Source organism: Nocardia higoensis NBRC 100133, from assembly GCF_000308595.1.
GTDB lineage: Bacteria > Actinomycetota > Actinomycetes > Mycobacteriales > Mycobacteriaceae > Nocardia > Nocardia higoensis.
Window position 1 is genome coordinate 115343 of the sequence record NZ_BAGA01000132.1, and the last position, 55612, is coordinate 170954.

Below are 55612 nucleotides of genomic sequence, written 5' to 3' on the forward strand. Positions count from 1 at the left end.
ATCGCCCTGCAGTTCGTCAACTACCGCTGATCGCCCGGCCGTCGGCGACCGGCGGCCGCTCAGCGGTAGGGATCATGGCGGTGCGGGTCGTATCCGCCGCCCGCCAGCGCCTCCAGCCGGGCGATCCGCTCGGCCATCGGGGGGTGGGTGGCGAACAGCCGCGCGGCGCGTTCGCCCGCGCGGAAGGGGTTGACGATCATCAGGTGCGACTGGGCCGTCAGCTGCGGTTCCGGCGGCAGCGGGGCGGCCTGCGCGCCGCGTTCGAGCTTGCGCAGCGCCGAGGCAAGCGCGAGCGGGTCGCCGGTGACCTCCGCGCCGGACCGATCGGCCTCGAATTCGCGCGAGCGCGACACCGCGAGCCTGACCAGTGTGGCGGCGATCGGGCCGAGCAATGAGACGAGCAACACACCGAGCACGTTGCCGCCCTGGCCGTCGCTGTTGTTGTTGCCGCCGAACACGCTCGCGAAGAAGGCCATGTTCGCCAGACCGGAGATGACCGCGGCCATCGCGCCCGCGACCGAGGAGATCAGGATGTCGCGGTTGTAGACGTGCGAGAGTTCGTGGCCGAGCACCGCGCGCAACTCACGTTCGTCCAGGATGCGCAGGATGCCGCTGGTGCAGCAGACCGCCGCGTGGCGGGGGCTGCGGCCGGTGGCGAACGCGTTGGGGGCATTGGTGGGGCTGATGTAGAGCCGGGGCATGGGACGGCGCGCGGTGGTCGCCAGCTCCCGCACGATCCGGTACATCACCGGCGCCTCCAGCTCGCTGACCGGGATCGCCCGCATGGCTCTCAGAGCCAGCTTGTCGCTGTTGAAGTACGCCCAGCCGTTCACCGCCACGGCCAGCACGACGGCGAAGATCAGGATCGTGGTGTTGCCGAACAGGGCTCCGGCGAACACGATCAACGCCGAGAGCCCCGCCATCAGGCCGAACGTCTTGAGATCGTTCGCGAATCCGCGCCCGTGCATGTGCCTCCTGCCGATCCCCCGTCTCTGCGATTCGCCGGCGTCAAGCACCGGCATCGCCGGTGCTTCGACCGACAATAGGGAAACGATCGCAGACGCGCCGGAGTTCCGCGCACCGGCGCCTCGGGGGCCTCGATGTCGCTGGTCACGCCGAGATCGGGGACAGGACGAGGCGAGACCGCGCGAACGCTCCCGCGGTGCCACCTTGCCGCGGGGAGACGGTCCCGCGGCCGTGGAGAACGGTTCAGCCGACCCGTTCGATGGTGTAGCGCACCAGCTGCTCGAGCGCGTCGTTGGCCGGGCCCGCGGGCAGGGCGGCCAGTTCGGCGTAGGCCTGGTCGGCGTAGCCGTGCAGCTTCTCCTTGGCCAGCGCCATGCCACCGGAGCGGGCGAGCAGGTCGATGGCCTCGGCCACGGCCTCGTCGGTCTGCGGCGGGACGGCCAGCAGCTCGCGCAGCCGGTCGGCCTCGGCGCCCTCCTCGCGCAGCGCGTAGAGCACCGGCAGGGTGTGCACGCCTTCGCGCAGATCGGTGCCCGGCGTCTTGCCGGACTGCTCGGAGGCCGAGGAGATGTCGATGATGTCGTCGGCGATCTGGAAAGCGGTGCCGACCACGTCGCCGAGCCGGGCCAGGCGTTCGACGTGCCCGGCGTCCGCGCCGGAGAAGGTTCCGCCGAATCGGCCCGCGGCGGCGATCAGCGACCCGGTCTTCTCCCACACCACGCGCAGGTAGTGCTCGATGGGGTCCTGGGTCTCGCGCGCGCCCATGGTCTCGCGCATCTGGCCGGTGACCAGTTCGGCGAAGGTCTCGGCGATGATGCGCACCGCGTCCGGGCCCAGTGTCGAGGTGAGCCGGGAGGCATGCGCGAACAGGTAGTCGCCCGCCAGGATGGCGATGTTGTTGCCCCAGCGGGAATTCACGCTCGGGGCGCCACGGCGCATGGTGGCCTCGTCCATGACGTCGTCGTGGTAGAGCGTGGCCAGGTGCACCAGTTCGACGACCGTGCCCGCGGTGACCAGCGCCGGATCGGTCGGCCGTGGGCCGAGCTGGCCGGTGAGGATGGTGAACAGCGGGCGGAACCGCTTGCCGCCGGCCTTGGCCAGGTGCAGTGCCGCGTCCTGGAGGAAGTCCGCGCCGTCGGAGAGTTCGGCGATCAGCAGCTTCTCGACCTCTTCGAGGCCGTTGCGCACGGTCGCGGCGAGCTCCGCGTCACCGAGTTCCACCCCGGCGACCACCGTGCTCGAGGCACTCTCCGAGCCGCTCACTGCCGATGTGCTCATCTCGTCTCCCAGCGCCGCGTCCGACCCCACGGGTAGAGAACCTAGCGTGTCCCCGCCGCGCGGCCCATGAACACCGCCATTCGGCGGCCTATCGCACACTTTTCCACACGCCGCGCCTGCCTGGTCGTGCGGCGTGCCAGTATGGATCGCATGGGTTCAGCCGATGTCATGACCGGTCGTGTCCTGCCCGAGCATGTGGAGGTGCTCGTGGTCGGTGCGGGTCCGGCCGGATCGGCCGCCGCGACGTGGGCGGCGCGCGCGGGCCGCGATGTTCTGCTGACCGACGCGGCCGTCTTTCCCCGGGACAAGACGTGCGGCGACGGTCTGACACCGCGCGCCACCAAGGAATTGGAGCTGCTGGGGCTCGGCGGCTGGTTGCGCGCGCACACCGTCAACCACGGCCTGCGGATGACCGGTTTCGGCCGCGAGGCGCTGTTGCCCTGGCCAGGCGGATCGTTCCCCTCCTACGGAAGCGCCGTCCCGCGAACCGAACTCGACGACAAGCTGCGCGAGACCGCGGTGAAGTCCGGCGCCCGGATGGCCGACGGCGCGAAGGCGGTCGAGGTGGTCCGCGACGGCGAGCGGGTGAGCGGTATCACCTTCGCTGTCGGCGAGCAGACGGTCACCGTCTCCTGCGACGTCCTGGTGGTCGCCGACGGCGTGCGCTCCCCCATCGGTAAACAACTCGGCCGCACCTGGCATCGCCGGTTCGCGTACGGCACCGCGGCGCGGGCCTACATCCGCTCCGCCCGCACCGACGACCAGTGGATCACTTCGCATCTGGAACTGCGCGACGCGGACGGGGAACTGGTGCCCGGTTACGGCTGGGTGTTCCCGCTGGGCAACGGCGAGGTCAATATCGGTGTCGGCTCGCTGGCGACCGAGCAGCGTCCCTCGCACGTGGCGCTCAAATCGCTGCTGCGCCACTACACCTCGCAGCGTTTCCAGGAGTGGGGCTTCGAGGGCGAGTTGCGCGCGGTGGCCTCGGCGCTGCTGCCGATGGGCGGCGCGGTGTCGAATGTGGCCGGGCGCAACTGGGTTCTGATCGGCGACGCGGCGGGTTGTGTGAATCCGCTCAACGGCGAGGGCATCGACTACGGGCTCGAGGGCGGGCACATGCTCGGCCGCATCCTGGACTCCGACGATTTCGCCTCGCTCGATTACACGAGGCTGTGGCCGGATCTGTTGCGCGAGCGCTACGGGCGCACCTTCTCGGTGGCGCGGCGGATCGCCGGGCTGGCGACCCATCCGCGTATGGTGCCCACCGGCGGGCCGCCGGTCATGCGCTCGAAGTACCTGCAGCACACCGCTGTCCGGGTGATGGGCAATCTCGTCACCGACGAGGACGTGGACCTGACCGCACGCGCCTGGCGGGCCGCCGGTCGGCTGTCGATGCGCGCGGACGACCTGGCGCCGTTCAGTTGAGCGATCGGGCAGGCCGCGTCGGGCCCGGCCTGCCCGCTTCCACCACTTCAGGACGTGGCGCGCTCGGTGCACCACTGTTCGAAGAAGTGTCGTTCGCTGCCGAGCACCCGGTGCAGCATTTGTTCGGCGATCGGTTCGATGGCACGCCCGACCAGCGGCACCTTCACCTCCAGCGAACCGGTGATCTCGATCTCGCTGCCCTCGGCGGTCGGGCGCAGGCGCTGGTTGCCGGTCATGGCGGCGGTGATGCCGGTGGTGGCGACCCGGAAGTCGGCCTCGGCGGTCTCGCCGGACAGCGCCCCCCAGTCGTCGATGCGGTCGAAGACGAGTTCGCCGGAGAGCACCTTGCCGACGAGGGCGGGGATCCGCTCCCTGTGGGCGCGTTCGGTCATGTGGATGCGGGCGGTGCCGGGACCGCCGGGGTGGGAGACGGTCAGCGTCGCGGTGTCGGCTTCGGCGAATCGGGCATGCCAGGCGTCGGCGCTGGTGAGAGCCCGGTGCAGATCGTCGACCGGAACGCTGTACGGCACGGTGAAGCGAAATTTACGGGACATGACGTCACGCTATCCCAGCGCGTCGGTAGCCTGTGGCCGTGTCGGAAACCAGCCAGTCCGAAAGGCGGACGACCCGGCTGCGGCGATGGCGCACCGGGGTGCTCGTCGCGGCGACGGCGGTCAGTGTGCTCATGGTGCTGCTGGTGTTCGCGGCTTGGCGCAACGATCACCTGATCTCCTCGGACAAGGTGGTGGCGACCGGCGAGGTGCTCTCGGCGGGACGGTTGCGTTCGGCGGTCGTCTACGTCACCCCGGACGGCGTGACCCACAATCCGAAGGTCGGCATCCTCTATCCGACGAATCTCACCGCGGGCGAGCGCATCAAGGTCGAATACAGCCGCAGTGATCCCGATCTGGTCCGGGTCGCGGGCCGGGACGTGCGGGTCGCCATCATTCCCGCGCTGTCGGTCATCGTGGTCACGTGGCTGATCGCGCTGCCGATCTGGTGGCTGCTGGTGCGTGCGGGGCGGCGCGATCCGGCGGTCGCCGGGCGCCGGGAACCGAACCGGACGAGCGGTGCGTGATTCGGGGCAGGTGTTCGCCGGAACTTCGCGCGCCGGTCATGTCGGTGTGACGCGGCGGCGGCACGGGCACGACAGCCTGGCAGGGTGCGCGTAGCCATTGTTTCGGAGTCGTTCCTGCCGAACATGAACGGCGTCGTCAATTCGGTGCTCCGAGTACTCGACCACCTGGCCGGGCACGGTCACGAGGCCCTGGTGATCGCGCCGGACACCGTGCGCGGACAGCCCGCCGCTCCACGGGAGCACGAGCGGGTACCGGTGTACCGGGTGCCTGCGGTGATGGCGCCGAAGATCAGCTCGCTGCCGGTCGGGCTGCCGCAGCCGGGGATCACCCGCGTATTGGCCGATTTCGATGCCGATGTGGTGCATCTGGCCTCACCGTTCCTGCTGGGCGCGGGCGGTCTGGCCGCGGCGCTGCGGCTGGATCTGCCGACGGTGGCGGTCTACCAGACCGATGTCGCCGGATTCGCCCGCAGTTACGGTCTCGCGCCGGCGAGCCGGGCGGCCTGGGCGTGGACCCGGCGCATCCATCTGCGCGCCACCCGCACGCTCGCGCCCTCCACCTCGGCGGTCGCCGATCTGGCCGCACACGGCATCCCCCGGGTGCATCGCTGGGGCCGAGGCGTCGATATCGCCCGCTTCACGCCCTCGGCGCGCAGCGCGATGCTGCGCGAGCGGTGGCTCGACGGCCGGGACCGGCTGGTGGTGGGATTCGTCGGGCGGCTGGCCCCGGAGAAGCACGTGCGGCGACTGGCGGTGCTGGCCGGGGACCCACGGATCCGGCTGGTCGTGGTCGGTGGCGGTCCCGAGCGCGAGCGGCTCGGCCGGGCGTTGCCGGGGGCGGTCTTCACCGGCGAACTGGGTGGACGCGAGCTGGCCGAGGCGTACGCGAGCCTGGACGTGATGGTGCATCCGGGCGAGCACGAGACCTTCTGCCAGGCCGTCCAGGAGGCACTGGCCAGCGGCGTCCCGGTGATCGGGCCGGACGCGGGCGGGCCGCGCGATCTGATCGCGCACTGCCGCAACGGATACCTGCTGCCGGTGGAGCGGTTCGAGGAACTGTTGCCGAGCGCGGTCGCGGCTCTGCACGATCCGGCCCTGCGGCGCCGCTTCGGCACCGCGGCCCGCACATCGGTGCTGCGGCGGACCTGGCCCGCGATCTGCGCCGAGCTGATGGGGCACTACGCCGAGGTCACCGGCATCGACGATCGGCTGTGGCGCACCGCGTGAACGCCCCCGTCCGGCACGGCCGACGCTGCCGGGACGAGGCGAGCGCGGACGGTTCACCCGCCGGCCCGTCGACGGGCCGATCGTTCGGCGTGTCGGTGATGATGTCGATCCGCACACCCGGCGGGACGAATCCGGCTGTGCCGAACTAGGGTCGAGGCGTGGCGAAGACAGAGCAGCAACGCGAGTCGTTCCGGGCCTCGCTGGACAAGCAACCGCACGAAGTCGCGACGATGTTCGACGGTGTCGCCAAGCGCTACGACCTCACCAATACGGTGATCTCGGCGGGCCAGGACCGCTACTGGCGGTGGGCGACGCGCAAGGCGCTGGATCTGCGGCCCGGCGAGCGGGTGCTCGATCTCGCGGCGGGCACCGGGGTCTCGACCGTCGAGTTCGCCAAGTCGGGCGCCTGGTGCGTGGCCGCGGACTTCTCCAAGGGCATGCTCGCGGCGGGCAGCTTCCGGCCGGTGCCGATGGTGGCCGGCGACGCGATGTCGCTGCCCTTCGCCGACGAATCCTTCGACGCGGTCGCCATCTCCTACGGGCTGCGCAATGTCGCGGACCCGGATCTGGCGATGCGGGAGATGCTGCGGGTGACCAAGCCCGGCGGGCGGCTGGTGATCGCCGAGTTCTCCACGCCGGTGATCCCGGTGTTCCGCACCGTGTACATGGAGTATCTGATGAAGGCGCTGCCCGCGGTGGCGCGCGCGGTCAGCAGCAATCCGGACGCCTACGTCTACCTCGCGGAGTCCATCCGCGCCTGGCCGAACCAGCGTCAGCTCGCGATGCGGATGGCCGCCGCGGGCTGGTCCTCGGTGAAGTGGCGCAATCTCAGCGGTGGCGTGGTGGCCCTGCATCGCGGCTACAAGCTCGGCTGACCTGTCCGCCCCGCTCTTCCAGCTGTCCGGCACGACCTCTACCAGCTCGAACGGGGGCGCGCACATGATGCCGGACACACCTCACAGTCACGATCCGGCGTGGTGAGGTGGATTGTCACCTGTCGCTAACGCGGGGTAAATCCGGCGCAATCGAGGATCCGCATGATCGAGTACATGTCGGACGCATCCATCGACCCCACACCGGGTACCGCCGCAACGGCGTGCTCGTACTGTGGCGTGGGGTGCGGAATCACCGTGCAGACCGTGGCCGGCGCGAGCGGGGCGCCGGTGATCGCCAAGGTCGCCGGGGACAAGCTGCATCCCGCCAACGCTGGGCGGCTGTGCACCAAGGGCGCCACGCACCTGGAACTGACCAGGGCGCCGGGCCGGATGGAGTCGGCCTACCGCCGTCCGGAGCGCGACCAGGTGCCCGTCCCGCTCCCGGTGGACGAGGCGGTGCGCGAGGCCGCCGATCGGCTGCGGGCGATCCTCGACGAGCACGGGCCTGATGCGATCGCGTTCTACGTCTCCGGGCAGATGTCGCTGGAGGCGCAGTACCTGGCGACCAAACTGGCCAAGGGTTTCGTGCGCACCAAGCACATCGAGGCGAACTCGCGGCTGTGCATGGCGAGCGCGGGCACCGGTTACAAGCAGTCCCTCGGCGCCGACGGTCCGCCCGGCTCCTACGACGATATCGACCACGCCGATCTGTTCTTCGTCATCGGCGCGAACATGGCCGACTGCCATCCGATCCTGTTCCTGCGCATGGCCGACCGGTTGAAGGCGGGCGCGAAGCTGATCGTGGCCGACCCGCGCCGCACCGACACCGCCGCCAGAGCCGACCTGTTCCTGCAACTGCGGCCGGGCACCGACCTCGCGCTGCTCAACGGCCTGCTGCACCTGCTGGTGACCGAGGGCGCCATCGACGAGCGATTCATCGCCGAGCACACCGAGGGCTGGGACGGTATGCCCGAGTTCCTGGCCGGCTACCCACCCGAGGTGGTCGCCGGGATCACCGGGCTGGCCGAGGCCGACATCCGCACCGCGGCCCGCTGGATCGGCGAGGCCGGCGAGTGGATGACGCTGTGGACGATGGGGCTCAACCAGTCCACCCACGGCACCTGGAGCACCAACGCGATCTGCAATCTCCATCTGGCGACCGGCGCGATCTGCCGGACCGGATCGGGCCCGTTCTCGCTGACCGGCCAGCCCAATGCGATGGGCGGGCGCGAAATGGGTTACATGGGACCGGGATTGCCCGGCCAGCGCTCGTTGCTCTCGGCCGCCGACCGCGCCTTCGTCGAGACCGCGTGGGGCCTGGAGCCCGGCACGCTGCGTACCGAGGCCGGGCCGGGCACCATCGAGATGTTCCGCGGCATGGCCGAGGGCGAGATCAAGGCCGCCTGGATCATCTGCACGAATCCGGTGGCCTCGGTGTCCAATCGCAAGACGGTGATCGCCGGGCTGGAGGCCGCCGAACTGGTGATCGCCCAGGACGTCTACACCGACACCGCCACCAACTCCTATGCCGACCTGCTGCTGCCTGCCACGCTGTGGGCCGAATCGGACGCGGTGATGGTCAATTCCGAGCGCAATGTCACGCTGATGCGGCGTTGCCTCGATCCGGTGGGCGACGCCCGGCCGGACTGGCAGCTCATCGCCCAGATCGCCACCGCCATGGGCTTCCCCGGTTTCGGCTACGCCTCCAGCGCCGAGATCTTCGACGAGATCGTCACCTTCGCCAATCCCGCCACCGGCTACGACCTGCGCGGCATGAGCTACGCGGCGCTGGCCGAGGGCCCGATGCAGTGGCCCTGCCCCGATCCGGCGCGGCGGCGCAACCCCATCCGCTACCGCAACGACGGCATCAGCCAGGAATTGTTCACCGAAGCCGACGGACGGCGGCCTGCGCTGGCCTTCGCCACCCCGAGCAGGCGCGCGAAGTTCTTCGCCCGCCCGCACATGGAACCGGCCGAACTGCCCGACGACGACTACCCCTTCGTGCTGAACACCGGTCGCCTGCAGCACCAGTGGCACACCATGACCAAGACCGGCCGGATCGCCAAGCTCACCAGACTCGATGGCATGCCGTTCGTGGAGGTGCATCCCGAGGACGCCGCACGGCTGGACGTGCGGGCCGGGGATCACCTCGAGATCGCCTCCCGCCGCGGCCGGGCGGTGCTGCCGGTGCGGATCAGCGACCGGGTGCGGCCGGGCGACTGCTTCGCGCCCTTCCACTGGAACGACGAGCAGGGCGAGTACCTGACCATCAATGCGGTGACCAACGACGCGGTCGATCCGGAGTCGCTGCAGCCGGAGTTCAAGCAGTGCGCGGTCTCGCTGCGCCGGGTCGCGCCGGTGCCGCGCGCCGACGGGAACGGGCAGACGGGCACGGCGTTCTCCGGCACAGCGTTCTCCGACACAGCATTCGCGAGGGCGGGCGCGGCGGACGACTCCGGCTCGTCGCCGAGCACGGAGCAACCGGGAACCGGCGAGCGCGTCGACGCGACCGGAGCGCGATCGCATCCGCTGGCGGCGCTGCTGGGCGTGGACAGCACGTCCGCGCCGAGGCTGTCCGAGCTCGAGCGCGTCTATCTGAGTGGCTATCTGACGGCGTTGCAGACGATTCCGGTCACCGGGCAGCCTGTCTTGCCGGAATCCGCGCCGATCTCGGGATCGCGGCGGGCGTGGGTCGACGGGCTGCTGGCGGGCATGTACTCGCGCGGCCTCGCCGCCCCCGGCCCCCAGGCCGGGACAGGCGCGATGAACGGCACGGACACCGAAGACCCTGCGGCCCGGCCCGCGCAGGTGACCGTGCTGTGGGCCTCGCAGACCGGGACGGCCGAGGAGATCGCCGCCGAGGTCGCCGAGCGGCTGGCCGCCGAGGGCTTCCTGCCGCTCCTGCTGGACATGGATTCCTGCGCGCTCGACGCCCTCACCGGCGACGTACTGATCATCAGCAGCACCTTCGGTGACGGCGGACCGCCGGACAACGGCTCGGACTTCTGGGATCGCCTCTCGGACTCCGCCCTCGGCTTCCCCGGCCTTCGCTATGCGGTCTTCGCCCTGGGCGACTCGTCCTACGACGACTTCTGCGGACACGGGCGCAAACTCGACGCGGTGCTCGCCGAGCGCGGCGCGCGCAGACTGCTCGCCCGGGTCGACTCCGAGCCCGACCAGGATCTCGCGCGGGCCTGGCTCGACGAGGTAGTCGCCGCCCTGCGCGATCCCGGAGTCGCGGGCAAGACGGAAAGTTCCGGCAGCGCAACGCCTCCCGGCACGGACCGCCCGGGCGGCACCGGAGTGGACACCGCACCCGGCGGCGCCGCGATCGGCGAACCGGCGGCCGGTGGCAGGGCTGCCGGATCCGCCGCACCCGGCGGCACGGCTTTCCGCGGGAATGCTCCGGGTGCGCATGCCCACGGGGCTGTTCCCGGCGCCGGGCGCGACGTCGCGGCGCCGACGGCCGCGGGTACGACCATGCTGCTGAACAAGCCCGCCGGACGGGCCGCGCCGTTCACCCGGAACGCGCCGGTCATCGCCCCGCTGGTGCGCAACGAGATGCTCACGCATCCGGATTCGGACAAGGAGGTCCGCCGGTTCGGGTTCGATCTGCGTGGCCTCGGCGTCGAGTACGAGGTGGGTGATTCGCTGGGCGTCCGGCCGTCGAACTGCCCCGATCTGGTCGCCGAATGGTTGTCGGTCACCGGTTTGGACGGGCGGCGCACCGTGGCGATCGACGACCGCGAGATCCCGCTGGCCGAGGCGTTGCGCACGCACTACGACATCACCGGGACAGGCCCGGACCTGCTGGATTTCGTGGCCGCGCACAATCCGAGCCCGCAGTTGGCCAAACTGTTGCGGCGGGACAATCGCAACGAGCTGGAGAGCTTCCTGTGGGACCGGCAGGCGGTGGACGTGCTGCGCGAGTTCCCGGTGCGCGCCGATCTGATCGAATGGCAGGGGGCGTTGAAGAAGCTGCGACCGCGCCAGTATTCGATCTCGTCGAGCCCGCTGGTCGATCCGCACGAGGTGCAGCTGACCGTCGGCGTGGTCCGCTACGGCGAGAACGATCGCCGCGGCGGGGTGTCCTCGACCTTCCTCGCCGACCGCGCGGGCGCCGAGGTGCCGATCTACTTGCAGCGCGCCCCGCACTTCCGGCCGCCGCCGGACCCGGCCGCAGCGATGATCATGGTCGGTCCCGGCACCGGCATCGCGCCGTTCCGCGGCTTCCTGCACGAACGCCGCGCGCTCGGCGCCACCGGCCGCAACTGGCTGTTCTTCGGCGAGCAGCACGCCGCGCAGAACTTCTACTATCGCGGCGAACTCGAGGACATGTTCCGCACCGGCTTCCTCACCCGCCTCGATCTCGCCTTCTCCCGCGACCAGCGGGAACGGGTCTACGTGCAGCACCGGATGATCGAGCACGGCGCGGAGCTGTGGTCCTGGCTGCGCGACGGCGCCTACTTCTACGTCTGCGGTGATGCCGCGCGCATGGCCAAGGACGTGGACGAGACCCTGCTCGCGCTGGCCAGGATCCACGGCAAGCTCGACGAGCAGGGTGCGATCGCCTTCCGCAAGCAACTCGTCGCCGAGAAGCGCTACGTCCGCGATGTGTACTGACTCCGGCTACGCGGCAGGCGGATTCAGCCGCGCGAAATCCGGGAGCCGGTAGTAGGGGTAGTACGGATACGGCGGCGTGGTGGCGCTCGCCGCGTCCAGGCGGGCGATCTGCGCATCGGTCAGGCGCCAGCCGACCGCGCCCAGGTTCTGGCGCAACTGTTCCTCGTTGCGGGCGCCGATGAGGACCGAGGCGACCGTCGGGCGGGTCAGCAGCCAGTTGAGCGCGATCTGCGCGACGGTGTGGCCGGTCTCGTCGGCGAGTTCGTCGAGCACGTCGACCACCCGGTAGAGCAGTTCGTCGGGCACCGGCGGCCCGGCCTCGGCGGTGCTGTGCAGCCTGCTGCCCGCCGGCAGCGGTTCGCCCCGGCGGATCCTGCCGGTGAGCCTGCCCCAGCCCAGCGGGCTCCACACCACCGCGCCGACGCCCTGATCCCGCCCGAGCGGCATGAGTTCCCATTCGTAGTCCCGGCCGACCAGCGAGTAGTACACCTGGTGCGCGACATAGCGCGGCAGCCCGTATTCGCCCGCGACGGCGAGCGATTTCATCAGCTGCCAGCCGGCGAAGTTGGACGCGCCGACGTAGCGGATCTTGCCCGAACGCACGAGATCGTCGAGGGCGGCGAGCACTTCGTGGACGGGCGTGCGGGCGTCGAAGGCGTGCAACTGGAACAGGTCGATGTGGTCGACGCCGAGACGGCGCAGCGAGCCCTCGACCGCCGCGATCAGGCGAGCCCGTCCCGAACCGGCCTCGCCCGGGCCGGGACCGGTGGGCAGGCTCGCTTTGGTGGAGATGAGCAGCCGGTCCCTGCGGCCCTCGATCGCCGCGCCCAGCACCTCCTCGGACGCGCCGTCGGAGTAGACGTCGGCGGTGTCGAACATGGTCAGACCGGCCTCCAGGCAGATGTCGACCATGCGCTCGGCCTGGGCCACGTCCACGTCACCCCATGCTCCGAACAGCTCGCCCCGGCCGCCGAAGGTGCCCGCACCGAAGCTCAGTGCGGGCACCTCCAGCCCGGAAGCGCCCAATCGCCGATACTCCATGACCCCTCCTAAAGGGACTATAGTTTCATTAACTACCGCAACCGTACGCGCTCGAGGCGATAAATGGAACTGGAGTCCCGATATGACCGATCCTGATACGACCGGCGACGAACGCTCCCCGGGCTCGGTCCGGCCGGGCGGCCGCACCGCCCGCGTGCGGGCCGACGTGCTGCGCGCCGCCGGGGACCTGCTGGCCGAGCGTGGCTTCGAGGGCCTGGATCTGATCGAGGTCGCCGCACGCGCGGGGGTGGGCAAGACGACGGTCTACCGGCGCTGGGGAACCCCGACCGCCGTGGTCGCCGACCTGCTCGAGGACATGGCCGAGCAGTCGGTGCCGCGCGCCGACACCGGCTCGCTGCGTGGCGATCTCACCGCGAACGCGCGCCTGATCGCCCGCACCCTCACCGATCCGCGCCAGGGCAGGCTGTTCCGCGCCGTGATCGCCGCCGCCACCTGCGACCCCGGCGCCGAGGCCGCGCTGCACCGCTTCTACGACGTCCGGTTGTCCGAGTGGGCGGCGTGCGTGACCGAGGCGATCGACCGCGGCGAGGCGCCGGCGGGCACGGACCCGCGCGCGGTGTTCTCCGCGGTCGCCGCGCCGCTGTACTACCGGCTGCTCGCCAGCGGCGATCCCATCGACGAGTCCACGGCCGTCGCGGCGGCGGAGGCCGCCCTCGCCGCGGTCGGCGCGAGAGTTTTCGTCATCGCCTGATCGACCGGCTTCACGCGACCCAGTCCGGGTCCCGGCCGGTGAGGCCGAGTACCCGATCCAGAGGCGGGGCATCGTGCGACACCGCGACGGAGGGACCGAACAGGCCGGGTACGCCTTCGGGCGGGGTGCCGCGCAACATCTCCAGCAGCACCTCGGCGTGGGAATCCGCGCAGCGGAACGGCAGCCCGGTCGCGCGGGCGAGATCCCAGCCGTGCACGACGAGTTCGTCGAGCGCGATGGCGGCCATGACGGAGGCGACTTCGCGTACGCCGCCCGCTTCGGTCTCGCCGTCCCAGGCCTCCGGCGCGCGCCAGGCCGCCGCCAGCGCGCGTAACTGCTCGGTGATGCGGGGACGCCAGTCCGGCGGGAGATCCGGCAACGCCGCGAGATCGGGGGCCTGCGAGCGGCCGAGGGATTCCTTGGTCGCCGCCTGGCGGAACGCCTCGGCGAGCCCGAGGACGTGCATGAGCAGGGTGCGCACCGATGTCTCCGCGCACGGGGTGCTGGCGTCGAGCTGATCGTCGCGGATTCCGGCCACCACCGACTCCAGGGTGCTCGTGGCGGGTTCCATGTCGAAGCGAGGTTGCATGTCGGCCTCCCAGATGGATCGAGATTCACCGATACAGACGGCGCAGGCGGCCACAACTCATCGCCGAATGGCGACATCCGAGCCCACCCGACAGCGTCGAAGACGCGCCAGCGGGTAGACCCGGATTGAGGCATCATCGAGACAGGCAATTCTCGAAGTGCACGAGCGGAGAGGAGCGCACGATGGTCGATCGCAGCACGTTCGGAGCGGCGGATGAGGTGTCCGAGACCGATCTCGTCGATCAGACGACGCCGGCGGACTACGAGGACCCCGACGATCCCGAGGTGAGCGTGCAGGATCCGCCACCGGAGGCCGACCCGCGCGCCGGGTGGGAGGCGAATCCGGCCGATGTCGTCGACCAGTCCATCCCCGTCCCGATCGACGACGAGGACCGCGAGGAGAGCTGACCGGCCGCGCTAGGGAGCGATCTTGCTGCGCACGGTGGAGTGCAGTTCGCGCAGGCTGGAGCGCTCGGTGGCGACCTCGAGCACCCGCAGGCCGTGCGCGTGGCCGGTGAGTTCGGCGGCCAGCCCGGCGGGGTCGACCTGGCGGTGCGGGATGCGGTAGGCCGCGCACAGGGCCGCCAGATCCATGCCGTGCGGGGTGCCGAAGACTCGTTCGAACACACCCGCGTACTGCGGGTCGCCTTGTTCGAGCAGTTCGAAGATGCCGCCGCCGTCGTCGTTGGCGACCACGATGGTCAGATCGGCCGGGCGCGGCTCACCCCGGCCGATCAGGAGGCCGGAGGCGTCGTGCAGGAAGGTCAGGTCACCGATCAGGGCGATGGTGCGGCCATCGTGCGCGAGCGCGGCGCCGACCGCGGTGGAAACGGTGCCGTCGATGCCGGCCACGCCGCGATTGGACAGCACCCGCACGCCGGGGCGCGGCGTCGAGACCAGAGCGGCGTCGCGCACCGGATTGGAGGCGCCGAGCAGCAGCTGATCGCCCTCGCGCAGCGCGTCCATCACCACGGCGGCCACGTGCAGGCCGGTCGGCTTCGGATGCCCGGCCAATTCGGAGCGCACCGCCTGCTCTGCGGTGGCGCTCAGGTCGGCACAGTGCCGCAGCCATTCCGGGCGCGGCGCGCCGGTGGTCACCGCGCGGGTGCCGGTGCCGACCACATTGCCGGAGACATCGGGCCAGCGCGGGCCGGTGGTGAGCGCGTAGACGGTGACCTCGGGGTCGGCGAGCAGTCGCGAGACCTGCCGGTGCAGGGTCGGGCGGCCGGTGATGATCGCCTGGCGCGGCTTCAGCAGCGACAGCGCCAGCGGGTGCAGGGCGGGGCCGTGCATGGGGGCGGTCGGCTCGGCGACAGTGGGCAGTTGCGCCAGTTCGGGGCGCGGGCCTGCCCCGTGACCGGAGACCACCACGGTGTCGATGCTCAGGTCGATGTCGAGCGGCACGTCCAGGGTCGCGTACTGGGTGGCCGTCCACGGCTTGCCGCCCTCGCGTCCCGCCGGCTCGGATTCGCCGGCCGCGAGGTCGGGCACCAGCGGTTCGCGCAGCGGGATGTCGAAGTGCACCGGCCCGGCGTTGCCCGAGCGCGTCCCGCGCGCGGCGGCCAGCACCCGGCAGACCGAGGAGCGCCACACGCTGTTCTGCTGTTCGTAGCTGCCCGCGCCCGCGCCGTCGGCTTCGGCGATGCCGAGGCTGACCGTCGCGCGCACCTGGCTGCCGAACAGGCCGAGCTGTTCGACGGTCTGGTTGGCGCCGGTGCCGAGCAGCTCGTAGGGCCGGTTGGCGCTCAACACGATCAGTGGCACCCGCGCGTAATTCGCCTCCAGCACAGCCGGTCCGAGATTGGCCACCGCGGTGCCCGAGGTCATCACCACCGGGACCGGCGCGCCCGCCGAGATCGCCAGGCCGATCGCCAGGAATCCCGCGGTGCGCTCATCGATGCGCATGTGCAGGCGCAGCCGCCCGGCCGCGTCGGCGGCCTGCAGCGCGAAGGCCAGCGGGGCATTACGCGAGCCGGGGCACAGCACGACGTCACGGACGCCGCCGCGCACCAACTCGTCGACGACAACCCTGGCCTGCGCAGTTGACGGATTCACCTCACCAGCCTGTCAGATGCACAAGCTCCCGGCTCGGTCGGCCTGATCACAATGGGCCTGATCACGACGCAATCGCGCGATCACAAGCCCGTGTGGCGGCCCCGTGAAACGCGTCGAGGTGGCGACGCCGCGCGTCGCCACCTCGCTCGGGAGCGTCGGCTCAGTTGGCGTGCTTCTGCACCAGGTCGCCGACCCGGGGCAGCGCCTCGATGACGTGCTTCTTCGCCGAAGAACGCAGCGAGTTGTACACCTTCTGCAGGGCCGGGCGGCTGGACGACTCGGCGCGCGCGTCGGTCACGGCCAGCAGCGACTCGGCGACGGCGTCGGACTTGGACACGAGCAGGTCGGCGAAGGTGCCGGTGCCCGCGGCCTGGTACTCCGCCCAGTAGGACTGCAGCTGCTCGAGCAGCTTGGGCGCCAACGATTCCAGGGCGTCCGGCACGATGGACGGGCCGATCTTGTTCACGGCCGCGTAGCCGCCCTTGACGGCCAGGCCCGACGCGCCGCCCTTGTCCGACACCTCAGCGTCCAGAACCTCCTTGGCTTCGGCAAGGAAGGCCGAGCGCTTCGTGTCGTCGAGCAGGGATTCAGACAGTGCTGCAACCACTTTGAGGGTCCTCCGAATAGATGTCGATGAACGAGCGCACGCCACTATACGCACAGGCGCGCACGCGCACGCGACGGAAGTCCGGCAATCGGTTCGCAGCCGGGTCGATCAGGGCTGCCAGGGCAGCAGCTGGATCATCAATCCTTCGGCGTCGGCGAGCAGTTCACCCTGCTCGTTTCGCAATTCCGCGGTGACGAAAGTCTTTCGGCCCTCGATGCGATCCGCGCGGCCGGTGACGGTCAGCTGTGTCTCCAGCGGAGTCACCTTGCGGTAGTTGACGTGCAGGTAAGCGGTGCGGCTGATCGGCCTGCCCGCGTAGTGCACGACCATGCCGAACAGATCGTCGAACAGCAGCGGCAGCACGCCGCCGTGCGCGGCGCCGTTGCCGCCCAGGTGGTATCGGCGGAACACGCCGGTGGTGGTGATGCCGTCCGGACCGGCTTCGACGACCGTCCACGGCAGCATCAGCAAACTTCCGCGGCCGGGCAGCTCGACCGAGCGGCCCGCCGGCGAATGCCCTTCGGGCGCACGGTAGGGCTCGAGCAGTTCGATCAGTTCGCGAGCCTTGCCGAGGGCGGCGCCGTAGACCTCGTCGGGCGCGTCGGCGGAGACGGCCAGATCCTGCAGCGTCCGCATGGCTTCCACGAACGGCCCGAATTCGGGGCCGGGGGTCGCGGGGGCGATCTTGGGGAATCCGCCGTGGGATTCGTAGCGGTCCGGATCGATCGCACTGGTGTCGATGCGGCGCGTGCTCGTGGCTACGCCGCTTCCTGCCGACGTGTCGCCGGGAACAGGTGTGACTTCCTCGCTCATACCTGCACGGTATCGCGTGGCTTTACACCGTCGAATCGACGGGTCGGCAGCGTCGGGAACCGTGGCGCGAGCCGCGTCACATCGGGGCGGGGCGATAATCACCGGCGTGACTTTCGATCCCACGCAGTGGCGCCCCGTCCCCGGATTCGAGAACCTGACCGACATCACCTACCACCGGCACATCGAGCAGGGCACCGTGCGGGTGGCGTTCGACCGGCCGGAGGTGCGCAACGCCTTCCGCCCGCACACCGTCGACGAGCTCTACCGCGCGCTCGACCACGCGCGGATGACCTCCGATGTCGGCGCGGTGCTGCTCACCGGCAACGGCCCCAGCCCCAAGGACGGCGGCTGGGCCTTCTGCTCCGGCGGCGACCAGCGCATCCGAGGCCGTAGCGGCTACCAGTACGCCAGCGGCGAGACCGCCGAGACGGTGGACCCGGCGCGCGCGGGCCGGCTGCACATCCTCGAGGTGCAGCGGCTCATCCGGTTCATGCCCAAGGTGGTGATCGCCCTGGTCAACGGCTGGGCGGCCGGTGGCGGGCACAGCCTGCACGTGGTGTGCGACCTGACCCTGGCCAGCCGCGAGCACGCCCGCTTCAAACAGACCGACGCCGATGTGGGCAGCTTCGACGGCGGCTACGGCAGCGCCTACCTGGCCAAGATGGTGGGCCAGAAGTTCGCCCGCGAGATCTTCTTCCTCGGCCGCCCGTACACCGCCGAGGAGATGCACCAGATGGGCGCGGTCAACAAGGTGGTCGACCACGACCGGCTGGAGGCCGAGGCGCTGGAGTGGACCGCCGACATCAACGGCAAGTCGCCGCAGGCCCAGCGCATGCTGAAGTACGCGTTCAACCTGCTCGACGACGGCCTGGTGGGTCAGCAACTGTTCGCCGGCGAGGCCACCCGGATGGCGTACATGACCGACGAGGCCGTCGAGGGCCGCGACTCCTTCCTGGAGAAGCGCGCACCCGACTGGACCCCGTACCCGTGGTACTTCTGAGCCCGGCGGCCGAGACCATTTCCGACCGAGCCCGCATCCGACGAAGGGACGACCCGCGATGGACATCCTCGGCAGCCGAGTGATCCTGCGACCGCGCGACTACGAGGCCACGCTCGCCTTCTACCGCGACGGGCTGGAGCTGGCGATCGCCAGGGAGTATCCGGGCGGCACGGTGTTCTTCGCCGGGCAGTCGCTCATCGAGATCGCCGCCCACGGCGGCACCGGGGAGCCGGGCGGCTTCACCGGCGCGCTCTGGTTGCAGGTGCGTGACGCCCAGGTCGCGGCGGTCGAATTGACCACCAAGGGCATCGTCATCGATCGCGCGCCGAAACAGGAGCCGTGGGGCCTGATCGAGATGTGGACCAAAGACCCCGACGGAGTGCCGATAGTCCTCGTCGAGATCCCGGCCGGGCATCCGCTCCGACGCGATTCCCGCTGGTCAACGGATTGAGCCGGACCCGGCGGGCGGGCCGGGAGGTGATCACCGAGTTGCCATTCGCCCACCCGCCGGGGACGATTACACCCGTAGCGGCTCCCGGCCGCCGATGCCCGGGGCCCGTCAGTCCCCGCCCTGTCGAGTGAATCCCCTGTCGAGCGAATCGCAGTTCCGATGACCGGCCCAGCGCACCCCCCGTCTCCGAGCCCCACCCGTTCCACATGCGGGCCCGCCGACATGACACCATCCCTATCGTGAGGCCCTGCTGCGAGCGAACCATGAGCTGGAACGAGGTCGCGTCGTGAGCAACACCCTGCGAACACTGCCCATGCCCACGGGGTCGGGCGTCGTCGATGTGCTCCCGCACCTGCGTGAGGCGCTGGAAGGCGGCCACGGTCCCGCCTGGCTGCCGATCCCCACCTCCGACCGCCGGGAGGCGCGCAGGCTCGCCGACGCGCTCGCCCCGGGCGAGCCGATCGACGACGATGTCGCGCTGGTGGTCACCACCTCCGGCACCACCGGCGTGCCCAAGGGCGCGATGCTCAGCGCCTCGGCGCTACGGGCCAGCGGCACCGCCACCCACGAGCGGCTCGGCGGGCCGGGCACCTGGCTGCTCGCGCTGCCCAGCCATCACATCGCCGGTCTGCAGGTGCTGTTGCGCAGCATCCTGGCGGGAACCGAGCCCGCCGTGCTCGATGTCTCCGGCGGCTTCCTGCCCGAGGCGCTCGTCGGCGCGATCTCCGGGATGCGCGGCGAGCGCCGCTACACCGCGCTGGTGCCCACCCAGCTGATCAAAGCGCTCGACGAACCCGACGCCACCGCCGCGCTCGCCGACCTCGACGCGGTGCTCGTCGGCGGCGCCGCCACCCCCGTTCCGGTCTACGAGCGGGCCAGGACGCTCGGCGTCAACGTCGTGCGCACCTACGGCATGAGCGAGACCTGCGGCGGGTGCGTCTACGACGGAATCCCGCTGCCCGGCACCCGGATCCGCATCGACGACGGCCGGGTGGTGCTCGGCGGTCCGATGATCGCCCGCGGCTACCGCGGTCAGCCCGACCATCCCGCGTTCGCCGAGCCCGGCTGGTTCCGCACCGACGACGCGGGCAGTTTCGACAATGGCGTGCTCCGGGTGACCGGCCGCCTCGACGAGGCCATCCTGACCGGCGGACTGCTGGTCATTCCCCAGGTAGTGGAAGCGGTACTGATCACCCATCCGTCGATCAGCGAATGCGCGGTGCTCGGCCTGCCCGACGAGCGGCTGGGCCAGCGGGTCGCGGTGGCGGTCGTGCCCGCCGCGGGCACGACGCCGACGCTGGACGAATTGCGCGCGCATGTGGAACGTGAACTCGACCCCACCTCCGCTCCGCGCGAACTCGCCGTCGTCGACGAGCTGCCGCTGCACGGCCCCGGCAAGCCGAACCGGCACAAACTGCGCGAACTGCTGATGGCCAGGACCACCACCTGATCCCGGCCCCGCCGACCCGGACGTGACGCAAGCACCACGACAGCGCGCGCAAGCGGCGGGCAGCGCACCGCAAGGGCGGTGCAAGCGACGGTCGGCAGAGTCGTTCGCATGACATCACCCACCGCAGTACCCGCCGTCGAGGCGGACCGTCTGGTCAAGGTGTTCGGACAGCAGCGGGCCGTGGACGGCGTGAGCCTGACGGTCCCGCAGGGCGCCGTCTACGGCGTGCTCGGACCGAACGGCGCGGGCAAGACCACCACCATCAGGATGCTGTCCACGCTGCTCCGACCGGACGGTGGCAGCGCCAGGATCTTCGGCCACGACGTGGTCGCCGAACCGACCGCGGTGCGCTCGCTGCTCGGGCTCACCGGTCAATACGCCTCGGTCGACGAAGATCTCACCGCCACCGAGAATCTGGTGCTCTTCGCCCGGCTGCTCGGTCTCGGCCGTAAGCAGGCCGGGCAGCGCGCGAACGACCTGCTCGACGAGTTCGCGCTCACCGAAGCCGCCGCCAAACCGCTGAAGAACTTCTCCGGCGGCATGCGGCGCCGCCTCGACCTGGCCGCCAGTCTCATCGCGACCCCGCCACTGTTGTTCCTCGACGAACCGACCACCGGTCTCGATCCGCGCACCCGCGCGCAGATGTGGGACACCATCCGCCGGCTCGTCCGCGAGGGCGCCACGGTGCTGCTGACCACCCAATACCTCGACGAAGCCGATCAACTCGCCGACCGGATCGCGGTGATCGACCACGGCCGGGTGATCGCCGACGGCACCGCCGACGAACTCAAGGCCTCCATCGGCGGCTCCTCGCTGCACCTGACCCTGGTCGACCGCGGCCGGATCGACGAGGCGCGCCGCGTGATCGGCGATCTGCTCGGCATCGAGGCGCAGATCAGCCCGGAGGCGGGCAGGCTCACCGCGCCGCTGCGCGAGGCGGGCGTGACCACCGATCTGCTGATCCGCCTGCGCGAATCCGGGATCGCCGTCGACGAGATCACCGTCACCAAGCCCAGTCTCGACGAGGTCTTCCTCACCATCACCGGCCATCCGGCCCAGGCCGACAACCCCGATACCGACACCGAACGGAACGCCGCATGACCGTCACCACCGCTGCGCCCGCCGACATGCCGGTGGCTGTCGCGCGAATTCCGCACGCCGGCAACCACATCGGGTTGCGCAAGACCGTATCGGCCTCCTTCACGATGGCCTACCGGGGTCTGCTCAAGATCAAGCACAACCCCGAGCAACTCTTCGACGTCACCGTCCAGCCGATCCTGTTCACCGCGCTGTTCACCTACATCTTCGGCGGCGCGATCTCCGGCAATGTGCACGACTACCTGCCCGTCCTGATCCCGGGCATCCTGGTCCAGACGGTGGTGCTGACCTCGGTGGTCACCGGCACCCAGCTGCGCGAGGACATGGACAAGGGCGTGTTCGACCGCTTCAAATCCCTGCCCATCGCCCGGATCTCGCCGCTGTCGGGCGCGCTGATCGCCGACATGGTGCGCTACGGCATCGCGACCACTCTCACCATCGTGGTCGGCCTGTGCCTGGGCTATCGTCCCGGCGGCGGCGTGGCGGGTGTGCTGGCCGCCGCTGTGGTGATCGTGCTGTGCTCGTTCGCCGTCAGCTGGATCTGGGCGCTGGTCGGCGTCACCGGCAAGAGCGCCGCGGCGGTACAGGGCGTCTCGATGATGGTCATGTTCCCGCTGACCTTCATGTCCGGCGCGTTCGCCCCGGCGCAGACCATGCCGGGCTGGATGCAGGCCATCAACCACGCCAACCCGGTCTACTACATGGTCAACACCTGCCGGGACCTGATGAACAACAATCTCTACGACAGCGATCTGGCCTGGTCGCTGATCGGATCGGCCGTGGTGATCGCCGTTTTCGCTCCGCTCACCGTGCGGGCCTATATGCGCCGCGCGTGAATCGGCGCGGGCGCGGAGGCCGGGATCTGCGCAGGCGGGTCCCGGCCTTGCGCCGTGTCAACGATCGGGCTCGGCGAAATGCCGCTCCAGCACCTCGATGATGCGCAGGGCGGCGGAGCGCCTGCCCGACTCGGCGCTGCGCCGCAGCGCCGCTCCCATGCGCTCACGGCCCACCACCGGGGCATGCAGGTCGAGGTGCCGGTGCAACGCGATGGACGCGTAGTCCTGGCGCGCGACCGCCCTGCCCGCCAGCGCGAGCAGTTCGAGGCCGTGGTCCGAGCGGGGATCGACGGCCAGCGCCCACGAGCCGACCGCGCAGGCCGCGGTGCCGATCTGTGGCAGGTCGAAGAGCTGGGCGAGCTTCGTGACCGCCGCCCCGATCAGCTCGGCGGCCAGTCCCCCGATCTGTTCGGCCCGGCCGTGCAGCACATGCGCGGCGACTACCGCGGCGGCCAGCATGATGCCGCCCGGTCCCGGCGCCGGGCTGTCCTCGGGCCAGCTCAGCAACATCAGCGCCCGGCGGTAGTAGCGCAGGCCCGTATCGATATCGCCCTCGGCCAGACGGAGTTCGGCGACCGCGGCCGCGACCGCGGCCACCCGATGGTTGCGGTGGATGCCCGGGTCGTCGATCGGGGCGGGGCGACCGCCCTCCGCCACGCTCGCGGGCACGCGCGACAGTTCCCGCGCGGCCTCCCCCGGCCTGCCGTCGGCGATCAGCGAGATCGCGAGGAAACTGCGGATCTCGGCGACTTCCTCGTGCGCTTCCAGCGCTTCCAGCAGCTCCGCGGCCTCCCGGTAGTAGCGCACCGAGTCCGGGTACGCGCCGGTCTGGCCGGCGAGCTGGCCCAGATGCTGACAGGTCATCGCCGTGCCCCAGGCGTCCCGTTCGCGCATCAGATCGAGGGCGCGTTCGGCGTCGCGGGCCGAACCGTGCACCACGCCCGCGTTCTCCCGGACATTCGCTCGCGCGACCAATGCGGCGATCCGGACGTCCGGGTCCGCCGAGCGGGCGCCTTCGGCCAGCAGCCGGGGCACCCGGTGAGCCCGCCTTCCGGAGAAGGCGAGCATGAGCCTGCCGAGCAGGCGCAGACCCGGATTCAGCGCGGCGACGTCGACCAGACGCCGGATCCGCGTGCACAGCACGGCGAACGCGCGCATGTCGTTTCCGATGTAGACCGCGTGCAGCGCGAACATCAGCAAGGCGATCATCTGCAGATCGACGGCCACACCGGCGGCCTCGTCCTCGGTGCCGGTCCGCTCGCCGCGATCGTGGTCCGGCGGCGGGCAAGCCAGCATGCGCGGCGCCCAGCCGGTGAGTTCCAGGTGCGCGCCACGAATCATCCAGAGGACGCCGACCACCGGGAAGACCAGATACGCCGTCACGCTGTCGCGGCGGTCGAGCGCACCGCGCAGCACCGCGACCAGATTGTCGGACTCCTCGGTGACCGAACGGACCGTGGCCGCCTGCTCCGGCCCCCGGTAGCGACGCGTCGCCGCCAGCGCGTAGGAACGCCCCCATCGCCTCATCGCGAACTCGACTTCTTCGGCCTCCTCCGGCAGCAGTTGCTCCTCACCGAATTCGCGCACCGTCTCCAGCATCCGGTATCGCACGCCGGTGCCCTCGGCGTCGTCGAGCACGGTGAGCAGTGACTGCCCCACCAATCCGTCGACCGACTCCGCAACATCGGCGAAATCTGCACCACCCGCCACGATCTCGGCGGCCGACAGCGTGAAACCGGCGGGGAAACGGCACATCCGGCGCAGCGTGCGCTGCTGGGCCGCGTCGAGCAGGTTCCAGCTCCACGCGATCACCGCGTGCAGCGTGCGATGACGTTCCGGTGAGGAGCGGTCGCCGCCGCGCAACAGCGTGAAGCGATGTTCCAGCCGGGTCTCGATCTCCTCCACGCTCATGGTGCGGGCGCGCGCCGCCGCCAGTTCGATCGCCAGCGGCAGGCCGTCGAGCATCGCGCACAGCCGGGCCACGACCTCCGGATCCAGCCGCACCGCCGGGCGGACCGCCCTGGCGCGCGCGGCGAACAAGTCGGTGGCGGGTGAGCCGGCCGGGTCGATGGCCAGCGGCGCCAGCGGGTACACCGCCTCGGCGGTGATGGCGAGCGGGGCGCGGCTTGTGGTCACCACGGTCAGCTGTGCGCAGGCGCCGATGAGATCCGCGACGACGGTGGCGACCGCGTCGACGAGATGTTCGCAGTTGTCCAGGATCACCAGGATCGGCCGGGCCGCCAGCGCCTCCCGCAACCGCAGCCGCGCGTCGACCCGTCCCTGCCACCTCGAGGAGGCCGGCTCGCGCACCACCTCGCCGAGGCCGAGCGTCGCGCTGATCGCCGCTTCCACCTCGATCCGCGCGTCCACGTCCGGCCCCGACCGCACGGAGGCGAGTTCCACCAGGACCACCGGTGTCGTGCGGGCCAGCCGCGTGCCGAGTTCGTTGGCGATCCTGGTCTTTCCCGTCCCGCCCGGTCCCAGCACGGTCACCACCCGCGACTCGGCGACGAGCTCGACCAGTGCATCGATATCGGATGCGCGGCCCAGCAGGGGATTCGGCGCGGCCCGCAGACCGATCGCCGGGTGCGCGCGTTCCGCGCCGGGGTGCCCGAACTCGTGCCCCGGGGAGCGACCACCGACGGCGGTCGAGCCGGGCCGGATGCCTTCCCCGCCCTGGGCGGTGAATCCGTGGGCGCCGGGATCCGCCGGGCCCCCGTGCGGCGCGTGGCCGCCGACCTCACCCCGCAGGATCGCGGTGTTCATCGCGATCAGCGCCGGTCCCGGATCGGCCCCGAGGTGGTCGGCGAGGCGGGCACGGAACCCGGCGAACGACTCCAGCGCTTCGGTGGGGCGGCCGGTCGCGGCGAGCAGGCGCATGAGGGTGAGTTGAGCGGGTTCGTCGAGCGGGTCGGCGGCCGCCGAGCGACGGGCGACACGCACGGCGGAGTCGAGATCGCCGGCTGCCTCGTGCAGCGCGAGTTCCACGCTGCCGAGTTCGGCGGCCCGGGCGGCGGCACTCGCCCGCAGGTCGTCGGCGATGCCGCCGGGCGGCAGGTCGTCGGCGGGCTCACCGCGCCACAGCGACCGTGCCCGGGCGACGGCGGCGAGACCGGCGGCGATCTCGCCGCGTTCGCGGGCCGCGCGCGCCACGGTGACGAGGTCCTCCGCATGGGCCAGGTCGACCTGGTCCGGTCGCAGGCGCAGCCGGTAGCCCGCGGGGCCGATCTCCAGCGCGCCCTCCGGCAGCAGTGCGCGCAACCGTGAGACCTGGGTGTGCAGCGCGTTCATCGGGGCGCGCGGCGGACTGTGCGCCCACACGTCCTCGATGAGCGCGGCAGCGCTGCGGTGCCTGCCGGGACGCACGGCCAGTGCGGTGAGCAGCAACCGGGCCCGCACACCGGGTAAGGACGTCAGCGCGCCGTCACGGCGCAGCGCGATTTCCCCGAGCAATCCGACGACGATCGCCCCGTCGCCCGACGCGGGGGGAAGCGGAGCCGGGCCGGCAGGGCCGCGCTGATGTGCACTCATGCCGTGCGCCATCGTAGGTGAGCGCGGATTAGGCTGCCCGCATGGCAACAGCAGCGCAATGGATCGAGGGGGCGCGGCCGCGCACCCTGCCGAACGCGATCGCCCCGGTGATCGCGGGCACCGGAGCCGCCGCCGCGCTCGACGCCGTCGTCTGGTGGAAAGCCGTTGTCGCGCTGCTGCTCTCGGTGGCGCTGATCCTCGGCGTGAACTACGCCAACGACTATTCCGACGGCGTGCGCGGCACCGACGACGAGCGGGTCGGCCCGCTGCGGCTGGTCGGCTCCGGGCTCGCCTCCCCCGGCGCGGTGAAGACCGCCGCGATCTGCTGCCTGGGGGTGGGTGCGGTCCTCGGTCTCGTGCTCGTGTTCACCACGGCTTGGTGGCTGCTGCTGATCGGTGCGGCGTGCCTGGCGGGCGCCTGGTTCTACACCGGCGGCAGCAAACCTTACGGCTACAGCGGATTCGGCGAAATCGCCGTGTTCGTGTTCTTCGGCCTGGTCGCCGTGCTCGGCACCCAGTTCGTGCAAGCCGAGCGGATCGACTGGGTCGGCGCGGCGCTCGCGGTCGGCGTCGGCTCCTTCTCCAGCGCCGTGCTGGTCGCCAACAATCTGCGCGACATCCCCACCGACACCGAGACCGGCAAGATCACCCTGGCGGTCACCCTCGGCGACGCCCGCACCCGCACACTGCATCTGGCGCTGCTGACGGTGCCGTTCCTGCTCACCCTCGCACTGGCCCTGCACACCCCGTGGGCGCTGGCCGGTCTGCTCGCCGCGCCGCTGGCGGTGCGGGCCAACGCGCCGGTGCGCGGTGGCGGCAACGGGCTCGAACTGATTCCGGCTCTGCGCGATTCCGGGCTGGCACTGCTGGCCTGGTCGATGCTGAGCGCGCTCGCACTCGGGCTGGGCTGAGGCCTGCCCGGCGCGAAGGCCGCCGCGGCACGGGCTCTGCGCCCGGGCCTGTGGCGGCCGGGTCAGTCCCCGTCCGGAACCAATACGCCGAGAACCCAGTTCACCAGCGAGATGATGATGCCGCCGAAGATCGCCGCCCAGAACCCGGTGACCTCCAGGCCGTAGCCGTTGGTGTCGACCACATCGGTGAGCGCCGCGGTCAGCCACAGCATCAGGGCGTTGATGACCAGCAGGAACAACCCGAGGGTGAGCAGGATCAGCGGCAGCGCCAGCAGCTGCACGATCGGTTTCACCAGAGCGTTGACCAGGGTGAACAGCGCGGCGATGGCCAGCACGACCACGATCTTCGCCCCCGTCCCGGCATCGTCGGGGCTGAGGATGTCGATGCCGCTCACCCACGCCGCCGCCAGCCAGATGGCCACGGCGTTGATGATCAGTCGGATCACAAGCTGCATGCGCCCATGCTAAGCGGCACAGGCCTGTTCGCGGGGAGCTCACGTGGCAGGCGGGGACCCGATCAGGCCGCGCGGGCATCGTCGAGCAGTTCGTGCACCCGCGGGCGCAGCGCCTCGACGGTGCCCGCCCCGCCGAGCAAGCGCAGCGTCGCCGGGTTCGGCGCGCGCAGCACGGCGAGCAGCATGTGCCCGGATTCGATGCTCTTGTCCTTGCGTGCCAGCGCCTCTCGCAACGCCAGTTCGAGCACCTTCTTCGCCTCCCGCGTGAACGGGACGTGCCCGGCGCTCCGGTCCCGGCCGAACAGCCCGCGCCGCTGCGGCGGCTCGGCGCGGTCGAGCGCGTCCGCGCCGAAACTCGCTTCCAGCGATTCGCGCACCGCGTCGAGATCGATGCCGATCGAGCGCAGCGCCTCGGCGTCCTCCGGACCCAGCGGCGCATCGGCGCCCGCTTCCGCCAGCGCCTGTCGCGCGCTTTCCGGGGTGAGCCCGCAGCATTCGGCCACCAGCGCCGCGAGCCGCTGCTCGGCCTGCAGCAGCAGGCCGAGCAGCACATGCTCGACATCGATACGCGGGCAGCGCAGTTCTCGCGCCTCCTCCTGAGCCGCCACCACGGCCATTCGCGCCGACCGGCTGAATCTTTCGAACATCAGTTGCCGCCCTTCCTGTTGTGCTTCTGGTGCACGGCCTGCTTGCTGACCTCGAGCGCGTCGGCGATGGCCTGCCAGGACCAGCCCTGATCCCGGGCGTTTCGCACCTGGATCGCCTCCAAACGCTCGAGCAGCCTGCGCAGCGCGCGGACCGCGCGCAGCCCGATCTCCGGATCGGGGCTGCCCGCCGCGGCCGCCAGAGTTGTCGCTTCGGTCATGCCGTCAATTTTGATTGACACACGCGGCAGATGTCAACAAAAATTGACGAAAGGGATGCGCGTCGAGGAGACGGTCAGCCGTTCCAGATGCCGGTCTTGTGGAACTCGTCGATGACAGCGGCCGGCTCGTCCAGATCCCAGCCCTGCGCCGCCACCCAGTCGTCGTCGAAATAGGTGTCGGCGTAGCGGTCGCCGCCGTCGCAGAGCACGGTGACCACGCTGCCGCTGCGGCCGCGCTCGAGCATCTCGCCGATCAGATGGAACACGCCCCACAGATTCGTGCCCGTCGAGCCGCCGATCCGCCTGCCGAGCACCCGGCCGCCGTAGCGCATGGCAGCGATGGACGCGGCGTCGGGCACCTCGATCATGCGGTCGACCACCTGACCGACGAACGACGGCTCCACCCGCGGCCTGCCGATGCCTTCGATGCGCGAGGGCATGCCGGTCTGATAACCGGCGTCCCCGGTCTCGTAGCCGCCGTAGAAGGCCGAGTTCTCCGGGTCGACCACGGCCAGTCGCGTCGCGTACCGGCGGTAGCGGATGTAGCGGCCGATGGTGGCGCTGGTGCCGCCGGTGCCCGCACCCATGACGATCCATTCGGGCACCGGATGGGTCTCCAGCCGCAGCTGGGTGAAGATGCTCTCGGCGATGTTGTTGTTGCCGCGCCAGTCGGTCGCCCGCTCGGCGTGGGTGAACTGGTCCATGTAGTGACCGCCGCACTCGGCAGCCAGGCGCGCCGCCTCGGTGTACATCTCGGGCGGGCGGGTCACGAAATGACAGCGACCACCCTGCGCCTCGATCAGCGCGATCTTGCGCGGCGAGGTGCTCGCCGGCATCACCGCCACGAAGTCCAAGCCGAGCAGCTTCGCGAAATACGCCTCGCTCACCGCTGTCGAGCCCGACGAGGCCTCCACCACGGTGGTCCCCTCGGTGACCCAGCCGTTGCAGATCGCGTACAGGAACAGCGACCGGGCCAGCCGGTGCTTGAGGCTGCCGGTGACGTGGGTCGACTCGTCCTTGAGATAGAGCTGGATGTTCCACTCGGCGGGCAGCGGATAGCGCAGCAGATGGGTGTCGGCGCTGCGCTGGGAGTCCGCGTCGATCAGCCGGACCGCGTTGTCCACCCATTCGCGCGGGCCGCTGCGATCGCAGTACTTCACCGGAGCCCTCGCATTCGCCTCACCGCCGCATCCGCTTCGCCGTCGCCTACGCCGGGCCGTCGCCTTCGGACTCGCCGCGCAACCGCGCCCGCAGCTGCGCCTTGTCCTCCCTGCGCTTGGCGTCGACCGCCGCGATGTCGGCGTTGACCCGCGCGCGCAGGCCCTTGAACACCGTCAGCGACAGCGGCATGGCGATCAGCAGGGCGAACAGCACGGCCACCACGAGCGGCACCTGCACATCGACGAGGGCGGCGACGCCCAGGATGATCGCGGTGATCACGGCGACCAAGGCCAGCCGCGCCAGGGTGTACAGGCCCAGGTTCACGGCCAGGCTGCGGCCGACCCGCGGGTTCGATCCGGTCGATTCGCTCACCCCTCCCAGGGTAGGCGACCCGGTTTGCGGGCCGGACGCGCCCTCGCCGGACGAACATCCGTTTTGTCCATTACTTCGCCTTTACCCACTGTAGGTGATTCGAGTACCTAGGGGTTCGAGTGCGACGATGGCGCCACTTGATGAGGGACTGTCGAAGAACGGAGAGGTTTGCTATGAGTGCGATCACCGTCGGCGGCCAGGACACCTTGCTGACCCCCGGGCAAGTCGCCGCACTGTTCCACGTCGATCCCAAGACGGTGACCCGCTGGGCACACGCGGGCCGTCTCGGATCGTTGCGCACTCCCGGCGGACATCGTCGCTTCCGCGAGTCCGAGGTCATGCAACTGCTGAAGTCGCTGACCACCGAGGCCAAATCGGAGAACTGACCGGGCGTCGTGTGTCACTTCGCGAGTGGTCCGCGCTGTGCGCGGACCACTCGCGGGGCTACCCTCGATACCAGGAGGTGAGCCACGTGGCATATCTGTTGGCCCTCATCGCAATCATCGCGGTGGCAGTGCTGATGTGGAAGGCGTTCGGCCCGGGAAGAATCGATCAGCCGGTCGCGCCTCCGCGCCGTCGCCCGATCCTCGGCCCCGACGACGACCCCGACTTCCTCTGGCGCATCTCCCGCGAGCAGCACCGCCGCGACGGCGACGGCCCCAAGGAACACTGACCGTCGGCGGTCACCGCCTCGGCGCCCGCCCGCTCGACAGGCTGTCGGTCAGCGAACACAGCCCCCGAGTCGGCCGCGCGCAGCAAGCGACGGATTCCCGGGGCGTGATCGCCGCGAGTTCGTCGCGCGGGTTCTCCTTCTCAGGCACCGGGTCGTAGCGCGTCCGCGGATCCGCCATCGATCATCGATGCGGAGACTCCCCCGACCTTCGCGATCGCCCGCGCGCTTCTCCAGCCGGTGTCGGCTAGGTGAGGCCGGCGTAGCTGTGCAGGCCGCTGATCACGATGTTGATGATGAACACCGTACTCGGCGTTTGCCGTCGTTGGTCGTTGCAGGCTCGTGCGGCCTGACCTGGGATTCCCCGATGGCATCGTTGGCTGAGTAGGGCATCGGTGGGGCGCACTGCGTACTCACTGCGTACCGAAGCGGCGGGACTTACACCCCGCCGTTTCGTCGTGTCTGGACCCTGGATGGCCCTGCGCTGGGGTGGCCTGCACATGACGGGGCGGGCTTCCCGCCTGCCCCATAGGGCCTGCCTGTCACGCGCAGAGGCTCACAGGTCAAGAGTCAGCGCAGCTGATCACGCAGTGACGCCGATAGGCGCTCTTGAGGTGTGAGGGGCGCGGGATCACAATGCAGGCCACCCCAGCGTAGGGCCACGCGGCCAGAGGTCGCGCAGTAGTTCACTGGGTGCTCGGGGTGAGGTTCGTGGTTGGTCGGACCGGATCGAGCGGGACCACAGCCAGTGGACCGGGCAGAGTGCCGGCCGATTCGTGCTCGGCTGCGGGAGGCAAGTCCGGTAGGGCTGGCGTCGTGCCCCGCCCTGCTCAGTTGATGGAGAAGGCGGCCAGATAGGAATGGTCGGCGTTCTACCCCGTCGCCAATGCGGTGCCGACGCGCCCAACGGACCCCGGCCTGCCGGAGCCTGCGGAGGCCGGCCGGGCTGTGCGGTGCCGCGTGGCGGCACCGCTGGGCGGCGCGCCAGCGCCGCCCCTTGACTTCATATGGCGGGTTTCGGCAACTACTCGCGTAGGTGCCTGTGGCGCAGGAAGAATCGGGGCATGACCTTCGCGCTGACACCGCAGCGACGTTCGGAACTCGCCGCCCTGCTCGAGGACGCAGAGCTGTTGCGAGCTCAGTATCCGCGCATGGCCGAGTACTTGGACACCGCTCCGATGCTCGCCGGCACTGGTGACCCAGAGGCGGATGCTGCGTTCGATCTGCGGTTCGTGCACTACATGGCCGGCGGTGACTCGGACTCCGGCAATCCGTACTGGGACATCGTCGGCCCCTCGGTCGGCAGCGATGGCACTCGCCGAGTAGTCAACGGAGGTGCATCGCGCGGGAGCGCCCGACTGGCGTTCGTGCAGACGATCCTGCAGAGCACCTACGCCTACGCGATCCCGTCTCCGGAAACCCTGCGGTGGATCACAGACTTCACCGCGGGCCGGACCATCCTCGAACTCGGCGCCGGCCGGGGCTATTGGGCACAGCAGCTGGCCAAGGCTGGAGGGGTGGTGCGCGCTTTCGACGTCGAACCTCCACACCGAGCCTCGAACCCGTCGTTTCCCGCCACGGCTGGACAGGCCGACGTATGGCACGAGGTCGAAGACCTGGATGCGTTCGATGCCGCCGTGACCGCCGACTCCGTGCTATTCCTGTGCTGGCCCCCCGGCTGGGAGAACCCCATGTCGTCGACGGCGTTGGAAAAGTTCGGCAACGGAGGTGGCCGGCATCTGGTCTACGTCGGCGAACCTCGGGGCGGCAAGACGGGCGATGATTCGTTCTTCGATTCCCTGGATTCGAGCTGGTCGCTGACTGCGACGGACCCGGAGTTCGTGTCGTGGTGGAATCTGAACGACGCCGCCCAGGTCTGGCAACGACATTCGTAGGACACAAAGAAAGCCGGCCCCACCGGAGTAGACGGGGCCGGCCTCGCGCAACTGCGCCTCAGGACGAAGGTGTGAGCGCCATCGTGAAGACGAACGAGTCGTAGCGGTCTCGCGGGTAGGAGACATCCGAGACCATCAGCAGGCGGTCATTGAGCAAGAACCGCTGATGCACCGTTTTGACCAGTTCGCCCGAGGCCACTTCGAGCCACACCGCGTGGGCCGGGACGGGCGGCCGGTCCGCCAGGGTCTCTTCCAGAGACGTCGCGGTCTTGATGTCGACGCCCGGCAAGTTGTAGGTGTCCGAGATCGAGACGGGACGTCCCTTCTCCGACGCCATCGTGATCGTGTACTCGACCTCGTCCCCGTGGGCGATCCCGAATTCCGCGGCCAGGTGCCCATCGGCCGGGATGCGCTTCACTTCGCGTTCGATCGTCACGTCTTCATCCCCGGTCGCCGACTCGTTTCCGAAGGTAACTTCGGGGTCTTCCATCTGCCGTTCGGGCGACACGCGAACCAGGGTCGGACGCGCAGCGACGAACGTGCCTCGGCGCTCGATCGTATAGACGAGCCCTTGCCGTAACAGCAGGTCGATGACCTTGCGGATCACTATCTCGGAGACGTTGTGCCGCTTGGCCAGTTCGGCGTAGCTGGGTAGCTGAGTCCTCGCCGGTAGGGCGCCGCTGCGGATGTCGCGGGCGATCTCACCGGCAATCACGACGTACGCGGGCTCACTCACGGCTGATCCTCCTGTTACGTGGTCGGCGCTGGCCATACGCAGTTGCGTATACGCAAATCACGGTACTCCACTCAAGTTGAGCGATGAGTCAAGCCGCCTTTCGCGCCTGCGTATACGCAAACCCCTTGTGTGTATACGCAGGCTGTGTATACGCTGTTGTGTATGCACAGATCGTGCAGCACTTCCCGCAACAAGGAGTACTGAGATGGCACTCAAGGACATGTGGATTCCGACCGACTTCCGCGCGGTGTTCCCGAAGGGCGTGTTGCTGCTCGGCGACATCGAGGCTCAGACCGAGTTCAGTGAGGACCGCAACGCGCCGAAGCGTCAGGCGGTCGACTACGACCGTGACGGCAACGGCTCGGGCAAGCGGCTGTGGAAGGCCACGATCATGGACCGGGCTGGCGGCAAGGCGAACCAGGCCGGTTTCGACATCACGTTCGTCGCTGATCAGATCCCGGTTCCTTCGGAGCCGGAGGTCGTGGAGGGCCTGCGTCCGATCGAGCTGGAAGGGCTGATGCTCAAGCCCCGCGTGGTCGGTAACGGTCAGTTCAAGTCGATCGGCTTCTACATCCGCGCAACCGGCATCAAGGGCGACAACTCCGGCGCCAAGACCCACCCGGCCTCGAACAAGGCGGCCTGATCATGTCGTTCATCAACACCATGATCACCGGGCATGACGGGATCGCGGTCGAGTATTCGCCCGGCTTCGAACACGACAACTACATGATTCCCGGCACGGTGCGCATATCGCTGGTCGGGACGGCGCGCACCACCTCCGTGAGCCTGAGCATCGAGGATGCCCGTTCGCTGTTGGCTGCGTTGCCGGGTCTGCTGGCCAAGCACGACGCGGCCGTGGCCTCGGATAAGGCGGCCTGATCATGGGTGCGGCGGGCCAGGCGGCGGCGATGCGTTACGCGCGTTGGTCCGCCGCAGCCATCATCGTCGGCGTGGGGGCGGCAGCGTTCCGGCTGTCGTACTCCACCCTCAAAGACCTCGCCGTCCTGGCGCACATCCCGGCCCGGGATGCGTGGTTGTTCCCGCTGATCGTGGACGGAACGATCCTGCTCGCCACCTTCGGGGTGCTGGTCTGCCCGGGGAAGGAACGCCGCTTCTTCCTCTCGGTGCTGGTGATCGGGTCGGCGGTCTCGGTCGCCGGGAACAGCCTGCACGCGGTGGCCAACGGTCAACCGCTTCCGGCGTGGGCGTCGGCCATCGTGGCGGCGATCGCCCCGATATCGCTGCTCGCCGATACCCACGGGTTGGCGGTGTTGTTCCGGGTCGCCAACCACAAACCAGTCGCCGAACCGGTGCCCGAACCCGTCGCGGCCGTTGTGCCGGTGGAGTCGGTGCCCGAAGTGCCGGCCGATTCGTCCGCGCCGGTGCTGACGCGAGAGCCCGAACCAGAACCCGAACCCGAGCCGGTGCCGGAGTCGGTGCCGGAGCCGGTGACCGAGCCGTTCCCGGTGGCCGCCCCGGTGGCCGAGGTTTCCCCGCCCGCACGGGTGATGCCGGTTCGGCAGTCGCGTCCGGTGCAGGACATGCTTCCGATCGCACTTCCCATTGGGGGATGAAATGTCGACTCTGACAACACTTCTCACCACAGGCAGCGGATTCCTCGCTGTCGGTGGCATGGCCTGGATGCGGTGGGCCGGAGACGACCGACCCCGCCAGGTCACCGCCGAATCCCTCGCCGATGCCGCCCCGCTCGGGCTGCGGACCGCGGTCTACATTCTGGCCGACCCGGCACAGACGAACCTGATGTTCGCCGCGCTGGGTCTCGGCTCGGCCGAGGGAGGGTTCCCCTACGTCGAGCGTTACGACTTCACCGATCACGGCCTGGACGTCGAGCTGATGATGCTGGGCGGCCAGTCGTTCAAGGACTGGTCCAACGACGAAGTACTCGCCCAGTTCGCGACCTACTTCGCGGTTCCGGAGGTCACCGTCTCGTCTCCGGAACCGAGCTGGGTCCGCCTGCATGTGCGCACCGTCGACACCTTGGCTGCCCCGGCTCCGGCCCCGTTCGGTGACCGGCATCGGGTCGACCTCGAGGCGGTGCCGGTCGGTGTCACCGAAGCTCACGATCTGTGGCGGCTGCGCGTGCTCTACGGGCACATCCTGTTGGCCGGGGCGACCGGTTCCGGGAAGGGCTCGGTCGTCTGGTCGATCCTTGGTGGGCTCGGTCCGGCTATCCGGGATGGGCTGGTGGATGTGTGGATGGCCGATCCGAAAGGCGGGGTCGAGTTCGGGCGCGGGGAGGGCCGGTTGTTCGTCCGGTTCGCCACCGATACCGAAACCATCGTGGCCATGCTCAAAGAAGCCGTCGATGTGCTGCGGGAGCGGCTGGCATTCATGCGCGCCAACGGGATTCGCAAGCATGTGCCGACACCGGATGAGCCGCTGGTCGTGATCATCATCGACGAAGCCGCGTCGCTGTCCTCGTATGCCGAGCGAGAGACCCAGCAGGAGTTCCGGCGTCTGACCGGTCTGCTGCTGTCGCAGGGCCGGGCGGCGGGGGTGTCGATGATCGCGGCGTTGCAGGACCCGTCGAAGGAGACAATGCCGAACCGGCAACTGTTCCCCATCCGGATCGGGCTGCGCCTGGACGAACCGACCCAGGTGGCGATGGTTCACGGCCAGGGTGCCCGGGACCGGGGTGCCCGCTGCGACCGCATCGACGAACACACCCCTGGTGTCGGCTTTGTCGGTCAGGACGGCACTACCGACTTCGTGCGGGTGCGTGCCTTCTGGGTCTCCGATACCGCCGCTGATCAGATCGTGGACGCCTACTCCCCGGCGCCCGAGATCACCGGCCCGGCCGAGGACTACTCGGATTTCGATCCCGACGACCTCGGCGACGAGGACCCCGGAACCGGTTCGGCTGCTGCCTGACCGCTCGGACGACATCCAACCTTCTCCCTGAAATCGAGGTTCTGTGATGAGCAACCACTACGACGACTCGAACGTGATCGACCTGGCGGCCCGGCGTCGCTGCCAGCTCGAGGCCCGTGGCCTGGACCCGATCGCGGTCGCGGTCCACGTCCTGGCCGAGACCGGTACGCCGATGGTCTGGCCTGCCGGTGACGGCTACGACGACGGCGACGGCGGGTGGGCCGCATGACCACCCGGAAACCCGTTCCGGCACAGCCTGATCCGGCCGAGCAGACGCCGGAGAAGACAGACCGCCGCCGGAAGCGGGTCGACCTGCACGCCCTGTCCCCGAACCAACTCGACCTGTTCGCCGAGGAAGACACCGAACAATGATCACCACGACAACGACCACCATGACCGGGCGTGACCCGCTCGACGTCATCGGCCTGGCCATCCTGAACATCGGCGGCGGCATCCTCGTCGCGCTCGCTGCGGCCGCCTGGTGGGCGGTGCTGTTCCCGATGGTCTCGATCCCGCTCGTGCTGGCCGTGGCCGCCGGGCTGCTGGTGCATCCGCTGGCCGGGGTCGGCGTGGTCGGTGGCTGGGGCGTGGGGATGGTGCTGTGGCGCGTACAGAGCCCGCAGACCTTCCAGCGCTGGATCACCGCCCGTGCTCGCGCCCGGTTCCTGGCCTTGTTCCGCTACCGCCGCCGCTGGGTCCGCCTGCTCACCGCCTGCCAACTGGTCATCCTCGACGGCGACCGGGTGCGGGTGCCCAAGCTGATGGATGTGTGGATCGGCGACAGTGACGACCTGATCCACGTGCGGATGGTGGCCGGTCACCGGCCCGACGACTACAGCGACCGCGCCGAGCAGCTCGCCCACGCCTTCGGCGCCCGCGAGTGCCGGGTCAAGGTGCTCGGTCCTGGGCTGATCGAACTGAACTTCCACTACCACGATGCCCTCGCCGAACCCGTCGACCTGCCCCAGATCATCGACGGCAGCGACTGGAGGAAGGACGCCGCATGAGCGACAGCAGGGCCGTCCTGGCAGTGAACGGTGATCCGTCGCAGACCCCGAACGCTCGGGTGACTGCGGCGGCTCACCGCGCACTCCCCAACCTGCGCGAGATCGCCGAATCCGCCGCCGAAAAGGAAGGCGTCTGCTCCCGCGTCCTGCCCATGCGCGCCGTCGACCCGGCCACCGGCAAGGTCTCCTACATCGGCGTCCCCTGCAAATCCACCGTCGAAGCGATCTGCCCGCCCTGCGCGAAAGCCGCCCGCTGGCTGCGTATGACCCAATGCCGCGAAGGCTGGTGCCTGGCCGAAGAACCGACCCGGGACAAGCCCGAGGTCACCGACGCCCAACAGGATGTGCTCGATGCCCGGGCGCGGATGTTCACCGAGTACCACGAAGCACGGCGCCTCGGTGATGACGAAGCCGCCGACGCCATCCGTGGTCTCGTCGCCGAACTCGACCAGGAGTTGAAGGACCTCGGTGTCCGTGGCCCGTTCCCGCCGTTGGACCGCAAACCGGCCCGGAAGGCGAAGTCGACCCGACGCCGTGACGATGTCCCGGATCTGCCGCGCCGGAAGGTCGCGAAAACCACGGTCGGCCGCGAGTACGCGGGCAAGTACCGGCCTTCCACGTTCGTCACGCTCACCCTGCCCTCGTATGGGCAGATCAACCAGGTGACCGGCCCGGACGGCAAGCTGGTCACCGACGGTTCCCCGCGTGACCCCGGCTCCTACGACTACACCCAGGCCGCCCGCGACATCGTGCACTTCGCCAAACTCTTCGACCGGTGGGTGCAGAACCTGCGCCGCGCGGTCGGCTGGAATGTGCAATATTTCGCCACCGTCGAACCCCAGAAGCGTGGCGCCCCGCATCTGCATATCGCGATCCGCGGGACGATCCCGAACGCGATCTTCACGGCCGTGACGAACGCGACCTACCGCAACATCTGGTGGCCCAACCACGACCAGGAGCACTACAGCGGCGACCACATGCCGGTGTGGGACTACCAGGCGAACACCTTCGTGGACCCCGACACCCGGACTCCGCTGGCGGCGTGGGACGACATGCTGGCCGCGATGGACACCGTGGACGACCTGGAGCCGTCGCACACGATCCGCTTCGGTGCCCAGTCCAAGCCGATTCAGATCCTCGGCGGCTCGGGTGAGGAGGACCGCAAGGTCAAGTACCTGACCAAGTACCTCACCAAGTCGATCGCCGAACTCCTCGAGCCCGACAGCCCCCGCGTCGCCGCCCACTACGACCGGCTCTATGAGGAACTTCAGCGCACCCCCTGCTCCCCGACCTGCGGGGTCTGGTTGCGCTACGGGATCGTCCCCAAGGGCGCCAAGGACAAGATGATCCCCGGCCGCTGCAAGGGCAAAGCCCACCGCCGCGACACCCTCGGCCTGCCCGGTCAAAGGGTGTTGAACTCGAACCTGTGGACCGGCAAGACCGTCGCCGACCACAAGGCGGAGCGGGCCGAGTTCGTTCGGCAAACCCTCGCTGCGGTCGGCATCGTCCGCCCCGACACCCGCGCGAACCTGCGCATCAGTCTCGTCCGTCCCGGGGACAAGGAAGCTCCGCCGCGTGAGCACTTGATCATCGCGGCGGTGTCCGAACGGCTGCGACAACGCGCCGAGTACACCAATGCCCGCCTGGCCGCTGGTAGTGGCGGGCCACCGGAATCACCGAATCGTTCAGCAGTTCAGTCAGCAGCGTGAGAGAGGGGCGGACAGATGGGGCATGAGGAGTATTTGCGGGCCAAGGATTGCGAAGCGCTGACGGGGATTCCGGAGGCCACCTGGCGGTGGTGGGCGCATGTCGGGAAGGGTCCGGCGAGCTTCAAGCTCGGTCCGCGTCGGCGTGTGTGGCGCAAGTCGGTGGTACTGGCCTGGATCGCCGAACAGGAACAGGCCACCGGCACGAACACGGCCGCGTAGTGGCTACCCGTCGCAACCGCCGCTCAGGCGTCGAAGACCTCTGGACCAAGGACGAGAGGGATGAGACCGGAACATTGCGTCGGGTTCCGTCGAAGCTTCACGGCAAGGGCAAGCGGTGGCGTGCCCGATACGTCGATGACGCGGGCAACGAACACACGAAGCGGTTCGCCCGGAAAACGGATGCGCAAGCGTGGCTTGACGCTCAAGTTGCGACCTTGGTTCAGGGCATTCATGTTGCTCCGCGCGATTCGCAGCAGACCGTAGAGCAGTGGGCAACGGAGTGGTTGAAGGGCTATGCGAACCACCGCTCAACGACTGTTGACCTGGCGACATGGCATGTCAAGAAGATCAACGAGGGGTTGGGCTCGCTGCAACTCTCAGCGGTGCGACCGTCCACGGTGAAGAAATGGATGGTGACGCTCAAGGATGAGGGCTTGGCCGATAGCTACGTCTACAGCCTGCACTCCCGGTTGGCACAGATCTTCGGAGATGCTGTGCACGACGGCTTGTTGCCCCGCAATCCGTGCTCGCGTCGCACGTCGCCGAAGACTGGTCAGCAGAAGGTCTACGTGGCAACGCCGGAGCAGGTGTGGGCGCTGCATGACGCGATGCCCGCTCACCTTCGGGTTGCCGTGCTCCTCGGGGCCTTTGTCGGGCTCCGGGTCTCGGAAGCTGCGGGTCTGCGGGTGACCGATGTGGACTTCGTGAACGGCATCGTGACCCCTCGCCAACAGTGGCCCGAACGACCGTTGAAGACCGATTCGAGTGCCAAGCCGGTACCAGTGCCGCCCGAACTCGTGGCGATGCTGAACGAGTCGGTGAAGGTCTTCCCGGGTGAGCGTCTGGTGTGCGATGAGTTCGGCAAGCCGGTTTCGCCGTGGGTGATCGGGTGGAACCTGCGGGCGGCGAAGGCGAAGGTTCCTGGCCTGCCGGAGGAGTTCAGCTTTCAGGACTTCCGGCACTACTACGCGTCCCTGCTCATTCGGCGCGGTGCCGACATCAAGGCGGTTCAGGCACGACTGCGGCACGGCAGCGCCATCACCACGCTGCGCTACTACGCGCACCTGTGGCCCGATGCCGACGAGACAACCCGCTCGGCTGTCGGGGCTGCAATCAAGGATTGGCCCGGTTCCGCTGCGTACTCACTGCGTACCGGGGCTGATCAGCAGCCTGTCACCGGCGACGACACCGACCCGAACACGCAGGTAGACGGCGTTTAGGTCAATCCGGCGTAGCTGTGCAGGCCGCTGATCACGATGTTGATGATGAAGAGGTTGAACAGCATCGCGACGAAGGCGGCGACGTTGATCCAGGCCGCCTTGGTGTCGCGCCAGCCGGAGGTGGCGCGGGCGTGCAGATAGGCGGCGTAGAGGACCCAGGCGATGAAGGAGCAGGTCTCCTTCGGGTCCCAGCCCCAGAAGCGGCCCCAGGCGGCTTCGGCCCAGATGGCTCCGAGGATGACGCCGGCGCCGAAGATGGGGAAGCCGACGATGGTGGTGCGGTAGGCCAGGCGATCGAGGGTGCGGGCGTCGGGCAGCCGGCGCGCGATGGCGCCGAAGAGATTCGCCGACTCCGCGCCTTCGGGCTGACGCAGGCGGTAGAGGAACAGCAGGCTGGCGACGCCGGAGACCAGGAAGATGCCGCTGCCGACGCTGACGATGGTGACGTGCAGCGGCAGCCAGAACGAGCGCAGCGCGGGCACGACGGGGGCGGCGTCGGCGTAGAGGACGGTGCCCGCGAGGAACATCAGGATCAGCACCGGCACGAGCAGGAAGACCCAGGTGGCGCGGTGGCGCTGTTCGCGCAGCAGCCAGAAGCCGACGAGCACGGTGGCCGCGCAGGCCATGGTGACGAACTCGTACATATTGCCCAGCGGGAACCGGCCGGTGGCGAAGCCGCGCAACACGATCGAGGCCACGTGCAGGGCGAAGGCGACGGTGAGCGCAGCGAACGCCATATTGCCCAGGCGCACCGGCAGCGGCGTCGACGGCGCCTCGACCACCTTGCCGGGACCGATGGGACGTTCGGCGCCACCGCCCGCGGTGACGAGCTCGCGCGCTTCGGTCCTGCGCACCTGCGCGGAGGCGAACTGCCAGATCAGCAGCCCGAGCACCAGCGCGTAGACGACCAGCGCCGACTTGAAGGCGAGATCGCTGTACTGGGCGAGGGTGTCGTCGATCGGCATCGTCAATCTCCCGTGCTGTCGGCTCCGGTGGGAGCCGTGTTCTTGTCCGAATCGAGAGGGGCTGCTCTGCGCTGGGGTGCGTCGTCGGTGTCGAGCAGGCGGGCACGCAGCCGGTCGAACTCGTCGCCCCAGCCCGCCTGGTCGGTCCTGGCCAGACCGCCCATCTCTACTACGGTACGTCGTTGATCCACGGTACCGGGCGCGCCCGCCGCCGGGTACACCCGGATCCAGATCCGGCGCCGCTTGACCAGCAGCGACACCAGCAGCCCCGCCATCATGGTCAGCGCGCTCACCAGCACCCACTGCTGGGCGGGATCGTGCGAGACCTGCAGGTTCACGAACTCCTTCGCGCCGTCGAAGGTGACCACGGTGCCGTTGGACAGCGTGGCCGACTCGCCTGGGCGCAGGTTCACCCTGGCCTCCTTGGTCAGCCGCTCCTGGCGCACCAGTTCCTGGTCGAGCGAGAACAGCGACTGCGGCCGGCCGGTGTCGAGGCCGGTGTCGCCGCGATAGATGTCCACGGCGACGGCCGGATCGTCCATGCGGGGGAAGACCGAGGTCAGCAGGCTGCCGTGCAGCATGGCGGTCGGGGCGAAGAGGCCCTCGATGGCGATCTGGTTCTTGCGGCGCTCCTCATCGGAGGCGTACATGTCGCCGGGCGGGTCGATGCGCAGCACGCCGCCGGACAGGAAGGTGCGGGCGTCGGTGGGCGCCCACTGGATGGTCTCGGTCCTGGTCCGCCCGTCGGGGAAGGTGACGGTGAAGGTCGGGGCGTACCCGTGGCCCTGCAGGTAGACCCGGTCGCCCGCGACGCGCAGCGGGTGGTTGACCCGCAACGTGGTGTCGCGCCAGGTCCCGGTGCTCAGGTCCGCGCCCGCTTGGTAGGCGATGTCGGAGGTGAACATCTCGGCTTGGCCGGTCTCGAGGTAGTCGGCGCGGAAGTTCTTCACCCGCACGCAGATCGGGGTCATGCCGGTGCCGTCGTTCACATTGCCGGCGCGGAAGGAGTCGTAGACCGCGGGCGAGGTGGTGCAGAAACCCGGCCCGTCGTCGGCGATGACGATGACGCTGCCCTCGTAGCCGAACAGCTTGCCCACCGCGATCGAGGCCAGCAGCCCGACCAGCGCCAGATGGAAAACCAGGTTGCCGAACTCGCGCAGGTAGCCCTTCTCCGCGGAGACGGTGATCTCGCCCTCGCGGCCGAGATCGGTGCGGACCTCGGTGCGCCAGCCGCGCAGTCCGATGCGCGCGTGCTCGGCGATTTCTTCCGGCGTGCGCGCGGATTCGCCCGCGTAGTGGTGTGGCAGCCGGGCCAGATTGCGCGGCGCCCGCACCGGCGGGGTGCGCAGGGCGCGGTAGTGATCCACCGTGCGGGGCAGGATGCAGCCGACCAGCGAGATGAACAGCAGCACATAGATGGCGGTGAACCAGAAACTGCCGAACACGTCGAACAGTTCGGCGCGATCCATCCATGGCCCGAGCGTCGGGCGGTCGGCGATGTACTGCTCGACCTTCTGCTCGTTGAGGCTGCGCTGCGGCAGCAGCGCGCCGGGGATGGCGGCCAGCGCGAGCAGGAACAGCAGCACCAGCGCGGTGCGCATGCTGGTCAGTCCGCGCCAGGTGTTGCGCACCAGCGCCCAGGCGCGGCCGAGCGGGGACTGTCGCGGCGGGGTGTTCGGTACGGAAGCGGGTCGCTGGTCGGTCACGGTCATATCGGCAGGGTCACCTCGGAGACGAACGCGTCGCGCACCCAGGCGACGAACAGATCCCACGCGCCGGTCACCAGCGCGATACCGACCGCGACGAGCAGAATGCCACCGACGATCTGGATGGTCCGGGAATTGCGGCGCAACCAGCCGACCCCGCGCAGCGCGCCCGCCGAACCGAAGGCCAGCACGACGAAGGGCAGGCCGAGGCCGAGACAGTAGGCGACGATGAGCGCGACGCCGCGCGCGGCCGTCGCGCCCTCGGTGCCCGCCGCGACCGCCATCACGCCGGACAGCGTCGGGCCGAGGCAGGGCGTCCAGCCCAGCGCGAAGACGCCGCCCAGCAGGGGCGCGCCGATCAGGCTGGTGAGCCTGCGCGGCTCCATCCTGGTATCGCGCTGCAGTGCCGGGATGAGGCCGATGAAGGCCAGGCCCATCACGACGGTGACCACGCCGCCCACCCGTTGCAGCAGCTCCCGGTTCACATTGAGGGTCTGGATGACGCCGAACACCGTCGCCGTCGCCAGCACGAACACCACGGTGAAGCCGGCCACGAACAGTCCCGCGGCCCCGGCCACACGAAGCTTCGCCGAACCGCCGCGCAGTTCGGTCGCGGTGGTCGTGCGGGCCCGGGTGGCCTCGGCCGGGGTGACCGGCGGGGCTTCCGCGCCGACCAGCCCGGCCAGATACGACAGATAGCCCGGCACCAGCGGCACCACGCAGGGGGAGGCGAACGACACCAGTCCGGCCAGCAGGCAGGCGCCGAGCGCGAGCAGCAGCGGGCCGGTGGCCGCGGTCTGCTGGAACGAATCCCCCACCCCGGCGAGCACGACGGTCATGCCGCGGCCTCCCCGGCGATCCGCTCGACGACCGGCTGCAGATCCTCCGCCAGGAGGGTGCGCAGGAAGACCGCCGCCACCCGGTGCTCGCGATCGAGCACGAGGGTGGTGGGAATGACACTGGTCGGGAAGTTGCCGCCGAGCGCGAGCAGGGTGCGCATCGGCGGGTCGTAGATCGAGGGGTAGCCGACCTTGTTCGCGGTGACGAAATCCTGCGCCTTGTCGCGCTGGGGATCGCGCACGTTGATGCCGAGGAAGGCCACACCGGAATCCTTGGTCGCCTCGTAGACGTCTTCGAGCGCGGGCACCTCGGCCCGGCACGGACCGCACCATTGGCCCCACAGATTCAGCACGACGACCTGCCCCTGGAAGTCCGCCACCGAGATCGTCTCGCCGTCGTTCATCAGATCGGGACCGGACAGCTCGCCGATGGTGCCGCGCGACTGCGGCGGGTCGTAGAAGATGTCGGTCCTGCCGCCCGGCGAGACGAATTGGAAGGTGCCGCCCTGGGCCACCGCGTCGGTTCCGGTGGAGCAGCCCGCGAGCGCGGCGACCAGCGCCACGCAGGCCAGCACCGCCGCGACGAGCCGGCCCGGCGCCCGGCGGGGCGCGGGCCGGTCCGAGGGAACCGGCACGGGGCGCGTCATGCGCCGTGCACCGAGGGATCCGACTCGCCCGCGGGCTCGGAGTACACGATGTCGACGAGGGTGTCGCCGCGATAGACCAGCGAGGTCAGCGAAGCCAGCGAGCACTGGCGGTGGCGCGGGTCGTGCCACAGCCGCTGCCCCTGCAGGAACCGGCGCAGCGTCCACACCGGCAGCTGATGCGAGACCAGCACCACCTCGCGGCCCGCCGCCTCGACGCGCGCCTTGTTGACCGCGGCCAGCATCCGGTGCGCGATCTGCAGGTACGGCTCGCCCCACGACGGAGTGAACGGGTCGCGCAGCTTCCACCAGTGCCTGGGCTTGCGCAGCGCGCCGTCACCGACCGAGACGCGCAGGCCCTCGAAGGTGTTGCCCGCCTCGATCAGGTTCTCGTCGGTGCGCACGCTCAGCCCGTGCTGCTCGGCGATCGGCGTCGCGGTCTCCTGTGCCCGCTGCAACGGCGAGGCGATGACCAGGGCGATGTCGTGATCGGCGAGTGCGCGTGCGACCGCGCCCGCCTGGGCACGACCGGCCACCGACAGCGAGAAGCCGGGCAGGCGGCCGTAGAGGATGCCGTTGGGATTGTGCACCTCACCGTGCCGCAGCACGTGCACGATCGTCTCGATCTCCTCGTCGACGAGATCTGGCTCATCTTGCGCCGCAAGGGTTTTCGTGGGAGCGGCGGCGTCTACCGGGGAGCGCGCCTCGTCGGTGACCGAGGCGTCGGACGCCACAGCCTCCGTGGCGCCGGCCTCGCCGGTGGCAGCTTCGGGGGCAGCAGCCTCGGACGTAGCAGGCTCCCCGGGGGCAGCTTCCGAAGCAGCAGATTCGCCGGCGGCGGACTCGGGGGCAGCCTGCGCCGACCCGAGGGCGTCGACCTCGGCGGCCTCGGTCTCGACGGCAACGGTGGCCGCCTCGTCGGCGGCTCGGTCGGCGGGGACGGCGTGGACGGGTTCGTGGCTGTCGGCGCCTGGTGTGTCGTGGTCGGAACTCACGCGCGGATTCCTTCGGGGGTGGCGGCCGCGGCCGCGCGAGCGGCGGCGGGCAGGGCGGCGGCGATACGGTCGAATGCGTCCTCGTCGAGCGCCGCGGAGACGAACCACGCCTCGAACGCGCTCGGCGGCGCGTAGACACCACCGTCGAGCAGCGCGTGGAAGAAAGCGGGAAAACGCCAGGTCTGACTCGCCTTGGCGGTGGCGTAGTCGGTGACCGGACGATCGGCGAAGAACACGCTCACCATATTGCCCGCGAACTGGACCTGATGCTCGACCCCGGCCGCGCTCAGCGCTTCGCCGAGCAGTCCGCCCAGGCGCTGGGCATTGCGGTCGAGCGCGGCGTACACCGCCTCGTCGGCGGCGCGCAGCGTGGCCAGGCCGGCCGCGACGGCCACCGGGTTCCCCGAGAGCGTGCCCGCCTGGTAGACCGGCCCGAGCGGGGCGAGCTGGTTCATGAACTCCGCGCGACCGCCGAACGCGGCGGCGGGCAGGCCGCCGCTCATCACCTTGCCGAAGGTGTAGAGATCGCCCGCCACGCCTTCGAGGCCGTACCAGCCCGAGCGGCTCACCCGGAAGCCGGTCATGACCTCGTCCACGATGAGCAGCGCGCCGTGCTTCGAGGTCAATTCACGCAGGCCCGCGTTGAAACCGGGCAGCGGGGCGACCGCGCCCATATTGCCCGCGGCGGCCTCGGTGATCACACAGGCGATCTCGCCCGGGTCGGCCTCGAAGGCGGCGGCCACGGCGGCGAGGTCGTTGTAGGGCAGCACGATGGTGTCGGCGGCCTGCGCGCCGGTCACGCCGGGTGAGGTGGGCAGACCGAGGGTGGCCACGCCCGAACCGGCGTCGGCCAGCAGCGCGTCCACGTGACCGTGATAGCACCCGGCGAACTTGATGATCTTGGTGCGTCCGGTGCAGCCGCGCGCCAGGCGCACCGCGCTCATGGTGGCCTCGGTGCCGGAGTTCACCAGCCGGACCCGCTCGACGGGCTCGACGCGCTCGACGATGAGCTCGGCCAGTTCGACCTCGCCCTCGGTCGGGGCGCCGAACGACAGTCCGCCGGTCGCGGCTTCGCGCACGGCCTCGACCACCGCCGGATGCGCGTGGCCGAGGATCATCGGACCCCAGGAGCAGACGAGATCGACGTACTCGTTGCCGTCGGCGTCGGTCAGCGTGTAGCCGTCTGCCGAGGCGATGAAGCGGGGCGTCCCGCCGACGCCGGTGAAGGCGCGAACCGGCGAATTGACCCCACCGGGGATCACCGAACTCGCCCGGGCGAACAGGCGGGCGGACGCCGCCGCCGACGCGTCACCGATCGAGGAGGCACTGGTCGCGCGCGGAGAAGAACTCACGGCCTCCAGTGTCGCAGCCCCGTCCGAGGGCGTCGACGACAGGGTGTAGGACACGTGACACGCACCGCAACGACGCGCCGGAAATTGTTTCGGCCGGATTACCCGCGACGGGGACGAGCGATGCGTAATCTCTGTGCGTCGGGCACCCTGCGTCGGGAAGGTTCACATGCGTCCAGCTTCGGTCAGCTCAGCGTCGGTCAGCTCTGCGGCAGGTTTCGTGGCGGTCACCACGGCGGCTCTGGCCGCGCTGGTTCTCTGCGCCGGTCCGGCCGCGGCCGCCGAGCCGGTGCTCGATGTCGAGCAGGGCCGCGCGGGCGCCCATCTCAACCACGACGAGACCGTCTGGCTGGCCGGTGGCCCGATTCCGGCGCTGGTGACGATGGTGATCCCGCCCGGCGTGATCGGCGCGGGCCTGCAGCCGGACACCAAGCTGTGGCGCGACGAGAACGGCAATATCCACGCGTCGCTGCGTCAGGTGATCTCCGAGAGCGCCCGCCACCCCGACGGCACCGTCTCGATCTTCCTCAACGCGCCCGGCACCCGCCACGGACGCGTGCTCGATGTCTATCAGGACTGGAGCGACTGAGCCCGCAGCGCCCGCGCGGCCGCGTCGACGACGGCGAGTCCGGCCAGCGCCACCAGCGCGGCGGACACCACCAGCCACGGCCCGACATAGCGAGCCGAGTCGTAGCCGGGCACGTCGCCCTGCGCCGCGAACGAGGTGTGCACCACTCCGCTGCGCCAGCTCGCCACCGCGGCGACCACGAGCAGCACCGCCACCACGACCTCGACGGCCCCGATCACCCGATCTCGTCGCATGCCGCACGCTCCGTTCCGCTCGGCCGGGCCCACGCGCCCGGTTCAGCCCGCCGCGATCCTCTCATGAGCCTGCGCGCGTGGCCTCACGCTCCGCTCCCCGCTGTCGGGTCGTCGGTGCGCGCGGCCAGGGCTTCGGTCAACGCCGCCCGCAGCGCGCGATGGTCCTTGGCCCAGGCCTGGGCCTGTCCGCCCGCACGGAAGCGCAGCCCGATGCCGGTGCGCCTGCGCGGCACTCCGCTCAATTCACCCAGCGCCCTGGCGGATTTCCATTCGTCTTCGGTCCAGGAGTTCGCGTCGTCCCACGAAACGCCGGCCAGCGATGCCGCGTCCAGCGGACCGACCCCGTGTTCGGGCAGGACTTCGAGAATGTCCGAGAGCGGGACGGTTTCGGCGCCCTGCTGCAGCGCCGAGTTCGTGAGCCGTACGCTGACGTGCGTGCGCGCGGCCAGCACCTGGACGGATGAGAAAGCGGCGATCAGAGCGCCGCAGAAGATCAGGGCGAACCAGTGCGGCGTCGTGCCGGTCGCCATTTCGATCACCAGGATCAGCGCGCAGCCGATGGGCCCGTAGGTCACGGCCCGCCAGCGTGCTCCCGGTTCGTAGAACAGGACGGTCTCGTCGGCGGGACCGGACCGATTCTCGTGGACTTCGCCGACATCCCTGTCGGTCACGCGCAAGCCCCCGCCCGCGCTGCCGTCAGCCGACCAGCCCGGGCAGCAGGAGCAGGGCCACAGTGACCAGTCCGAACAGAACCAGCAGGCCGAGGACGATCATGTCTTTCCGAATGCTGTGCGGCTGTTGGATCACCACGCGCATCGATGCCTCCGATCTCCCGGATGTCCCCGGACATCGCCCGCGCCGAGCGCGTAACGAATGACCGTCGACCACCGGTTCCCATGTCTCCTGTGACAACCCTCACGATACAGGCCGAGCGCATTGCGGCCAATTCGATGGAATGCCAACCCCGGTTCACTTCTTCGTTATGGAGAAGTACCCGTTCGACTCCGGCCGGTAACTTCCGTAGAGCGCGCCGCCGGCGAGCACACCCTGCACGACGGCCACCGCGCCCGCCACGAAAGCCGCCGCACCCCCGGATCCACCCAGCCCGAACAGGGCGAACAACGCTCCGATCACGAGCCAGACGCCACCCACCGTCAGCACCGTGCGGCTCCACGGACGCCCCTTGGTGAACAGGTACACCGCCCCCGCCCCGGCCGCCGCCAGCACCAGTCCGGCCATGACGAGGAACACCGCGTACATGGAGACGTATAACTGCGCCCCGGCCTCCGGCAGCGGCTGCTGCGCGTCTTCGACGAGCAGGCGCTCCACCTCGGCGCGATTGCTCAGGGTGTCGATCGCGCCCGCGATCACCCGCACGACGCCGAGGGCGATCACGGCCCACCACAAGTGGGCGGCCGTGCGCACGCTTTCCGGGGCGGGCTCGGGTTTCGCCGGGTACGCACCCGGCGGCAGCGATCCGGACGGAAGCCCACCGGGGGGCACGAAACCGCGCGGGTAGCCGCCGGGCGGAGTAGGGCTCGGTGGCTGCGTCACGACAGCCGGAGCGCGGCCTCGGTCGCCCAGTAGGTGAGGACGATATCGGCCCCGGCCCGCCGGATGGCGGTGAGCGACTCGAGGATGGCGGCATCGCGATCGATCCAGCCGCGCTCGGCGGCGGCGGTGATCATCGAGTACTCGCCCGAGATCTGGTAGGCAGCCACCGGGACGGTGGCGCGATCGGCGACCTCGCGCAGGATGTCCAGGTAGGCCATCGCCGGTTTCACCATGACGATGTCGGCGCCCTCGGCCAGATCCAGATCGAGTTCGCGCAGCGACTCCCTACGATTGGCCGGATCCTGCTGGTAGGTGCGGCGATCGCCCTCCAGCGAGGACGAGACGGCCTCGCGGAACGGGCCGTAGAAGGCGGAGGCGTACTTGGCGGCATAGGCCAGGACACCGGTGTCGGTGCGGCCCACCGCGTCCAGCCCGCGCCGGATGGCGCCGACCTGGCCGTCCATCATGCCGCTGGTGCCGAGCAGGTCCGCGCCGGCTTCGGCCTGGGCGATGGCCATGTCCACGTAGCGGTGCAGGGTGGCGTCGTTGTCCACCTGACCGTCGGGAGCGAGCACGCCGCAGTGCCCGTGATCGGTGAACTCGTCGAGGCAGGTGTCGGCCATCACGACGGTGGAATCGCCGACCTCCTCGGCCAGCGCGCGCAGGCCGCGATTGAGGATGCCGTCGGGGTCGCTGGCCTGACTGCCCGCGGCGTCCTTGTCCTCGGGCAGCGGCACGCCGAAGAGCATCAGGCCGCCGACGCCCGCGGCGACCGCCTCGACGGCGGCCTTGCGCAGCGAATCCATCGAATGTTGTTGCACGCCCGGCATGGAGCCGATCTCGCGCGGTTCGTCGAGCCCGTCGGCCACGAACATCGGCAGCACCAAATGCCGTGGCTCCAGGCTGGTCTCGGCCACGAGACGACGCAACGCGGGAGTGCGGCGCAACCGTCGGGGGCGGTCCGTTCCGGTCATGAACCGCACGATACGCCTGCGCGGCGGGCCCGGCTCGGGCGGCCGTTTCCGCGCACCCCGGCGAATGGCGAAAACCCTTGCGGCCAGCCGTTTTCTGTCGGAGGCCACGGGTACAATCGAAGATGTGTTCGAGGGAATCCGCACCGGGTTCCCGATCGCGAGGGGAGGATGCCGGTGGCCACCACCGCAACCGCACGGCCGCAGGGGCGCAGCACCCGGACCATCACGCCGTACCAGCCGCTGGAGAAGCAACCGCTGCCCGCGGGCAGGCCCCGTTCCTGGTACATCACCCACAACCGCAGGCTCAAGGCCATGCGCCTGTCCATCGCCCTGCTCGACTCGGGCATCCACTACCCCGCCCAGGCCAGCAACGAGAAGATCCGGCGTACCGCCGAGGCCGTCGGCATCCGGCCGCCCTCGGATCGCACCTGCCGGCTGGTGCGCACACTGCTGCGCTACAGCCGCTGAAACGCGGTGTGGCGGGCGCACACGCGCCCGCCACAATGCCCCACCCGCGTCAGCCGATGGGATGGCTGACGAAGCAATTCGGCCCCGCGCTCTCCATGCTCGAGCGCGGGGGATCGACCACGCAGGCCGGCAGCTGAAGCAGTACCCGGAGCCGGTACCCCGGCTGAGGAGACCTACCGGCTGCGGCGGCTCTTCTTGCGCGGCGGGGGCAGCAAACCCTCGGCGCGCAGGCGAGCGGCGTGCTCGGCGAGTGCCTCCACCAGCGGACCCACCTGCGCGACCTCGGGCTGCACGTCCACGCGCAGACCGAACTCCACGGCGGTCTCGGCGGTCTTCGGGCCGATGCACGCGACGATGGTGCGCGCGTGCGGCTTGCCCGCGATGCCGACCAGGTTGCGGACCGTGGAGGACGAGGTGAACAGGACCGCGTCGAAACCGCCGGTCTTGATCATCTCGCGGGTCTCCGCGGGCGGCGGCGAAGCGCGCACCGTGCGGTAGGCGGTCACGTCGTCGATCTCCCAGCCGCGGTCGCGCAGGCCTTCGGCCAGGGTCTCGGTGGCGATGTCGGCGCGCGGCAGCAGCACACGGTTGACCGGATCGAAGACGTCGTCATAGGGCGGGAAGTCGGCCAGCAAACCCTCCGAGGACTGCTCGCCCGAGGGCACCAGCTCGGGGTTGATGCCGAAGGAGCGCACCTTCTCGGCGGTCGCCTCGCCCACGCAGGCGATCTTCACGCCGGAGAACGCGCGGGCGTCCAGACCGAACTCGGCGAACTTCTCCCACACCGCGCGCACCGCGTTGGTTGAGGTGAAGACCACCCACTGGTAGCGGCCGTCGACCAGGCCCTTGACCGCGCGCTCCATCTGCGCGGGGCTGCGCGGCGGCTCGACGGCGATGGTCGGCACCTCCATCGGGATGGCGCCGTGGGTGACCAGCCGCTCGCTCATCTCGGCGGCCTGATCCTTGGTGCGCGGCACCAGTACGGTCCAGCCGTAGAGCGCGCGAGACTCCCACCACGACATCTTCGACCGGCTGGAGACCGCCTTGCCGATGGTCACCACCAGCGGGCCGACCAGCTCGGAGGCGGCGCTGTTGAGGGTGGCCAGGGTCGCCTCGATGGTGCGCTGCTGACGGGTGGTGCCGCGCACGGTCACCGCGACCGGGGTCTGCGAGGCCATGCCGTGCTCCACCAAGGCGCTGGCGGTCTCGGCCAGGTGCCCGGAGGTGGCGTGCAGCACCAGCGGGCCGGGCGCCGCGGCCAGCGCCGCCCAGTCGACCTCGCCGCGGACGTCGGCCTCGGTGTGGCCGGAGCCGAGCGCGATGCCCGCGTAGCTGGGCACCGCCGAGCCGTTGGGCAGGCCGGGCAGCACCTCGAAGACCATATGCGAGCGGGTGACCGTGGTGACCTCGGTGATCACCGAGTCGGTGGTCAGCGGGTCGCCCGCGACGACGCGCACCACATCGTGACCGTTGCGGGCCTCGGCGATCAGGGTCTTGGCGACTTCGGCGGGCTCGCCGAGGGCGGGACGCACGTCCACCGGACGCGTGCCGTCCTCGTTCTCCTCGACCCGGCTGCCGATCAGCGCGAGGACGCCCTTGTCGACATCGGGGTCGGTGAAGGCCAGCGTCGCCCTGCCGAGCACCTCGCGCGCACGCACGGTGAGCAGCGCCGGGTCGCCGGGACCCGACCCGACGAACAGAATCCGACCGGGGTGCTTCTTGGTGGCTCGGCTCATTGAGGGTTCTCCATCGGACTGGGATTGCTGAAGTCTGTGTCTGGCCGGCTCACGTCGGCGAGCAGGTCGCGCGCGCCGAGTTCCAGCAGTTCGCGAGCCAGCGCGCGGCCGAGTTCGGCCGCCCGGGTCGGGTCGCCGACCACCGAGGCGCGCAGCACCTCCGAGCCGTCGATCGCGGCAGCGCAACCGCGTAGCGACAGCTCCTCGACGATCCTGCCGTCGTCGTCGAGTGATTCGACGACCTCGGCCAGCGCCCCGACCGGCGCGGTGCATCCGGCTTCCAATTCGGCCAGCAGCGCGCGTTCGGCCACCACCGAGGCTCTGGTCGCCGCGTCGTCGAGCACCGACAGCGCCTCCACCAGCGCGCTGTCCCCACTGCGACATTCGACGGCCAGCGCGCCCTGCGCCGGGGCGGGGAGCATCTGCACGGGTTCCAGCGCCTCGGTCACCGACTCGGTGCGGCCGATGCGGGACAGCCCGGCGCGGGCGACCACGACGGCGTCGAGCTCACCGGAACTCACCCTGCCCAGCCGGGTGTCGAGGTTGCCGCGCAACGGCAGGATCTCCAGGCCGAGGCCGAGCGCGCGCAACTGCGCGATGCGGCGCGGCGCGGAGGTGCCGACCGTGGAGCCCGCGGGTAGCTCGCCCAGCACCAGGCCGTCGCGCGCCACCAAGGCGTCGCGCGGGTCCTCTCTGGGCGGGATCGCGGCGATCGTGAAGCGGTCGTCGGGGGCGGTCGGCAGGTCCTTGTAGGAGTGCACCGCCACGTCGATGGTGCCCGCGAGGAGTTCGTCGCGCAGGGCCGAGGTGAACACTCCGACGCCGATCTTGGCCACCGGGTCGGAGGACAGATCGCCCGGTGTCTTGATCGCCACCAGCTCGGCCGGATGGCCCGCGGCGATCAGCGCGTCACGCACGGTGCCCGCCTGAGTCATCGCCAGCAGGCTGCCGCGGGTGCCGATGCGTAACGGGGTGCCCGTTCCCACCGCGGTCACGTTGCCCTCTTCCTGCGCGACGGTCATGCCGGGGTCTCCTCCTCACCGAGGTACTGCTCGAGGCCCAGGGTGTGCCCGGGCGTGAAGTCGTCGGCCAGGCCGGCGTTGGGGTCCTTGCCGATCGTGCTGATCTCCATCGGCGCGGCCACCGCTTGAGCCGCGCCCGGCTTGAGTTCGAACAGCTCGCGCAGCGCTTCGGCGTAGCTGTCGCCGCCCGGGGTCGAGGCCAGCTGCTTGACCCGCACCGTCGGCGTGTGCAGCAGTTTGTCCACCACCCGGCGCACCGTGCGCGCGACCTCGTCGCGTTCGGGTTCGGCCAGGGCGGGCAGCCGCGAATCCAGGCGCAGCAGTTCGGCCTCGACCACCTCGGCGGCGCGCTGGCGCAGGGCCGCGACGGTGGGGGTCACCTCGGCCATCCGCTGACCGGCCAGGTACTTGGCGAGTTCCTCGGCGACGATCGAGCGGGCGGCGGCGGTGTCGTCGGCCGCGGCGCCCGCGGCCGGATCGCGCTGCAGCGACTCGATGTCGATGACCGCGACGCCGGGCAGTCCGGCCACCGCGGGCTCCACATCGCGCGGCAGACCGAGATCGCAGAACACCAGCGGACGTTCACCGACCGGGAATTCGGCGCGGTCGCGGTCGGCGAGCGCGCGGTGGGTGTCGGCCAGGGTGATCACCGCGCCGACCGCGCCGGTACAGGAGAGCACCACGTCGGCGCCGGACATCGCCTCGGGCAGCCGGGACAGTTCCAGCGCCGCGGATTCCACCCCGTGCGAGGCGGCGGTCTCGGCCAGCCGGTGCGCCCGGTCGATGGTGCGGTTGACCACGATGATGCGGCCGATGCCGCCGCGGGCCAGGTGCGCGACCGACAGCCCGCCCATCGCGCCCGCGCCGACCACCACGGCGGTCTTGCCCGCCAGATCGCCGAGCACCTGCCGGGAGCGGTCGAGCGCGACCGAGACCACCGACGCGCCCGCGCGGTCGATGCCGGTCTCGGCGTGCACGCGCTTGCCGACCCGCAGCGAGTGCTGGGCCAGCTCGTGCAGGGTGCGCCCGACGGCCTGCCGGTCGTCGGCGGTGGCGTAGGCGCCGCGGATCTGGCTGAGCACCTGCTGCTCGCCGACCACCATCGAGTCCAGGCCGCTGGCGACGGCGAACAGGTGCTCGGCGGCGGCCTCGCTGTAGCGCACGTAGGCGTGCTTGGTCAGTTCCGTCATGGGCAGGCCGGAATGGTCCGCGAGCAGTTCGCCGACCTCGGCCAGGCCGCCGTGGAAGGCGTCGACCACGGCATAGACCTCGACGCGATTGCAGGTCGAGACGATCATCGCCTCGGAGATGTGGCTGGAGGCCAGCATGGTGTCGATCAGCTTGGGCCGATCGGCGTCGGTGATCGCCACCTTCTCGAGTACCGACACGGGGGCGCTCCGATGCGAGACCCCGACGAGAAGAACGCTCATGGTGTGACCACCGATCCCTTGCTGGTTGGCTCCATTGCCTGATGCGAGGTTGTCCGAGGGCCCGCCGAGCGCTTGATCGCGGCGGGAACGGCGGCCGCCGCCGAGCGGCTGCCGGAAGGGGCGCGGCGCGCGGCGCGACCGGAGGCGGCGGCCTCGGGAAGCGCGGCCAGCGCGTCGTTGTCGTTCTCGGCGTTGCGCGCCCGCTCGAACGACAGCAGCTGCATCTCGACGGCCAGATCCACCCGGCGCACCTCGACCGAGGCGGGGGCTTCCAGCCCGAGCGCGGCGAAGCTCAGGATCGACTGCAGCCCGGCGGCGACCAGCTGGTCGCACACTTCCTGGGCCGCGTCCTCGGGGACGGCCAGCACCGCGATGGTCGGGCGCAGTTCGGTCACGGCCTCGGCCAGATCCGCCACGTCGCGGACCGTGAACCCGGCCACCGGCAGGCCGATCACCTCGGGATCGTTGTCGAAGATGCCGACCACGGTGAACCCGCGCCTGCGGAAGCCGCCGTAGCCGACCAGGGCGCGGCCCAGGTTGCCCGCACCGACGAGCACCACCCGATGTCCTTCGGAGAGCCCGAGCACGTCCTCGATCCTGGCCCGCAGCTTGGCGACGTCGTAGCCGACACCGCGGACACCGTTGGGACCGAGGAACGACAGATCCTTGCGCAGCTTGGCCGAATTGACACCCGCCGCGACAGCCAGTTCCTCACTCGATACGATGGGCACACCATCATCGGCGAGCATCGCCAGCACCCGCAGATATGCGGCCAGACGGGCGACGGTGGCCTGCGGAATGTCCTTCTGCACGGCGCGCAGAGCCCCGCCGGAGACGCCACCGGGCGTCTCATGCTGGTCTGTCACGTCGTCGGCTCCTGCCCTGCCGAGCCTGCGCACAGGCCCGGTACGTCACTCGACCTCCGGTCCGGGCGAACGCCTCGGTACCCCGGTCGATTTTTGTCGGATTTCGCAGCGGCTCCGCAGCCTCGGCATGCGGGTCGCGTGCCACCACCGTAACCGCTTGTGAAGCCATGCACAAAGTCGGTGAAATTGGCCTCATTTTCCGGCGCGACCAGCACGGCGGCGAAATAGGGCTACGATCGCCGCTCGTCAGCGGGCCAGATCGGCGCGCAGCCTCGGCTCGTCGACATCGAAATAACTGTGCTCACGCCCGTCGAGCAGCACGACGGGCAGCCGATCGCCGTACTCGGCGCGCAGTGCCGGGTCGCTCGCCGCGGCTTCGTCGACGTCCACGGTGGCCGGTTCGATATCGAATTCGGCGCAGATCTCCCGCAGTTGCGCAAGTGCGGTGACACACATATGACAGCCTGCCCGAGTCA

At 70.1% G+C, this 55612-nt stretch carries 59 protein-coding genes (2 of these 59 cut by a window edge); 29 read left to right on the plus strand and 30 right to left on the minus strand.

Going from position 1 to position 55612, the window contains the following annotated elements; all coding sequences use genetic code 11:
* Positions 1-30, plus strand: partial view of a YajQ family cyclic di-GMP-binding protein gene (locus tag ON26_RS23985; protein WP_040798797.1) — the 3' end only. The gene continues 462 nt to the left of window position 1, outside the view; only the last 30 of its 492 coding nucleotides appear in the window; its start codon lies beyond the left edge, outside the window; its stop codon occupies positions 28-30.
* Positions 31-59: 29 nt separating this feature from the next.
* Here the strand turns inward: ON26_RS23985 and htpX are convergent, their stop codons facing one another.
* Both htpX and ON26_RS23995 read right to left on the minus strand, forming a co-directional pair.
* The gene (gene htpX, locus ON26_RS23990; RefSeq protein ID WP_040798799.1) at positions 60-968 is read right to left on the minus strand and encodes a zinc metalloprotease HtpX; all 909 of its coding nucleotides are present in this window, start codon (positions 966-968) and stop codon (positions 60-62) included.
* A gap of 241 nt (positions 969-1209) precedes the next feature.
* Positions 1210-2244 carry a polyprenyl synthetase family protein gene (locus ON26_RS23995; RefSeq protein ID WP_051027452.1) on the minus strand — a complete coding sequence of 345 codons (1035 nt, stop codon included), beginning with the start codon at positions 2242-2244 and terminating at the stop codon, positions 1210-1212.
* Between the two features lie 150 nt (positions 2245-2394).
* On the opposite strand from ON26_RS23995, the gene ON26_RS24000 reads away from it, so the two are divergent.
* Entirely contained in the window at positions 2395-3669 is a 1275-nt protein-coding gene (locus tag ON26_RS24000) for a geranylgeranyl reductase family protein (RefSeq protein ID WP_040798944.1), read from the plus strand.
* 47 nt (positions 3670-3716) lie between these two features.
* Here ON26_RS24000 and ON26_RS24005 read toward each other — a convergent pair whose 3' ends face one another.
* Positions 3717-4223, minus strand: coding sequence for a DUF2505 domain-containing protein (locus tag ON26_RS24005; RefSeq protein ID WP_040798803.1), 507 nt, complete (start codon positions 4221-4223; stop codon positions 3717-3719).
* Positions 4224-4261: 38 nt separating this feature from the next.
* On the opposite strand from ON26_RS24005, the gene ON26_RS24010 reads away from it, so the two are divergent.
* The 4 genes from ON26_RS24010 (at position 4262) to ON26_RS24025 (ending at position 11472) form a co-directional block, all read left to right on the plus strand.
* The gene (locus ON26_RS24010; RefSeq protein ID WP_051027476.1) at positions 4262-4747 is read left to right on the plus strand and encodes a DUF3592 domain-containing protein; all 486 of its coding nucleotides are present in this window, start codon (positions 4262-4264) and stop codon (positions 4745-4747) included.
* Positions 4748-4831: 84 nt separating this feature from the next.
* On the plus strand, positions 4832-5974 hold the full coding sequence (locus ON26_RS24015; RefSeq protein ID WP_040798806.1) for a glycosyltransferase family 4 protein: 1143 nt from the start codon (positions 4832-4834) through the stop codon (positions 5972-5974).
* Between the two features lie 158 nt (positions 5975-6132).
* On the plus strand, positions 6133-6849 hold the full coding sequence (locus ON26_RS24020; RefSeq protein ID WP_040798808.1) for a demethylmenaquinone methyltransferase: 717 nt from the start codon (positions 6133-6135) through the stop codon (positions 6847-6849).
* Between the two features lie 162 nt (positions 6850-7011).
* Positions 7012-11472: a bifunctional nitrate reductase/sulfite reductase flavoprotein subunit alpha gene (locus ON26_RS24025; protein WP_040798811.1), complete on the plus strand. Its 4461-nt coding sequence runs from the start codon at positions 7012-7014 to the stop codon at positions 11470-11472.
* A 6-nt stretch (positions 11473-11478) separates the two neighbouring features.
* On the opposite strand, the gene ON26_RS24030 is transcribed toward ON26_RS24025, so the two are convergent.
* A complete protein-coding gene (locus ON26_RS24030; protein ID WP_040798814.1) occupies positions 11479-12513 on the minus strand; it encodes an aldo/keto reductase in 1035 nt (344 codons plus the stop codon).
* Between the two features lie 82 nt (positions 12514-12595).
* Here ON26_RS24030 and ON26_RS24035 point away from each other — a divergent pair, with 82 nt between their 5' ends.
* The gene (locus tag ON26_RS24035) at positions 12596-13225 is read left to right on the plus strand and encodes a TetR/AcrR family transcriptional regulator (protein WP_040798816.1); all 630 of its coding nucleotides are present in this window, start codon (positions 12596-12598) and stop codon (positions 13223-13225) included.
* 10 nt (positions 13226-13235) lie between these two features.
* Here the strand turns inward: ON26_RS24035 and ON26_RS24040 are convergent, their stop codons facing one another.
* Positions 13236-13814, minus strand: coding sequence for a TIGR03086 family metal-binding protein (locus ON26_RS24040; RefSeq protein ID WP_040798820.1), 579 nt, complete (start codon positions 13812-13814; stop codon positions 13236-13238).
* Between the two features lie 182 nt (positions 13815-13996).
* On the opposite strand from ON26_RS24040, the gene ON26_RS24045 reads away from it, so the two are divergent.
* Complete coding sequence (locus ON26_RS24045) at positions 13997-14221, plus strand: Rv3202a family protein (RefSeq protein ID WP_040798823.1); 225 nt, start codon at positions 13997-13999, stop codon at positions 14219-14221.
* 9 nt (positions 14222-14230) lie between these two features.
* Here the strand turns inward: ON26_RS24045 and menD are convergent, their stop codons facing one another.
* The 3 genes from menD to ON26_RS24060 all read right to left on the minus strand — a co-directional run bounded on the left by menD (position 14231) and on the right by ON26_RS24060 (position 17288).
* Positions 14231-15868, minus strand: a complete 1638-nt coding sequence (gene menD / locus ON26_RS24050; RefSeq protein ID WP_040798826.1) for a 2-succinyl-5-enolpyruvyl-6-hydroxy-3-cyclohexene-1-carboxylic-acid synthase — start codon at positions 15866-15868, stop codon at positions 14231-14233.
* 160 nt (positions 15869-16028) lie between these two features.
* On the minus strand, positions 16029-16475 hold the full coding sequence (locus tag ON26_RS24055) for a DUF6918 family protein (RefSeq protein ID WP_040798829.1): 447 nt from the start codon (positions 16473-16475) through the stop codon (positions 16029-16031).
* Positions 16476-16583: 108 nt separating this feature from the next.
* A complete protein-coding gene (locus ON26_RS24060; protein WP_051027454.1) occupies positions 16584-17288 on the minus strand; it encodes a PaaI family thioesterase in 705 nt (234 codons plus the stop codon).
* A 106-nt stretch (positions 17289-17394) separates the two neighbouring features.
* Between ON26_RS24060 and ON26_RS24065 the strand changes: the two genes are divergently transcribed.
* From ON26_RS24065 to ON26_RS24085, 5 genes are all read left to right on the plus strand, one after another.
* Positions 17395-18288, plus strand: coding sequence for a 1,4-dihydroxy-2-naphthoyl-CoA synthase (locus ON26_RS24065; RefSeq protein ID WP_040798833.1), 894 nt, complete (start codon positions 17395-17397; stop codon positions 18286-18288).
* Between the two features lie 58 nt (positions 18289-18346).
* Positions 18347-18739, plus strand: coding sequence for a VOC family protein (locus ON26_RS24070; RefSeq protein ID WP_040798835.1), 393 nt, complete (start codon positions 18347-18349; stop codon positions 18737-18739).
* 313 nt (positions 18740-19052) lie between these two features.
* Positions 19053-20189, plus strand: a complete 1137-nt coding sequence (menE, locus tag ON26_RS24075) for an o-succinylbenzoate--CoA ligase (protein ID WP_040798950.1) — start codon at positions 19053-19055, stop codon at positions 20187-20189.
* Positions 20190-20297: 108 nt separating this feature from the next.
* Entirely contained in the window at positions 20298-21290 is a 993-nt protein-coding gene (locus ON26_RS24080; RefSeq protein WP_040798837.1) for a daunorubicin resistance protein DrrA family ABC transporter ATP-binding protein, read from the plus strand.
* Positions 21287-22123 (plus strand): ABC transporter permease, encoded by an 837-nt coding sequence (locus tag ON26_RS24085; protein WP_040798840.1) that lies wholly within the window; start codon positions 21287-21289, stop codon positions 22121-22123. Before ON26_RS24080 ends, ON26_RS24085 begins: the two co-directional genes overlap by 4 nt.
* A gap of 57 nt (positions 22124-22180) precedes the next feature.
* On the opposite strand, the gene ON26_RS24090 is transcribed toward ON26_RS24085, so the two are convergent.
* Positions 22181-25654 (minus strand): AfsR/SARP family transcriptional regulator, encoded by a 3474-nt coding sequence (locus ON26_RS24090; RefSeq protein WP_051027456.1) that lies wholly within the window; start codon positions 25652-25654, stop codon positions 22181-22183.
* Between the two features lie 41 nt (positions 25655-25695).
* Between ON26_RS24090 and ON26_RS24095 the strand changes: the two genes are divergently transcribed.
* On the plus strand, positions 25696-26565 hold the full coding sequence (locus tag ON26_RS24095) for a 1,4-dihydroxy-2-naphthoate polyprenyltransferase (RefSeq protein ID WP_040798846.1): 870 nt from the start codon (positions 25696-25698) through the stop codon (positions 26563-26565).
* A 62-nt stretch (positions 26566-26627) separates the two neighbouring features.
* Here ON26_RS24095 and ON26_RS24100 read toward each other — a convergent pair whose 3' ends face one another.
* The 5 genes from ON26_RS24100 to ON26_RS24120 form a co-directional block, all read right to left on the minus strand.
* Complete coding sequence (locus ON26_RS24100) at positions 26628-27020, minus strand: phage holin family protein (protein ID WP_040798848.1); 393 nt, start codon at positions 27018-27020, stop codon at positions 26628-26630.
* Positions 27021-27082: 62 nt separating this feature from the next.
* Entirely contained in the window at positions 27083-27667 is a 585-nt protein-coding gene (locus ON26_RS24105) for a Clp protease N-terminal domain-containing protein (RefSeq protein WP_040798850.1), read from the minus strand.
* Positions 27667-27885 (minus strand): hypothetical protein, encoded by a 219-nt coding sequence (locus ON26_RS24110; RefSeq protein ID WP_040798853.1) that lies wholly within the window; start codon positions 27883-27885, stop codon positions 27667-27669. The genes ON26_RS24105 and ON26_RS24110 overlap by 1 nt, the downstream gene beginning before the upstream one ends.
* A 74-nt stretch (positions 27886-27959) precedes the next feature.
* Complete coding sequence (gene cds1 / locus ON26_RS24115) at positions 27960-29045, minus strand: L-cysteine desulfhydrase Cds1 (RefSeq protein WP_040798856.1); 1086 nt, start codon at positions 29043-29045, stop codon at positions 27960-27962.
* 46 nt (positions 29046-29091) lie between these two features.
* Positions 29092-29376, minus strand: coding sequence for a DUF4229 domain-containing protein (locus ON26_RS24120; protein WP_083884323.1), 285 nt, complete (start codon positions 29374-29376; stop codon positions 29092-29094).
* A gap of 215 nt (positions 29377-29591) precedes the next feature.
* Between ON26_RS24120 and ON26_RS24125 the strand changes: the two genes are divergently transcribed.
* The 3 genes from ON26_RS24125 to ON26_RS24135 all read left to right on the plus strand — a co-directional run bounded on the left by ON26_RS24125 (position 29592) and on the right by ON26_RS24135 (position 31983).
* Complete coding sequence (locus ON26_RS24125) at positions 29592-29804, plus strand: BldC family transcriptional regulator (RefSeq protein WP_040798862.1); 213 nt, start codon at positions 29592-29594, stop codon at positions 29802-29804.
* An 86-nt stretch (positions 29805-29890) separates the two neighbouring features.
* Positions 29891-30091, plus strand: coding sequence for a hypothetical protein (locus ON26_RS24130; protein WP_040798865.1), 201 nt, complete (start codon positions 29891-29893; stop codon positions 30089-30091).
* A 1061-nt stretch (positions 30092-31152) separates the two neighbouring features.
* Positions 31153-31983, plus strand: coding sequence for a class I SAM-dependent methyltransferase (locus ON26_RS24135; RefSeq protein WP_040798868.1), 831 nt, complete (start codon positions 31153-31155; stop codon positions 31981-31983).
* A 58-nt stretch (positions 31984-32041) separates the two neighbouring features.
* Here ON26_RS24135 and ON26_RS24140 read toward each other — a convergent pair whose 3' ends face one another.
* The gene (locus tag ON26_RS24140) at positions 32042-32719 is read right to left on the minus strand and encodes a GntR family transcriptional regulator (RefSeq protein WP_040798870.1); all 678 of its coding nucleotides are present in this window, start codon (positions 32717-32719) and stop codon (positions 32042-32044) included.
* 205 nt (positions 32720-32924) lie between these two features.
* Here ON26_RS24140 and ON26_RS24145 point away from each other — a divergent pair, with 205 nt between their 5' ends.
* From ON26_RS24145 to ON26_RS24185, 10 genes are read left to right on the plus strand one after another with little or no spacing between them, the layout of a single operon-like run.
* A complete protein-coding gene (locus ON26_RS24145; RefSeq protein WP_040798873.1) occupies positions 32925-33362 on the plus strand; it encodes a hypothetical protein in 438 nt (145 codons plus the stop codon).
* 2 nt (positions 33363-33364) lie between these two features.
* Complete coding sequence (locus ON26_RS24150) at positions 33365-33598, plus strand: hypothetical protein (RefSeq protein WP_040798875.1); 234 nt, start codon at positions 33365-33367, stop codon at positions 33596-33598.
* A gap of 2 nt (positions 33599-33600) precedes the next feature.
* Complete coding sequence (locus ON26_RS31795) at positions 33601-34293, plus strand: DUF2637 domain-containing protein (protein ID WP_051027458.1); 693 nt, start codon at positions 33601-33603, stop codon at positions 34291-34293.
* Between the two features lies 1 nt (position 34294).
* Positions 34295-35611 (plus strand): FtsK/SpoIIIE domain-containing protein, encoded by a 1317-nt coding sequence (locus ON26_RS31800; protein WP_051027459.1) that lies wholly within the window; start codon positions 34295-34297, stop codon positions 35609-35611.
* Between the two features lie 46 nt (positions 35612-35657).
* Positions 35658-35840: a hypothetical protein gene (locus ON26_RS24165; protein WP_040798877.1), complete on the plus strand. Its 183-nt coding sequence runs from the start codon at positions 35658-35660 to the stop codon at positions 35838-35840.
* The gene (locus tag ON26_RS33580) at positions 35837-35983 is read left to right on the plus strand and encodes a hypothetical protein (protein ID WP_157171990.1); all 147 of its coding nucleotides are present in this window, start codon (positions 35837-35839) and stop codon (positions 35981-35983) included. Before ON26_RS24165 ends, ON26_RS33580 begins: the two co-directional genes overlap by 4 nt.
* Positions 35980-36618: a hypothetical protein gene (locus ON26_RS24170; protein ID WP_040798879.1), complete on the plus strand. Its 639-nt coding sequence runs from the start codon at positions 35980-35982 to the stop codon at positions 36616-36618. Before ON26_RS33580 ends, ON26_RS24170 begins: the two co-directional genes overlap by 4 nt.
* A complete protein-coding gene (locus ON26_RS24175) occupies positions 36615-38327 on the plus strand; it encodes a replication initiator (protein ID WP_218000623.1) in 1713 nt (570 codons plus the stop codon). Before ON26_RS24170 ends, ON26_RS24175 begins: the two co-directional genes overlap by 4 nt.
* A gap of 15 nt (positions 38328-38342) precedes the next feature.
* Positions 38343-38546 (plus strand): helix-turn-helix transcriptional regulator, encoded by a 204-nt coding sequence (locus tag ON26_RS24180; protein ID WP_040798881.1) that lies wholly within the window; start codon positions 38343-38345, stop codon positions 38544-38546.
* On the plus strand, positions 38546-39766 hold the full coding sequence (locus tag ON26_RS24185; RefSeq protein WP_051027461.1) for a tyrosine-type recombinase/integrase: 1221 nt from the start codon (positions 38546-38548) through the stop codon (positions 39764-39766). The genes ON26_RS24180 and ON26_RS24185 overlap by 1 nt, the downstream gene beginning before the upstream one ends.
* On the opposite strand, the gene ccsB is transcribed toward ON26_RS24185, so the two are convergent.
* The 6 genes from ccsB to hemL form a co-directional block, all read right to left on the minus strand.
* Positions 39763-40731 carry a c-type cytochrome biogenesis protein CcsB gene (gene ccsB / locus ON26_RS24190; protein ID WP_040798883.1) on the minus strand — a complete coding sequence of 323 codons (969 nt, stop codon included), beginning with the start codon at positions 40729-40731 and terminating at the stop codon, positions 39763-39765. The two genes, ON26_RS24185 and ccsB, sit on opposite strands and share 4 nt — an antisense overlap.
* A 2-nt stretch (positions 40732-40733) precedes the next feature.
* A complete protein-coding gene (gene resB / locus ON26_RS24195; protein WP_051027463.1) occupies positions 40734-42443 on the minus strand; it encodes a cytochrome c biogenesis protein ResB in 1710 nt (569 codons plus the stop codon).
* Complete coding sequence (locus ON26_RS24200) at positions 42440-43276, minus strand: cytochrome c biogenesis CcdA family protein (RefSeq protein ID WP_040798886.1); 837 nt, start codon at positions 43274-43276, stop codon at positions 42440-42442. The genes resB and ON26_RS24200 overlap by 4 nt, the downstream gene beginning before the upstream one ends.
* A complete protein-coding gene (locus ON26_RS24205; RefSeq protein ID WP_083884320.1) occupies positions 43273-43923 on the minus strand; it encodes a TlpA disulfide reductase family protein in 651 nt (216 codons plus the stop codon). Before ON26_RS24205 ends, ON26_RS24200 begins: the two co-directional genes overlap by 4 nt.
* A complete protein-coding gene (locus tag ON26_RS24210) occupies positions 43920-44546 on the minus strand; it encodes a histidine phosphatase family protein (RefSeq protein ID WP_040798959.1) in 627 nt (208 codons plus the stop codon). Before ON26_RS24210 ends, ON26_RS24205 begins: the two co-directional genes overlap by 4 nt.
* 365 nt (positions 44547-44911) lie before the next feature.
* Positions 44912-46267, minus strand: coding sequence for a glutamate-1-semialdehyde 2,1-aminomutase (gene hemL / locus ON26_RS24215; RefSeq protein WP_051027480.1), 1356 nt, complete (start codon positions 46265-46267; stop codon positions 44912-44914).
* A 166-nt stretch (positions 46268-46433) separates the two neighbouring features.
* Between hemL and ON26_RS24220 the strand changes: the two genes are divergently transcribed.
* A complete protein-coding gene (locus tag ON26_RS24220) occupies positions 46434-46853 on the plus strand; it encodes a hypothetical protein (RefSeq protein ID WP_083884321.1) in 420 nt (139 codons plus the stop codon).
* On the opposite strand, the gene ON26_RS24225 is transcribed toward ON26_RS24220, so the two are convergent.
* From ON26_RS24225 to hemB, 4 genes are all read right to left on the minus strand, one after another.
* The gene (locus ON26_RS24225; protein ID WP_157171991.1) at positions 46835-47086 is read right to left on the minus strand and encodes a hypothetical protein; all 252 of its coding nucleotides are present in this window, start codon (positions 47084-47086) and stop codon (positions 46835-46837) included. The genes ON26_RS24220 and ON26_RS24225 overlap by 19 nt on opposite strands.
* 83 nt (positions 47087-47169) lie before the next feature.
* On the minus strand, positions 47170-47757 hold the full coding sequence (gene mce1N, locus ON26_RS24230) for a transport-regulating membrane protein Mce1N (protein WP_051027467.1): 588 nt from the start codon (positions 47755-47757) through the stop codon (positions 47170-47172).
* Positions 47758-48055: 298 nt separating this feature from the next.
* Positions 48056-48640, minus strand: coding sequence for a hypothetical protein (locus tag ON26_RS24235; protein WP_157171992.1), 585 nt, complete (start codon positions 48638-48640; stop codon positions 48056-48058).
* Positions 48637-49614, minus strand: a complete 978-nt coding sequence (gene hemB, locus ON26_RS24240) for a porphobilinogen synthase (protein ID WP_040798891.1) — start codon at positions 49612-49614, stop codon at positions 48637-48639. The genes ON26_RS24235 and hemB overlap by 4 nt, the downstream gene beginning before the upstream one ends.
* A gap of 168 nt (positions 49615-49782) precedes the next feature.
* Here hemB and ON26_RS24245 point away from each other — a divergent pair, with 168 nt between their 5' ends.
* Positions 49783-50082, plus strand: coding sequence for a hypothetical protein (locus tag ON26_RS24245; protein WP_040798894.1), 300 nt, complete (start codon positions 49783-49785; stop codon positions 50080-50082).
* Between the two features lie 173 nt (positions 50083-50255).
* Here ON26_RS24245 and ON26_RS24250 read toward each other — a convergent pair whose 3' ends face one another.
* The 5 genes from ON26_RS24250 to ON26_RS24270 form a co-directional block, all read right to left on the minus strand.
* Entirely contained in the window at positions 50256-51818 is a 1563-nt protein-coding gene (locus tag ON26_RS24250; protein ID WP_040798897.1) for a bifunctional uroporphyrinogen-III C-methyltransferase/uroporphyrinogen-III synthase, read from the minus strand.
* A complete protein-coding gene (hemC, locus tag ON26_RS24255) occupies positions 51815-52840 on the minus strand; it encodes a hydroxymethylbilane synthase (RefSeq protein WP_040798900.1) in 1026 nt (341 codons plus the stop codon). Before hemC ends, ON26_RS24250 begins: the two co-directional genes overlap by 4 nt.
* The gene (locus ON26_RS24260) at positions 52837-54270 is read right to left on the minus strand and encodes a glutamyl-tRNA reductase (RefSeq protein ID WP_040798903.1); all 1434 of its coding nucleotides are present in this window, start codon (positions 54268-54270) and stop codon (positions 52837-52839) included. The genes hemC and ON26_RS24260 overlap by 4 nt, the downstream gene beginning before the upstream one ends.
* Positions 54267-55136 carry a redox-sensing transcriptional repressor Rex gene (locus ON26_RS24265; protein WP_040798964.1) on the minus strand — a complete coding sequence of 290 codons (870 nt, stop codon included), beginning with the start codon at positions 55134-55136 and terminating at the stop codon, positions 54267-54269. Before ON26_RS24265 ends, ON26_RS24260 begins: the two co-directional genes overlap by 4 nt.
* A 246-nt stretch (positions 55137-55382) precedes the next feature.
* Positions 55383-55612 carry the 3' portion of a glutaredoxin family protein gene (locus ON26_RS24270; RefSeq protein ID WP_051027482.1) on the minus strand. 55 nt of this gene lie beyond the right edge of the window, so the window shows 230 of its 285 coding nt (coding positions 56-285); its start codon lies beyond the right edge, outside the window — the gene reads right to left on this strand; its stop codon occupies positions 55383-55385.

Excerpts from the sequence above, each read along its gene's own strand:
- htpX (WP_040798799.1), bottom strand. The coding sequence starts at position 968 with ATGCACGGGCGCGGATTCGCGAACGATCTCAAGACGTTCGGCCTGATG.
- ON26_RS23995 (WP_051027452.1), bottom strand. The coding sequence starts at position 2,244 with ATGAGCACATCGGCAGTGAGCGGCTCGGAGAGTGCCTCGAGCACGGTG.
- ON26_RS24000 (WP_040798944.1), top strand. The coding sequence starts at position 2,395 with ATGGGTTCAGCCGATGTCATGACCGGTCGTGTCCTGCCCGAGCATGTG.
- ON26_RS24005 (WP_040798803.1), bottom strand. The coding sequence starts at position 4,223 with ATGTCCCGTAAATTTCGCTTCACCGTGCCGTACAGCGTTCCGGTCGAC.
- ON26_RS24025 (WP_040798811.1), top strand. The coding sequence starts at position 7,012 with ATGATCGAGTACATGTCGGACGCATCCATCGACCCCACACCGGGTACC.
- ON26_RS24030 (WP_040798814.1), bottom strand. The coding sequence starts at position 12,513 with ATGGAGTATCGGCGATTGGGCGCTTCCGGGCTGGAGGTGCCCGCACTG.
- ON26_RS24035 (WP_040798816.1), top strand. The coding sequence starts at position 12,596 with ATGACCGATCCTGATACGACCGGCGACGAACGCTCCCCGGGCTCGGTC.
- ON26_RS24040 (WP_040798820.1), bottom strand. The coding sequence starts at position 13,814 with ATGCAACCTCGCTTCGACATGGAACCCGCCACGAGCACCCTGGAGTCG.
- ON26_RS24045 (WP_040798823.1), top strand. The coding sequence starts at position 13,997 with ATGGTCGATCGCAGCACGTTCGGAGCGGCGGATGAGGTGTCCGAGACC.
- ON26_RS24060 (WP_051027454.1), bottom strand. The coding sequence starts at position 17,288 with ATGAGCGAGGAAGTCACACCTGTTCCCGGCGACACGTCGGCAGGAAGC.
- ON26_RS24070 (WP_040798835.1), top strand. The coding sequence starts at position 18,347 with ATGGACATCCTCGGCAGCCGAGTGATCCTGCGACCGCGCGACTACGAG.
- menE (WP_040798950.1), top strand. The coding sequence starts at position 19,053 with ATGCCCACGGGGTCGGGCGTCGTCGATGTGCTCCCGCACCTGCGTGAG.
- ON26_RS24080 (WP_040798837.1), top strand. The coding sequence starts at position 20,298 with ATGACATCACCCACCGCAGTACCCGCCGTCGAGGCGGACCGTCTGGTC.
- ON26_RS24085 (WP_040798840.1), top strand. The coding sequence starts at position 21,287 with ATGACCGTCACCACCGCTGCGCCCGCCGACATGCCGGTGGCTGTCGCG.
- ON26_RS24090 (WP_051027456.1), bottom strand. The coding sequence starts at position 25,654 with ATGAGTGCACATCAGCGCGGCCCTGCCGGCCCGGCTCCGCTTCCCCCC.
- ON26_RS24095 (WP_040798846.1), top strand. The coding sequence starts at position 25,696 with ATGGCAACAGCAGCGCAATGGATCGAGGGGGCGCGGCCGCGCACCCTG.
- ON26_RS24100 (WP_040798848.1), bottom strand. The coding sequence starts at position 27,020 with ATGCAGCTTGTGATCCGACTGATCATCAACGCCGTGGCCATCTGGCTG.
- ON26_RS24105 (WP_040798850.1), bottom strand. The coding sequence starts at position 27,667 with ATGTTCGAAAGATTCAGCCGGTCGGCGCGAATGGCCGTGGTGGCGGCT.
- ON26_RS24110 (WP_040798853.1), bottom strand. The coding sequence starts at position 27,885 with ATGACCGAAGCGACAACTCTGGCGGCCGCGGCGGGCAGCCCCGATCCG.
- ON26_RS24125 (WP_040798862.1), top strand. The coding sequence starts at position 29,592 with ATGAGTGCGATCACCGTCGGCGGCCAGGACACCTTGCTGACCCCCGGG.
- ON26_RS24135 (WP_040798868.1), top strand. The coding sequence starts at position 31,153 with ATGACCTTCGCGCTGACACCGCAGCGACGTTCGGAACTCGCCGCCCTG.
- ON26_RS24145 (WP_040798873.1), top strand. The coding sequence starts at position 32,925 with ATGGCACTCAAGGACATGTGGATTCCGACCGACTTCCGCGCGGTGTTC.
- ON26_RS24150 (WP_040798875.1), top strand. The coding sequence starts at position 33,365 with ATGTCGTTCATCAACACCATGATCACCGGGCATGACGGGATCGCGGTC.
- ON26_RS31795 (WP_051027458.1), top strand. The coding sequence starts at position 33,601 with ATGGGTGCGGCGGGCCAGGCGGCGGCGATGCGTTACGCGCGTTGGTCC.
- ON26_RS31800 (WP_051027459.1), top strand. The coding sequence starts at position 34,295 with ATGTCGACTCTGACAACACTTCTCACCACAGGCAGCGGATTCCTCGCT.
- ON26_RS24165 (WP_040798877.1), top strand. The coding sequence starts at position 35,658 with ATGAGCAACCACTACGACGACTCGAACGTGATCGACCTGGCGGCCCGG.
- ON26_RS33580 (WP_157171990.1), top strand. The coding sequence starts at position 35,837 with ATGACCACCCGGAAACCCGTTCCGGCACAGCCTGATCCGGCCGAGCAG.
- ON26_RS24170 (WP_040798879.1), top strand. The coding sequence starts at position 35,980 with ATGATCACCACGACAACGACCACCATGACCGGGCGTGACCCGCTCGAC.
- ON26_RS24175 (WP_218000623.1), top strand. The coding sequence starts at position 36,615 with ATGAGCGACAGCAGGGCCGTCCTGGCAGTGAACGGTGATCCGTCGCAG.
- ON26_RS24180 (WP_040798881.1), top strand. The coding sequence starts at position 38,343 with ATGGGGCATGAGGAGTATTTGCGGGCCAAGGATTGCGAAGCGCTGACG.
- ccsB (WP_040798883.1), bottom strand. The coding sequence starts at position 40,731 with ATGCCGATCGACGACACCCTCGCCCAGTACAGCGATCTCGCCTTCAAG.
- resB (WP_051027463.1), bottom strand. The coding sequence starts at position 42,443 with ATGACCGTGACCGACCAGCGACCCGCTTCCGTACCGAACACCCCGCCG.
- ON26_RS24200 (WP_040798886.1), bottom strand. The coding sequence starts at position 43,276 with ATGACCGTCGTGCTCGCCGGGGTGGGGGATTCGTTCCAGCAGACCGCG.
- ON26_RS24205 (WP_083884320.1), bottom strand. The coding sequence starts at position 43,923 with ATGACGCGCCCCGTGCCGGTTCCCTCGGACCGGCCCGCGCCCCGCCGG.
- ON26_RS24220 (WP_083884321.1), top strand. The coding sequence starts at position 46,434 with ATGCGTCCAGCTTCGGTCAGCTCAGCGTCGGTCAGCTCTGCGGCAGGT.
- ON26_RS24225 (WP_157171991.1), bottom strand. The coding sequence starts at position 47,086 with ATGCGACGAGATCGGGTGATCGGGGCCGTCGAGGTCGTGGTGGCGGTG.
- hemB (WP_040798891.1), bottom strand. The coding sequence starts at position 49,614 with ATGACCGGAACGGACCGCCCCCGACGGTTGCGCCGCACTCCCGCGTTG.
- ON26_RS24245 (WP_040798894.1), top strand. The coding sequence starts at position 49,783 with ATGCCGGTGGCCACCACCGCAACCGCACGGCCGCAGGGGCGCAGCACC.
- ON26_RS24250 (WP_040798897.1), bottom strand. The coding sequence starts at position 51,818 with ATGAGCCGAGCCACCAAGAAGCACCCCGGTCGGATTCTGTTCGTCGGG.
- hemC (WP_040798900.1), bottom strand. The coding sequence starts at position 52,840 with ATGACCGTCGCGCAGGAAGAGGGCAACGTGACCGCGGTGGGAACGGGC.
- ON26_RS24260 (WP_040798903.1), bottom strand. The coding sequence starts at position 54,270 with ATGAGCGTTCTTCTCGTCGGGGTCTCGCATCGGAGCGCCCCCGTGTCG.